A 54,718-nucleotide genomic window follows, 5' to 3' on the forward strand; every position below is an offset into this window, starting at 1 on the left:
GCGGCTGTGTCGGCGTGCCGAGATCGATGGGGTCACCGGTCTTGTCGTCGGTGTGCCAGGCCTGCGTCTGGAATTTGAGGAAGACCGCCGTCCATAGCTTCTGATCCGGGAATTCGAACACCAGCCCGCCGTCTTGCCACGGCCCGTTGTCGCCCGAGAACCTTCCGATCGGATTTCCCTGATTCATATGGATGTCGTGGATGCCGCGACCCGGCCGGAAGCCGAAATAATTGTCCGCCTTGGTTTCCGGCCCCCATGTCTCACCGAATGCGTACACCATCGCGCTTTCGTTCGAGAGCGCGCGCTGGACGAACTGGTCGAGCTTCTCGTTGAGGTCATTGTCCGGTCCGGGCACGGACAGCGGCAGAGGGATCATCTCCTGCGGCTGCATCAGATTGCCGCGAATGAAGTCCAGCGCGATGCTGGCCGGCTTCGGCGGCTGCGGGTGCAGGCCCTCCGGCAGCACCGCGAGATGGTCGGTGATCGGATGGACGAAGTGCGATCGCACCAGGAACTCGACTTCGCTTCCGTCGCCTGACTGCACATTCACGGCGATGCGGAAATCCGCGTTGTCGGCCACGACATGGACTTGATAGTGTGGCGACTGGCCGGTGCCGAAACGCATCGCGATCGGGCGTCCCTTGAGGACCGAATAGTGCTTTAGCGGCATCGCACTCACCTGACGTGGGGTTTCGGCTGCGCGGGCTCCGTTGCTCAACTTTAGACTGCTTGTCGTGACGGTTTCATGGCTTGACTGCGATCCGCCATGACCGCCTCGCTGCATTCGGGAAAAGATGCTGACCTATATCTCCTTCGCGACCGCGTCGATCCTTGCGGGTACGCCTATGGAGAATGCCGCAACGCTAGCGACGGGCCTGCGAGCGAGTCTCTGATAGCGGTTTCGCCTCACTCTTCGCCGCGTTCCACAGCGCGTCCATCTCCGCCAGCGACGCCTGCTCCAGCGTCCGCCCCTGCGCCTCGAGCGCGCGCTCGATGAAGGCGAAGCGCCGCTCGAACTTTGCATTCGTCGCGCGTAGCGCGGCCTCCGGATCGGCATCGACGTGGCGGGCGAGGTTGACGAGCGCGAACATCAAGTCGCCAGTCTCTTCCGCCAGCCCCTCGCTGTCGTTGCGGTCGAGCGCCGCCTCGATCTCGTCGGCTTCTTCGCGGATTTTCGCCAGCACCGCGCGCGGGTCGTTCCAGTCGAAGCCGACGGTGGAGGCCTTGCGCTGGAGCTCCATCGCGCGCGTCAGCGCGGGCTGGCCGGCCTTGACGCCCGAGAGCAACGACTTGTGCGTCGGCGTTTCCTCCGGCGGTCTGCGCGCCGCACGTTCGGCTTTCTCCTCGGCCTTGATGCGGTCCCAGACCTCCTTGACGTGGGAGGCGGCGAGGTTGCCGTCCTTGTCGGCGAAGACGTGGGGGTGACGCCGGATCATCTTGCGGGTGATGGCCTCGACGACGTCGCCAAAGCCAAAGGCATTCTGTTCTGAAGCCATCTGGGCGTGGAACACGACCTGGAGCAGGAGGTCGCCGAGCTCCTCTCTGAGATCGTCGAGATCGCCGCGGCTGATCGCCTCGACCACCTCATAGGCTTCCTCGATCGTGTAGGGCGCGATCGTCGCAAAATCCTGCTCGAGGTCCCAGGGGCAGCCGGTCACCGGCGTGCGCAGCGCCGCCATGATCTCGATCAGGCGGGAAATGTCACGGGAAGGGGTCATTGCGCGGCAGTCTCCTGGCTCCAAAGCCTTATGCCAAAACCAGCCCGCCGTTCCCAGCGCGGCGCGGCGGAACAGGCCGATTTCCACCGATTGGCGGCAGATTGGCGAGGTGCTAAAGCGCGGGCCATGAGTGACGCATTTTCATCACAAACCGCGCTGGTGCTGTTTTCCGGCGGGCAGGACTCCACCACCTGCCTCGCCTGGGCGCTGAGCCGCTTTGCGCGCGTGGAGACGCTGGGTTTCGAGTATGGCCAGCGCCATGCCATCGAGCTTGCCTGCCGCGACCGGCTGTTCGACGGCATCAAGGGCCTGCGCGCAGACTGGGCCGCAAGGCTCGGCGAGAGCCACACGCTGTCGATCCCGACGTTGGCGGCCGTGTCCGAGACAGCGCTGACGCGCGACGTCGCCATCGCGATGGGCGCCGACGGCCTGCCGAACACGTTCGTGCCCGGCCGCAATCTGGTGTTCCTGACCTTCGCCGCGGCGCTGGCCTACCGGCGCGGCATCACCCACATCGTCGGCGGCATGTGCGAGACCGATTATTCCGGCTATCCCGATTGCCGCGACGACACCATCCGCGCCATGCAGGCCGCGCTCTCGCTCGGCATGGCCAGGCAATTCGAGCTGCATACGCCGCTGATGTGGATCGACAAGGCGGCGACGTGGCAGCTCGCCCACGACCTCGGCGGCGCAGGACTGGTCGATCTCATCCGCGAGCATTCGCACACCTGCTATCTCGGCGAACGCGGCGCGCAGCATGAGTGGGGATACGGATGCGGCGAGTGCCCGGCGTGCAGTTTGCGGGCGAAGGGATGGCGGGAGTTTGCGGCGGGACGCTGAGGCCAGATATTCGGTGTCATCACCCGCGAAAGCGGGTGATCCAGTATCCCAGAGACCGTGCTTGAGTCGAGAGGCCGCGGCGTACTGGATTCCCCGCTTTCGCGGGGAATGACAGCGGAGGGCTTGGCACGAGCGTGCCTCCTACCGAACTACCGAAAATCTTCTTCCCGCAGCTCGATCGGCTTGCCGTGCGGCGTGCGGTCGGCGGCGTGATCCCAGGCGTCGCGGTAGCGGTGCAGCGTCTCCATCGATGCGACGCCTTTGCGCGCGACGAGTCCCTCCAGCGTGGCGAGCCAATGCATGTAGTAAGTCTCGCCCGTGTCGGGGTCACCGGCGGCCTGCGCGCGCTTGATCTCGGAGGCCAAGGCTGCGGCCCATTCCGGCCAGGTGAACACGCCGCGCTCGTGCAGCGTCAGCGCCATCGCAAACGCATGCGCTTCCCAGGGCGCGCGGAACACCGGGCCGTCGTCATCGCGCGGAATGCTCGGAATGGCCGCCGTCGCGGCGGCCGCAGCCGGGCTGCTCATCACGCCGGGTCCAGATAGGGTTCGAAGGCGTCGATCGACACCTTCAAGGTCGGATCACCGTCCGCGCCCCAGAGGTCGCGGCCCTCGAAGACGACCGTGTAAAGCCATTGCGGATTTTCGCCGAGCTCCATCGCCGCCGAATCCGGAAACACGTGGCAGCCATGGTTCAGCTCGACGACGCCGACATGGCCGCGCACATAACGCGGCAGCCGTGTGTGCGTGGCCGGATGAATGTTCCTGGCGCGGACGCGATCGCCGATGTTGAATTTTGCCGGGGTTGGAGCAGGGCGGCCGAACTTGCCGCGCACCATGACGCGCTCGACATTGGCGAGGTCGAACTTGCCGTGCTTGAGCGCCTTTGCAGGCTGCATCGCGTGCCCGGCGGCGACCTCATCGCGGGTGAGATAGCCCTTCTCGACCAGCATCTCCTCGAGCCCGAGAAACCATTTCTTGTAGTAGGAGCTCGAAAGATAGACGTGCGGCGGCAGCGTCTCGCGATAGAAGCGCGAGGTGTCGATGTTGAAGGCGCCCGCCGCGCCCATCGCGCGCACCATGGCGAGAACACGCGATTCCCACTCCTCGTGAAACATCGGCTCGTTCGGCTCGGCCTCGACCTTGCCAAAACCGTCCATGCCGCCCATGTCGTGGACGCCATTCATGACGGCGCTCCAGGCGTTTTGGGAAAGCCGGTGCCGATCATGGAATCGCGCGTGACGAGCTCGGCGAGCTGTTCCTCGCTCCAGCCTTCGGTGCCCGCGGGGCGCATCGGCAGCACCAGGAAGCGGGTCTCGGCGGTGGAATCCCAAACTCGGATTTCCATGTCCTTCGGCAGCGCGACGTCGAAATCGGCGAGCACGCCGCGCGGGTCCTTCACCGCGCGCGAACGATAGGGCGCTGCCTTGTACCAGACCGGCGGCAGCCCCAGCATTTCCCAGGGGTAGCAGGAGCACAGCGTGCACACGACCATGTTGTGCCGCTGCGACGTGTTCTCGACCACGACGAGATGGTCGCCGACGCGGCTGACATGGCCGAGCGTGCCGATGGCCTTCGAGCCGTCCTCCAGCAGCGCCTTTTTGAACGCCGGATCGGTCCAGGCCTTGGCGACGACGCGCGCGCCGTTGTGGGGTCCGATCCTGGTCTCATAGGCCTGGATGATGGCGTCGAGCGCGGCCGGCTCGACATAGCCTTTTTCGGTCAGGATCGTCTCGAGTGCGCGCACGCGCAGCTCGGTCTCCGACAACTCGGAATGGTCGTGATGATGGTCGTGATCGTGGCTCATGGCGCAAAGATAGGCGCAATGGTCCCTGCCTGTCGAGTATGCGCTGGGGCGCAACCGGGTCCCATATTCGTGAGGCCAGATGTAGGCTAGCCTCGCAGCGAAGCGGATAGGGAGACATTGGTGACGGACTTCGTGAAGATCGAGAAGGGGCTCGGACCGGAGGGGCGGATTGCGGTGGTGCGGTTCGACCGCGGCGACGGCATCAACGCGCTCTCGCCGGAGGCGCTGCGCCAGCTCACCGCGGCCGCGCGCAGCTTCGAGGATGATGCCGCAACGTCCGTTGTGGTTCTGACGGGCAGCACCAGCGCCTTCAGCGCCGGCTTCGACTTGAAAGACGCCGAAGGGCGCTCGCGCAAGGACATGGATCTCGGCACGCTGCGGCGGCATCTCAAGCTCGGGCCGCGTCTGACCCATGCCTGGCAGGAGATGGAGCAGATCACGATCGCGGCCATTGAGGGTTTTTGCGTCGGCGGCGGCGTCGCGCTGGCCGTGGCGCTCGACTTCCGCGTGATGGGGCGCAATGCGCATCTGCGCGTGCCCGAGATCGGGCTCGGCATGAACATGAGCTGGCAGAGCATCCCGCGCATGCTGCATCTGATCGGGCCGGCCCGCACCAAGCAGGCGGTGATCCTGGCCGACCAGCGCATCAGCGCTGATGAGGCCTATGAATGGGGCCTGGTGGAACAGGTGACCGATCCCGGCCATGCGTTCGATGCCGCCATGGAGCTTGCCCGGAAGGTCGCCGTGCAGCCGCCGCTCTCGGTCGCCATGACCAAGCTGACCGTCAACCGGCTCGCGCATGCGCTGGACGATCTCGCTAGCCATATGGACGTCGACCAGTTCGCGCTGGCGAGTCTCACCGAAGACCACAAGGAGGGCGTCGAGGCGTTCCTGACCCGTCGCAAGCCGCGCTTCAAGGGGCGGTAGAACGTGAAGCCAGGCCATTGATCGCGCCGCGGACAGTCCGTATACGCCGCGCTAGGACAAAAACGGCTCGGCCAACGGGCGGTACAATGCGACGACAATCGAGGGGGGAGGGCCGATGGCCGCTAGCTCGCAGACGCCTCAGGCAAAAGGGTTTAGCTGGAAGCTGATCGCGCCGCTCGTGGTGTGGCTGGCCATCTATCTGTGGCCGGTGCCGACCGGCCTCAATGCCAATCAGTGGCACTATTTTGCCGTGTTCGCGGCCGTCATCACCGGACTCATCCTGGAATCGATGCCGGTCGGCGCGGTCGGGTTCATCGGACTGACGGTCGCGGGCGTCGCCGGCTATATCGATCCCGATCCCGGCAAATCGCTGCGCTGGATGCTGGCAGGATTTGCCGAGAGCACGGTGTGGCTGATCGTCGGCGCCTTCGTATTCTCGATCGGTTATCGCAAGAGCCAGCTCGGCCGCCGCATCGCACTGGTGCTGGTGCAGAAGCTCGGCCGCAACACACTCGGGCTCGGCTACGCCGTGGCGATGTCGGACTTCCTGCTCGCGCCGGCGACGCCATCCAACACCGCGCGCAGTGGCGGCATCGTCTATCCCATCATCAGCAACATCCCGCGCATCTACGGCTCCGAGCCCGGACCGACCGCCGGCAAGATCGGCACTTATGTGATGTGGACGGCGTTTGCGGCAACCGCGATTACCAGCTCGCTGTTCTTCACCGCGCTCGCGCCCAATGCGGCCGCGCTTGCGATCGCCAAGAAGACCGCCGGCGTCGAGGTGAGCTGGGCGCAGTGGTTCATCGGCTTTGCGCCGCTGGGCATCCTCCTGATGATCCTCGTGCCGCTGCTCAGCTATGTGGTCTGCCGTCCCGAGGTGAAGCGCAGCCCGGAAATCGCCGAATGGGCGGCCAACGAGCTCAGCACGATGGGCCCGATGTCGCGCAACGAGTGGATCATGCTGGCTCTGATCATCCTCGCGATGTTCCTTTGGATCGCGGGCTCGAGCCCGGACATCCACGTTCCCGGGATCGGCTCGAACTTCGTCAACGCCACCACCGTCGTGTTCATCGTGATCTCGCTGATGCTGGTGACCGGCGTGATCGAGTTCGCCGACATCGTCAGCGAGAAGAGCGCCTGGGAGGTCTTCTTCTATTTCACCTCGCTCTTGACGCTCGCCTCAGGGCTCAACGAAATCGGCTTCATCAAATGGTTCGCGACCGAATACGCAAAACCGCTCGCGGGGCTGTCGCCGTCGACCGCGATGATCCTTCTGGTCGCGCTGTTCTTCTGGATCCACTATTTCTTTTCGAGCATCACCTCGCATGCCGCCGCCGTGCTCCCGGTCGTGCTCGCGGTTGGCTCCGGCATCCCCGGCCTGCCGGTCACGACGCTCGCCATGCTCTGCATGTATTCGCTCGGCCTGATGGGCGTGATCTCGCCTTACGCGACGGGACCCGCGCCGATGTATTTCGGCAGCGGCTATATCGGGAAGGGCCAGTTCTGGGGCTTTGGGCTGCTGTTCGGGCTGCTCTATTTCGCCGGACTGCTGCTGATCGTGCTGCCCTGGTTGCAGATCAGCTGAGCGGGGCCGGAAGCTCATACCCCCGGCAGACGAATTTTCTTCGCCGGGGTGGGATTAGGGAAACTTCGTCCAACTCCCCGCAAATATCTGACATTGCAAGAAAGACCTGAAAAGGTGATGGTGCGTGCTGCAGTGCAGCGCGTTCCACCCGAGCCCTCACCGCGATTTCACTCTCCGTCGCTCGACGCGACCCGGTTCCCGAATGCCCCAGGGGCAACAGGAACCGTTGTGCATGAAGGCCGCCTCCATGAACGCCCACCAATCGCTCGCGATCGGACAGAAGATCGACAGGCTTGAAGCGATTTCACCGGCCGCCCGGAACGCTGACGCGATGGTCCGTTTCGAGGGCGTCTCGAAGATCTATCCGGCCTATCGCGGCAAGCCCGGCGTCAACGCGCTGCAAGACATCGACTTCGCGATTGCGCGCGGCTCGATCACCGGCGTCATCGGCCGCTCCGGCGCCGGCAAGTCGAGCCTGGTCCGGCTGATCAACGGGCTTGAGAAGCCGACCACGGGCCGCGTGATCGTCGATGACAGCGATATCTCGGTGCTGGCAGGGCGCGAATTGCGGCTGGCGCAACGCTCGATCGGGATGATCTTCCAGCATTTCAACCTGCTGTCGTCGCGCACGGCGGCCGACAACATCGCGCTGCCGCTCGAGATCGCCGGCTGGGCCAAGGCCGACATCAAGGCCCGCGTCGCCGACTTGCTGGCGCTGGTCGGCATCGCCGACAAGCACGACCGCTATCCTTCCGAACTCTCGGGTGGCCAGAAGCAGCGCGTCGGCATTGCCCGTGCGCTGGCGACGCGGCCGAGCGTGCTGCTGTCGGACGAGGCGACCTCGGCGCTCGACCCGCAGACCACGCGCGCGATCCTCGATCTGCTCGCCAACATCAACCGCGAGCTCGGGGTGACCATCGTACTGATCACCCACGAAATGTCCGTGGTGCGGCAGCTCGCCAAGGAAGTCGTGGTGCTCGACGCCGGCCATGTCGTCGAGAGCGGCCATGTCGCCGACATCTTCACTCATCCCAAGCATCCGATCACGCAGTCCTTCCTCGCGGAAGTCATCGGCGACAGCCTGCCGGTCTCGCTGGCAAGCCGGATCGTCTCGGAGCCGACTGCCGGCGGACAGGCCGTGATCCGCGTCCAGGTGCGCGGGGCAGGGGCCGGCGACACGGTGGTAGCGCGGCTCGCCCGCGAGCTCGGCCTCGACATGGCGCTGCTGTCGGCCCGCATCGACGAGATCGGCGGCCAGCATGTGGGCTCACTGACACTCGGTATTCCGGGTGGCGAGGACGCGGTGACGCGCACGCTCGCCTGGCTCTCTCAATATCAACTCTCGGCGGAGCGTCTCGGCTATGTCGCCTGAACTCATCAACTTGATCATCCAGGCGACCGGCGAAAGCCTGTATATGGTCGGAATCGCGGCGCTGCTCGGCACCGCCTTCGGCCTGCCGCTCGGCGTCTTCCTTGCGACCAGCCGAAAAAGGGAGCTGTTCGCGGCTCCCGCAATCAATCGCGTGCTCGGCATCGTCGTCAATGCGACGCGCTCCACGCCCTTCATCATCCTGGTTGTCGCGATCATCCCGTTCACCCGGCTGATTGCCGGCACCTCGATCGGCTCGACCGCCGCAATCGTGCCGCTGGTCATCGCGTCGACGCCGTTCATCGCGCGCCTCGTTGAAGCTGCAATTCGTGAGGTCGATGGCGGCCTGATCGAGACTGCGTCGTCGTTCGGGGCCTCGCCGATCCAGATCGTGCTCAAGGTGCTGATCCCCGAAGCGCTGCCGGGACTGCTGCTGGCACTGACGCTCGCCGTGGTCAGCCTGCTCGGCTACTCCGCCATGGTCGGCGCCGTCGGCGGCGGCGGGCTCGGCGATCTCGGCATCCGCTACGGCTATCAGCGTTTCATGCCGGAGATGATGCTCGCCGTCGTCGTCGTGCTGATCGCGCTGGTGCAGCTGGTCCAGAGCGCGGGCGATTATCTCGCACGCCGGGTCAACCGCCGGCTACGGCAGCGCTGATACAGGTCAGGCCGCTAGCCTCGCGCGCCGCAGCGTCTCCGAGGGCAGTTCGGAGAAGTGGCGCTTGTAGTCGAGTGAGAACTGGCTGAAGTGCCAGAAGCCGTATTGCACGGCGACGTCGTAAACCGAGGTTTCGGCGCCGCCGGCGCGCTTCAGATCCCGGCGCACCCGGTTTAGCCGCATCGCGCGCCAATAGTGCATCGGGCTCGTACCCACGACTTCCTGGAAGCAATAGCCGAGCTTGCGCGGGCTCGCACCGACCGCCTTGCAGACCTCCAGCAGCGACAGCGAGCGATCGCCGCTGCCATGCATCAGCTCGCGGGCGCGATCCACGGTGCGCTTGCGCGCCGCTGCGCTGCGGCCGGGATCGCTGGGCTGGCCCGTCGGCAGCATGTCCATGATCTCGACGAGGAGGGCGTCCTCCAGCGCCTGCCGCGCGGCCGGATCGTCGAACCGTTCGGGTGCGGCCGTGATGGTCTCGTGAATGGCGGCGAGATGGGCGCGCAGCCGCGCGACCGGCGCCTCCGCCATCTCAATCACCCGCAACTGGTGCCAGACCGCGCGCGGCAATTCGATATCGAGCCGGGCCGCAAGCTCCGCGATCAGCGCCACGCTGGCGACGACACCGCGCAGCTCGAAGGCCTTCGGCGTACACATGTCAATCTCGGCGTCGATGCTGGCGATGACCTGGGAGCCCGCAACACTGGCGCCATTGCAATTGACCTCGCCGCCGCCGTGCCAGGGCAGGCCGATGCCAAAGCTGTCGGCACCGAGCTGGCCGTATTGGCGCACCTGCTGGCTGGTGATCTCACGGAAGACTTCGAGCCGGGGCAAAGAGAGTTGCGTGAAGCTGCCGCGGAAGGCGCCGGCGCTGATCTGGTCGTAGCTCAGCCGCCAGCGACCGAGCGCGGAGCAATGCTCGTCGACGTCGGTACTGCTCGCCTGAAACAGGTTTGCAGCCGAGTCTTGAATCGGAAGAGTTGCGCTTAAGCCCATGACAGCATGTCGAAATTTTGTAGCCCAGAGCTAGCAAAAACCACGCCAGACTGACACGGCCATGGCCGCTGTCCAGCAAAATATTGCCGGATCTCGATAACGCCCGATGCGGCCCGTGTGCAGTCTCTCCCTTGCCGATCCGACATCGCAGTCGGGATGGCCTTGCGGAGGATCGAGATGCGACCGACGGACATCATGCGCGGCAGCCCGCCTGCACCCGAGGCCCAGGTGACGCGCGGCAACTGGCGCAGCTTTCCCGCCATCCGCTGGGGCTTCACCCACACCCGCGAAGTGCTGCCGACCGCGGAAGTCCGCCGCTCGGCCCGTCCGTCGCCGATGCCGAGCTCGCCGCGCGAACTCACAAAACTCGCGTTCACGGCGCCGGACGGCAAGCCGACCACGATCGAGGCAACGCTGCGCGAGACCTTTTCCGATGTGCTGCTCGTGATGCACCGGGGCACGCTGATTCACGAATGGTACGGCGACGGCATGAGCGCGACCACGCCGCATCTGATCTGCTCCATCAGCAAGTCGATCGCCGGCACGCTCGGCGGCGTGCTGGCCGAGCGCGGCCTGCTCGATCCCGAGGCGAGGGTGGTGCGCTACGTGCCGGAGCTGGAGAATTCGGTCTATGGCAGCTGTACCGTCCGCAACGTCCTCGACATGGCGGTCGCGATCAAGTTCGAGGAGGACTACGAGGATCCGGCCGGCGACGTCGCACGCTATCGTTTCTCCTCGGGCTGGGACGTGCCGCCGCCGGGCGTCGAGGCCGGGCATCAGCGCGCCTATCTCACCACGCTGCGCGGAACGGGAAAGCCGCATGGCAAGGTGTTCCACTACGTCTCGACCAACACGGAAGTGCTCGGCTGGGTCTATGAGCGCGCCTGCGGCATGCCTTACCATCGCATCCTCTCCGATTATCTCTGGCAGCCGATGGGCGCCGAGGAGGATGGCTCCCTCACTCTCGACAGCCACGGCATGGGCCGCATCGCCGGCGGGCTTTCCGTCACCGCGCGCGATCTGCTGCGCTTCGGCGAAATGATCCGCTGCCGCGGCGTGGTCGAGGGACGGCAGGTGGTGCCGGGCTGGTGGATCGACGACATCCACGAGAACGGCGATCCGCAGGCGTGGACCGACGGCGATCTCGCCGACATCTTCCCGGGCGCCCGCTACCGCAGCAAATGGTACACGATCGATCCCTCGCGGAACGATCTCGCGGGGATCGGCATCCACGGCCAGTGGCTATATATCGACGCAGCCACCGACACCGTCATCGTCAAGCTCGCGACGCAGCCGAAGGCGATGGACGTTCCGCTCGACCACCGCTGGCTCGCCGCCTTCCGCGCCATCACCGCGCATCTCGCCCCGCGCTGATTTCTGGTCATCATCATGCTCGATACCGTCAAAGCCAAATCACCGATTCAAGCGGCAGCACCTCATCCGCTCGATCCTCTGACAGCCGAAGAGATCACGGCCACCTGCACGCTGGTTCGTGCCGCCGCGACCTCGCCGGAGAACTGCCGCTTCCCGACCGTGCGGCTGGAGGAGCCGACCAAGCAGGAATTGGCCGCGGGCGGAGCAGGGCGCCGCGCCTTCGCATTGACGCTCGACGTGACGACGGGCGAGGCGATCGAGCACATCGTCGATCTCGCGCGCAATGAGATCCTCGCGCGCAAGGTCATTCCGAACCGCGAGGCGCCCTATGGGCAGCCGCCGGTGATGCTGGAAGAATTCTTCAAGTGCGAGGCCGTGGTGAAGGCCGATCCAGGCTGGCGCGCTGCGATGCACCGGCGCGGGTTGACCGACAAGGATATAGAGCTGGTCCAGGTTGATCCGTTCTCCTCGGGCTTCTTCGATTTCGAGTACGAGCGCGGCGCCCGCATCGTCCGTGCCGTCAGTTTTTTCCGCGAGCACATTCAGGATAACGGCTACGCCCATCCGATCGAGGGCGTGGTGGCCGTGGTCGACCTGATCGGTGGCAAGGTCATCGACCTCACAGACGCTGATCCGATCGTGCCGATCCCGCGCAAGAAGCGGAACTACGGCGCGCATGAAGTCAAAAACCCGCGCACCGACATCAAGCCGCTGCATATCGAGCAGCCGGAGGGCGCGAGTTTCAAGGTCGATGGCTGGAAGGTCGATTGGCAGAAATGGAGTTTTCGCGTCGGCTTCACGCCGCGCGAGGGCTTGGTGCTGCACCAGCTCGCCTACCAGGACGGCGTACGCAAGCGCTCGCTGATCCATCGCGCCAGCGTCACCGAGATGGTGGTGCCCTATGCCGATCCGACCGCCAACCATTTCTGGAAGTCGGCGTTCGATGCCGGCGAATACGGGCTCGGCATGCTCGCCAACGCGCTCGAGCTCGGCTGCGACTGCCTCGGCAACATCCATTATTTCGACGTGCCGGCCGCCGACAACAAGGGCGCGCCTTTCGTGATGCAGAACGCTATCTGCATGCATGAAGAGGACTACGGAATTGCCTGGAAACACTACGAATTCCGCAACGGGCTGTTCGAAGTCCGCCGCTCGCGGCGCCTCGTCATCTCGTTCTTCGCCACCGTCGGCAATTACGATTATGGCTTCTACTGGTACCTGTACCAGGACGGCACGATCCAGCTCGAGACCAAGCTCACCGGCATCATCCAGACCGCCGCCGTGCCATCCGGCGAGACGTACAAATGGGGCGGCATGGTCGACGACAATCTCGGCGGGCCGACGCACCAGCATTTCTTCAACGTGCGCCTGCACATGGACCTCGATGGCGGCGGCAATACCGTCACGCAGCACGATTTCGTGCCGAGGCCCTGGGGCGCGGATAATCCGCACGGCAACGCATTTGATACGACCACGCGCGTGCTATCGCGCGAGCGCGACGCGGCGGCGATCGCCAACGGTGAGACCGGACGGTTCTGGAAGATCAGCAATCCGAACGAGACCAACTCCGTCGGCAACGCGCCGGCCTACAAGCTGGTCGTCAATCCGAGCCCGCTGATGCTGGCGCAGGAGGGCAGCTACGTACGCAAGCGCGGCGGCTTTGCGACGAAGCACGTCTGGGTCACCGCTTTCGACAAGGACGAGAAATACGCCAGCGGCGATTATCCCAATGTCCATGCCGGCGGCGACGGCCTGCCGCGCTACGCCGCGCAGAACCGCAACATCGAGAATACTGATCTCGTGGTGTGGCACTCCTTCGGCCACACTCATGTCTGCAAGCCCGAGGATTTTCCGATCATGCCGGTCGAACATGCCGGCTTCATGCTGAAGCCGACCGGATTCTTTCCGGCCAATGCCGCCGGCGACATTCCGCCGGAGCGCAACAGCCGCAGCGTGCTGGCGGGCGACCCGACGGATGCTGCCGCCGGCGCGTGCTGCCACGCGGGTAAAGCTTAGACTCGTCGCGCGGCACAACGTTCGCAGCAGGCCGACCAGCGCTGGTTCGCTGGTCGCATGCGCTCGCGGTCGAATTGTCAGGGGAGTATTGCTGCCCCTTTCGAAGGGCCCGCGGCGCGACGGCTGGCCGCAGGTCGAAAGATCGCTTCCAATTCCTTTCGGGAGTGATACCATCCTAAAGTTGTATTTCTTTAGGAGATTTCCCATGACCCATGCACTCAATCTCACGCTGCCGATCAAGCAGGATGCCGAGACCCTGGCAAAGCTGCGGAACCTCGAGGCGATCTTCACTGATAAGGTTCAGCCCGCCATCGCGGCGGCGTTGAAGCAGTCCAGGATCGTTCATTTCGCACGGGTCGTCGTCATCGACGACAAGTACATCCAAGTCATCACCGAGTATGAGGGAACGCACCAGGAATACACGGAGTTTTTCCGACGAGCGCTCACTCCGATATTTGCCGAGATATTTTCCCTGGCAGATACGACTGGCCTGGACATCAACGATCCCAATGCGTTCTTCGAATTCTCGAAGAAACACAACGCACGCTCGCTGGGCACGGCCACCGACGGCTCAACCGACATCAGTGGTAACACATCCGGCTGGCTGTTCTCGGCTTACGACGGCATGACGGTCGCAAACATTCTGGCAAAGCTCGGGAAATAGCTTCCAGAGCGGATTTGCGCTTTCGGGATAGGCCGGCTTTGAGGTGCCTATCGGCTGACTGTTATTGCAGGACAGGCGCCATGGTGGATCTCGGCAATTTGCAGGCGATCGTCGCTCGAAGCTCGGCCAAGCCGCTACTTGCGGTTCTGTTGTTTAGGTTTGGCGACGCCGGCGGTGCCAGGTCCTTCTTGCAGCAATGGATACCGCGGGCGGCGGTGGGGGCGGGCCCGGACGCCGATGGTCCCGCGTTCCACTTCATGTTCAGTTGGAACGGCATCGCGACGTTGATGTCGGGTCGCCCCGACCTCGACGTCGCGCAGGGGCGGCAGCAGTTCGAGGTATCGTTCGTGGACCCGGCGCAGGCGCCGGATGGCGGCATTGCGACACAGCTTGGTTTCCTCGACGCCAGCGCTCCGGCCGGATGGTGGGACGGCAAGTTCAAGTCGAGCGATATCGATCTCGCCATCCACATCGGGTTCGATACGCCCGAGCAGAAAGCCGATTGCCTCGCGCAAGTGCGGCAGTCGGCGACCGGCCTCGGTGTCCGGGAATTGTCGCTCGACAGTTGGGACGACGGCGCGCTGTCCGGCTGTCGGCCGGCCGACGGCCGCCTGCATTTTGGCTATCGCGATGGAATCACCGCGCCGAATGTTGACTGGCAGGATGCGCCGGCTGCCAGGGCTTCCGACGCCGTCGATTGTCGCGAGATCGTCGTCGGCTATCCGAACAGCGATTTTCCCACTGCACCGTTCAAGCCCGGTCCATGGCAGGACTTCGCGCGCGATGGATCGTTCGTCGGCCTGTCGTGGCTTTATCAGGACGTCGCGGCCTTCAACAAATTCCTGAAGGCTAATGCACCGCAGGCGGCGCCGCATGTCGGCCCGGAACTGGCCGAAGAATGGATCGCGGCCAAGATGATGGGGCGCTGGCGACACGGGTCGCCGCTGTCACGTTTTCCGGATGCACCACCGTCGACCCCGCAATTGAACGATGCGTTCGGCTATGGCGACGATCCAGACGGCGTCAAATGCCCGCTCGGGGCTCACATTCGCATTGTCAATTGCCGCGATCATCCGCTGAAATTCGCCAACCAGATTCGTTTCCCCAAGGGGCCGCCGCGCGTCATACGCCGCGGATTTTCCTATGGTCCTCATCTGGAGGGCGCGGAGGACGACGGCAAGGACCGCGGCATCGTGGGGCTTTTCTACTTCGCCAGGATCAACGAGCAATTCTATACCATCCTGCGGTGGATGCATCAGACGGACTTTGCCGACGCCTACATGAGCCTTCCGAACGGAGCCAATGCGCAGGATGCCTTGACCGGAAACCGGGCAGATCCAAAGGCCGAGACCCGGTTCCAGGTTCCGCTCGCGGGGGACGCCTCCGTGACATTCCAGATGAAGCAATTTATCCGCTACAAGGGCGTCGCAGTGCTGTTTGCGCCGAGCGTTAAAGCGCTCAACACGATGATCGCCGCGCAAGGTTGAACAGACAAGCGGCGAATGTTCTCACTCTAGAAGCATTCCATATCCGACCGCTCGCAGAAATCAGCGACGCACATCGACGCGCATATGGGCGCATTGGTCGCACGATCTATTCCCCGGTCTCGATAGATTCTAACTCTGCGTCTCTCGCACTGAAGATGCCCCCGCGTTAGGGCGAGAGTCCAAAAATCATTCCGGCAAAGCCGGCAGTGCGTGGGGCCTCGATAGACGTGTCAGACTTCAAACTTCGTTCGCGCTCCAATGCGCGTGTTCGACAGCTTCAGGTGCTTTTCTTCGGCGCCGTCAGCATATTCGCTCTCTGCGTTCCCTTCGCGTCCTTGCAGGCGCAGACTCAAATTCCCACGGTCTCGGTGGAAGCGCCGGCGCAACGCGCCCGACCCGCGGCGGCGGCCTCGTCGCGGCGGTCCGCGACGACACGCGCTGCGCGCGCCAACCGGCGTTCTCCAGCGCAGCAAGCCATACCGACGCAATCGGCATCAGCGAATCGCGACACGGGTGAACGCGCCAATGGCCCGGTGCGCGGCTTCGTCGCGACGCGGAGCGGCACCGCCACCAAGACCGACACGCCGCTGATCGAAACGCCGCAGTCGGTGTCCGTCGTCACCACCGACCAGGTCAGGAACCAGGGCGCGGTCTCGATCGGCGAGGCCTTGCGCTACACCGCAGGCGTCAGCGGCGACGTCAATGGCGGCTCGGACACCCGCTTCGGCGCCCTCCAGATCCGCGGCTTCGACACGACGATGTCGGGCCTCTACGTCGACGGCCTCAGGATTCCATCCAGCAATTACGTGCATTTCAACGGCCTCGATCCCTACGGTGCCGAACGCCTGGAGGTTCTCAAGGGACCATCCTCGGCGATGTATGGCGGCAGCGGCACCGGCGGCATCCTCAACTACGTCACCAAGCTGCCGACCGCGCAGCAATTCGGCGAAGTCTCGATCTCCGGCGGCAGCTTCAACCGCTATCAGGGCCAGTTCGACATGGGCGGCCCCGCCAACAAGGAAGGCACCGTGCTGTGGCGCCTGACCGGCGTCGTCCGCGACGGCGAGACCCAGGTCGACTTCACCAAGGACAACCGCGTCTTCATCGCGCCCGCCGTCACGTTCAAGCCGAACGAGGACACCACCATCACGATCCTCGCCAACTACCAGAAGGACCGGGCAGGGTGGGGCCTCCAGTTCCTGCCGGCCTCGGGCACGGTATGGCCGAACAACGGCCGCACCATCCCGGTCTCGTTCTTCGCGGGCGTGCCGAGCTTCAACGCGTTCAACACCGAGATCGCGACCGCCGGCTACCAGCTCTCGCACAATTTCACCGACAACATCACGTTCCGGCAGAACCTGCGCTACGCCTATCAGCACAACGAGGAAAAGGTGTTTTACGGCGGAGGCTACACCAACGAGGCCGCGGGGCAGCTCGCGCGTTTCGGCAGCTACAGCAACTCCTACATCAATTCCTTCGCGGTGGATAATCAGCTCCAGGGCAAGTTCACCACCGGCATCCTCGGCCACACCACGCTGGTCGGGATCGACTATCGCAACACGTCGTTCCGCGACACCGCCTTTGGCGTCACGACGTCGGCCCCCGAGATCAACGTCTTCAACCCGGTCTACAGCAACGACTGGACCATCGGTGCCATGAGCGACAACACCGGTGTCAGGCAGTCGCAGGTCGGCCTCTATGCGCAGGATCAGATCAAGCTCGGCCGGCTGTCGTTCCAGCTCGGCGGCCGCCAGGATTTCGTGACGACGCAGGTCGACAGCAATCTCCCCACCTCCAATAAGTCGGTCGCGAAAGACGCCTCGGCCTTCACCGGCCGCGCCGCCGTGATGTACAATTTCGACAACGGGGTTGCACCCTATTTCAGCTATTCCGAGTCGTTCCTGCCGGTGCTCGCGACCGGTCGGTCCGGACAGATGCTCAATCCCGAAACCGGCGTCCAGTACGAGGTCGGCGTCAAGTACCAACCGATCGGCTGGAATGCACTGTTCACCTTCGCCGCCTTCGACCTGACGCGCGACAACGTCGTCACGTTCGCACCTCCGCTCAACTTTGCCGAACAGACAGGTCAGGTGAAATCCCGCGGCATCGAGCTCGAAGGCACGATGTCGCTCGCCGACGGCTGGAACCTGCGCGCCGCCTATGCCTATGTCGATGCCATGCTCACGCAGGATCCGGTGAACGTCGGCAAGGCGCCGGTCACCGTGCCGCTCAACCGCGCCTCGCTGTGGAGCGACTACACGCTCCAGAACGGGCCGCTGGCGGGCCTGCAGCTCGGCGGCGGCATCCGTTATGTCGGCGCGACCTGGGGCGACGACGCCAACACGTTCAAGGTGGGATCGTCCACCGTGCTGGACGCGCTGCTCGCCTATAGCAGGGACAATTGGCGCCTGTCGCTGAACGTCACCAACCTCGCCGACACACGCTATGTCGCCGCCTGCTACAGCCTGTCCGGCTGCTTCTATGCGGAGGGACGGAAGGCTATCGGCAAGCTGACCTACCGTTGGTGAGTTCGATGTGAGGACGGTCCGGCGATGGCAGCCGGACCCGCTTGATGAGAGTCGAGACGATGAGAGCGATATTCGGCAGGCTGCATCGCTGGGCGGGACTGCTCACGGCCGGATTCCTGTTCTTCTCCGGCATCACCGGCGCGATCATCTCCTGGGATCATGAGATCGACGAGGTGCTGAATCACCACCTGTTCGATGTCACCAGCAAAGGCCCGGCGATTCCCTCGATCGAGCTCGCGAAGATGATCGAGCAGCGCGATCCGCGCGCCCGCGTCGTCTACCTCTTCATGACGCCGGAGGAGGGGCACTCGCTGTGGTTCTTCGTGATGCCGCGGATCGATCCGGCGACGGGAAAACGCTTCGCGATCGACTACAACCAGATCTTCCTCGATCCCAACACCGGCGTCGAGCTCGGCCGGCGCTATTGGGGTGCGGTGTGGCCGGTGACGCGCGAGAACCTCGTCTCGTTCCTCTACAAGCTCCACTACACCATGCACATTCCGGAATTCTGGGGCAGCGATCGCTGGGGCATGCGCCTGCTCGGCGTGATCGCCATCATCTGGACCATCGATTGCTTCGTCGGCTTCTATCTGACGCTGCCCTCGCGACGGCGCGCCAAGGCCGCGCGGGCGCCCCAGGTCGCGCGCCAGCTCGAACGCGGCTTCTGGGCGCGCTGGGCGCCGGCCTGGACCATCAAGGCATCGGGCAGCGCCTACCGGATCAATTTCGACATCCATCGCGCCTTCAGCCTGTGGACCTGGGGCGTGCTGTTCATCATCGCCTTCACGGCGTTCTCGCTGAACCTCTATTTCGAGGTGTTCTCGCCGATGATGAAGATGGTGTCGAACTACACGCCGACGCCCTATGAGCAGCGGCCCTATCGCAATCTCGACGATCCCATCGAGCCAAAGGTCACCTTCGCCGACATCGCTGCGCGCGCGGCGGCTGACGGCAAGGGGCGAGGGTGGACCGTCCCGGTCGGCTCGATCAATTACGGCCCGGCCCATGGGGTCTACGCGGCCGCCTACTTCCATCCCGGCGACGATCACGGCGCCGGCGGCGTCGGGCCGGCGCAGCTCTATTACGACAGCGAAGACGGCCGCCCGATCGGCGAGCGGCTGCCCTGGGTCGGCACCGCCGCCGACATCTTCGTGCAGGCGCAATTCCCGCTGCATTCGGGCCGCATCGTTGGCCTCTTTGGGCGAATCCTGATTTCGATCATGGGCCTCGTGGTGGCAGCACTGTCGGTCACCGGCGTCGTGATCTGGTGGCGCAAGCGCCGCGCCCGCGTCCGGGTGCGCGAGACCGCGGCAATGCGCCTGAGCCGGCAGCAGCTCACGCCGGCAGAGTAGAGGCACGCAGCGGCGCCGCTTCGAGCCTATTGCCAATTCAAATAAAAGTTGTAGCGCACCAGGGCTTTCCGTAAGGTTGCGGGGGTGAGCGCTGCCGGGCAGCGCAGGTGATCATTCGCCGGGAGCGCATAATGACCACACCTTGCCCCTTTGACTCCACTCAATTGACGTTCGAGGGATCGCCGATCGATCAGGCGCGCTGCCTGCTTCGCACCGTCAAGCGCGCCGGCAATGTCGACGAAGCCAAAGCCAATCTGCCGCCGGTCCTGTCCGGCCTGCTCGCCAATCCTGCCACTCTGGGGGTGACCAAGGCGCAGGTGAGATCGTTCCTCCAGACACGCGGGATTGCCGAGAGCACCGTCGGCGGCTCGGTGATGGATCGCGTCTGCCACGCGAACGACGACAATCCGGCCGCACCGCTCGCGCGCTATTTCGTCATTCATGACACCAGCTTCAAACTGGACCCCGGAGAGGATTTCGATCCGGCCTTCATCAACACGGCCGCCTGGTCCGGCAACAAGCTTTCAGGTCTTGCTGACGGCAAGACGCACATCTACATCACGCGTCTTGGCGAGACACTGACGGACCGGGACTACGGTACGCCATGGCGCGCGACCCGGTTCGAAAAGCCCAGTGTCCGTTTCAAAGGCTTGTTCCTGCATCACGAGCTGGTGCAGCCGCGCATGGGCCCCGGCCCGAGCGACGTGGACTCGCCCCAACCCGGCTTTACGCCCGTCCAATATGCAAGGCTCGCGCTGCAATATGTCATCGCCGGTGTCCGGCGCGGCGCATGGATGGTCCCGGTCTTCCATTGCGTGCTGGACCTGGGTGTTGGCGACCACGACGACCCCCAACATTTCGACCTCGCGGCCTGGGACGCGGCGCTGCAGACGGCCCTCGCCAACGTCCGCACCGAACAGCCCGAGCCCGCGGTTTCCGCCGTAGCAACGAGCATGGCGCCGCCGCCGCCGGCCGCGAGTGCCACGCGGGCGCGACGGGCCAAGCCGCGCAAAGCCGGGCGAGCCAAGATGGCGAAGAAGGCGAAGAAGGCGACGCCTCGCAAGACGGCTGCAGGCTCGGCCAAGCGGGCGTCAGCCAGGAAGACTTCAGCGAAAAAGAAGTCCGCGAAAAAGGCGCCTTCAAAACGGCGGAGCAAGGCATCGGCGCGGAAGGGAGCCAAGAAGAGCAAAAGCAAGAAAAGCAAAAAGCGCGCGTGATCGCCCAAGACAATCAAGCAAAGCTCGGGGGTAGCATATGGCCAGATGTCCTTTCGCGCGATGGATGCCGTTGCCGTGGAGCGCGGGTCAATACACCGCCGGACCGTTCAGGATTATCCATCACACCACCGAAGGATCGACTGCGGCGGGCGCGTTCGCGACCTATCAGGACAACGGGCACGACATCCCGCACTTCACTGTCGATGACCAGTTCATCTACCAGCATCTCGACACCGAGGTCGCGGCAAGAGCATTGGCTCACCCGCCTGGGACGGTCGAGACCAACCGGTTCTCCGCGATCCAGTTCGAGCTGGTCGGCTTCGCCGGCAGACCCAAGAGCCAGGCCAGCCTGACGAATGTCGGCCGGCTGTGCCGATGGATCGAAAGCACACACAATGTGCCGGGTGACTGGCCGAACGGTTATCCCAATCCGCCCGATCGCGGCCACGATCCCGGCCATCACAACCGCAACGAACAGAACTGGCGGACGCGCGGCGGCCATTACGGGCACTGCCACGTTCCCGCGAACTCACATTGGGATCCCGCATATACCGCGGCCGAGCTCCAGATCGTGATGTCGGTGCCTGCGGCCGACGCCGCGCACCAGATCGTCGCGGAGACAGCGGAGCTGCCCGAGATGGCCGCGCGCGCCGATCTTGCAAAGCCGAAACGGGGAGGGCGCGCCAAAAAGGCAAAGGCAGCCAGGAAGGCCAAAGCCGTCAAGAAGCGCAAGGCAGCTCCGAAGCGAGCCAGGAAGCGCAGTCAAAGGGCTCGGTGACCCCGAGCCAAAGTCAAACCGCTCGGGTCGTGTCTCGATTTATGCCGCGCCCGCGGCGGCAGGCGGCGCCGTGCGGCCCATGAACCTTCCCGCCCGGCACCGGCACAAAGACTGGAGATTGCTCTTAAGTCCGTGGATACTGAATGAGATCGCTTGCGTTGCTCTGCCTGCTCGTCTTCGCAACGCCCGCACACGCGGCCGCCCCCGAGCAGCACTATCTCGATTTGCGCGATCGCTACATCGCAAAATTCTCCAAAGCCAAGGAGAATGACGAGACCTATAAGCAGCATGACGCGGCGCTCAAGGAGCTGACAGGCGCGCTGCGCGGTCTGGTGGGCGCGGTCTCGATCAAGGGATTGCCGGCGGAAGGCAAGTCGAACGCCGACACGCTGTTCAAGGGCGACTCGGGCTTCGGCCATCTCGACGGTCTGGGCTTTGCCTCCGAAGGCGACAAGATGCAGGCCGTGGTGACCACCACAGGTCTGCTCAAGCACTGGCTGCACGAGCATCGCGAGGACGGCATGCCGCAGGAGATCGCCGCGGCCTTCAAGTCGGACCGCTTCTACTATCAAGCGATCCAGGACTCAGCCTTCGCCAAATATGCCGAGCTGCCGATCACCAAGCCCGCATCCGCGAGTGCCGCGGTCGCTGTGCTCGGCGTCCGCGGCAACGGCGACCTGAAGGGCGCGCCGCACGAAATCGACCTCGTCGCGATTCAGGGCGACAAGGTCTACTTCCTCGCCGCAACCGACGCCGTGAAGACGGCTGAGATCCCGGCCTGCGAAAAAGTCTGGAAGCAGATGATGGCCAGGAAGATTCCAGAGGACGCCATGGCCAAGGAAGACCATGCCATGGACGCCTACACCAAATGTTTCGCCAAGGAAGCGCCCAGCCAGAGCTGGTACGCGACGGCGGTGAAGAGGGCGCAGAGCCAGTTGGAGATGCTACTGGCGCATTAATTGCGCAGCTTGCTCCAGACTCCGCACCTCATCCTGAGGAGCCCGCAAAGCGCGTCTCGAAGGATAGCCACACAGCGAGAGGCGGGCCTTCATGGTTCGCCCGGCGATGCAAAGGATCGTCCGGAGAGCGCGTGCCGCGCTCCTCACCATGAGGGTCCTGCAACGCCATCAGGCTAGCTCTTGCTGCCCCCCAAATTCCACCCGCGGCCGCCCTCGCCAAAAATCTCATATCCCGTCGCCGTCACCGCGACCGTGTCCTCGAGCTTGATGAAGCCGCGCTTCGGATGCTTCATCGTGGTCTCGATCGAGACCACCATGCCGGGTTGAAGCGGCAGGCGGGCGTCGGTGTCGTCGTAGGGGACCGGGCCCTTGGCGGTCAGGCGAGGGGCCTCGTGGCTGACGAGACCCATGCCGTGGGCCAGAAAATCCGTGCAGTCGCGCTGCGTGATCCGGGCAAGCTGCCGCTCGGCCGCGACGTAGATGTCGCCGCCCATGGCGCCCGGCCGGACCGCGGCGAAGGCGGCACGCTGCACGGCCTCGATCTCGGCCAGACAGTCTTTCAGTTCCGCATCGGGCTCGCCCAGCACGGCCATGCGGGCGAGGTCGCCGATATAGCCGTGATAATTGCCACCGGAATCGAGCGACAGCACGTCTCCTTGCTCCCAGCGCTGCGATGACGGCGCCCTGTTGTGGCTGCTGCCGCAGGCGAGCAGGCAGTATTCGAAGGTCAGGCCGCGATTGGCCTCGGCGACGCGCAGTGCATCGCTCAATTGCTGCTTGGTCGTGCCCGGGCCGTGCGCGGCGATCACCTCCAGCATCGACGCAATCACCAGTTCGGATGCAGTCTTGAGCTTGGCCAGTTCATCTGGCGATTTGACCGCGCGAAGCCGCTCCAGCACCAGCAGCGCGTCCTTGAGCTCGGCGCCGGGCAGGGCGTCACTGAGCGCCCGGCCCGCATCCATCGGCAGGAACGCCATCTCGACCCCGACCCGCTTCAAGGGCACGCCGGCATCCCGGATCAGGCCCACGGCCCGCGTCACCGCATCCACCGAGCCGTTGGACTCGGTCCGGACCTGCGGTACCCACGGCGGAGCCACGGCGCGTTGATGGGTCTCCAGACGATGACCGATATAGACCGCCTTATCAGGTACGCCCTTGGGATAGACCAGCACCGGCAAATAGCGGCTGACGCCCATCGCGTCCATGTAGTCGAAGAAGATCGCGCGCTCCGCGCCCAGCAGGTACTGCACATTGTGCTTGGAGGTCACGACCAGCACATCGAGGCCGGCGGCCTCCATAAGACGGTCGAGCTTGGCGGCGTCGAACGGAATGGCGCGCGAGGTGGTCGCGCGGGCGACGTTCTCCTGCATGACGGGCTCCCTTGACGGGCGGTTGGGACCGCCTTGTATCGTTGACCTCTTCAGGACTGCGACGCCTAGTCTAGCACAACCTCCATTCGCGCGCCCCAACCGAACCACTCAATGAAAAATGGAACCAGGACTGCGAGCGTCTCCAGCTAGGGTCCACGCCTGAGGTCCTCGGTCGCGCGCCGAAGAATATCGTGAAGCCAGTCATGCGCCGGCTCGCCCTCGATACGTTCGTGCCACAACAGCCGGACCTCTACCGAGGTTGTGGCGTAAGGCAGTTCATACGTCGTGACGGCATGCGCGCGTTCGAACGCCCGCGCCAATGGACGCGGAACGATGGCCGCCAATTCGGAGTCCGCGAGCAGGGCGGGCAGGGCAAGGAAATGCGGGAGCGAAACAGCTATGCGCGGCGGCCGGTCGCTTTCGGACAGCGCCCGTTCGAGCGCCGCGCGGTCATACATTTCCGATCGCCTGGCGAGGCCGCGCTCGGAGATGAAGCCTCCGATCGCTCCCTCCTGCTCGCCGCCGAAGGAGACAACGACCAGCGGCATGCGCGCCAGAGCCGCGTTATCGATCCGCCCGAGCTTGCGCTTTCCGCCCACGATCAGCACATCGTCATATTCGAACAGCAGCGAGGTCCGGAAGCGGCTCGGCGGATCCGAGAAGACACCGATCGCAACGTCGATGCGACCAAGGTCGATCTGCTCGGCAAGGTCGATCCGTGTCACCGGCTTGATGATCAGGTCGATCGCCGGCGCCTCAAGCCCAAGTATCTTCAGGAGCGGTGACGCCAGCACCATCGTGGTGAAGTCGTTGGCGGCCAAGGTGAACTGTCTGGTCGAGGCCGCCGGAACGAAGCGCGGCTGCTCGACCGCCGCCTCGAGAGATCGCAGGGCTTCGCGAACCTGCGGCGCCATCGTCAACGCACGCGCGGTCGGCTGCATTCCGGTCGCCGTGCGCACGAACAAATCGTCTTCCAGCATCTCGCGGAGCCGGGCGAGCGAATGGCTCACGGCGGATTGACTGAGGGCAACCCTCTGGCTGGCCCGCAGCACGCTGCGCTCCTCCATGACGGCGTCGAAGACCTTGAGCAGGTTCAGGTCCAGGGTCTTGAAGGAAACAGCCACGTGCAGGACACCGTCACAGGCGGATCGCGCGCCCGTTGCGTACCTGCGATCTTTCCCAGTTAAGGCCATGCGCGCAGCCGACGCAACCGAGCAGGGCGCCCGGACCGCGACGCCCGGCCGTTCGCGCCACCAATCTGAAGGCGGTTCAGGATCACTCTGCAAGAGTTTCACTTCCGCATTCGCGCGATCCCGTCATGATCCCGGCGCCGAATTTGGAGGAGACAGGCAATGAAACCCTGCGGGATGTCGATCGGAGCTTTCGGACTAGCACTGGCGCTGTTCACGGCGCCGGCCATTGCGCAGCATGGTCCGGTCAAGCTCGGCGTTCTCACCGACATGTCCTCGCTCTACGCCGACAATGGCGGCCAGGGCTCGGTGGTTGCGGCGCAAATGGCGGTCGACGATTTTGGTGGTCAGGTGCTGGGGCGCGGTATCCAGATCGTCGCGGGAGACCACCAGAACAAGGCCGATGTGGGAGCGACCATCGCCCGGCGATGGCTCGAAAATGAAAACGTCGAGGTGATCCTCGACGTGCCCAATTCTGCGGTCGCGCTGGCGGTGCAGGGCATCACACGGGACAAGAAGAAACTGTTCCTCGCCACCGGCGCCGCCACGTCGCGCCTCACTGGCGACGAATGCTCGCCGACCGGCATTCACTGGACCTACGATACCTATGCGCTGTCGCAGGGAACGACGCGGGCGATATCGCGTCTCGGCGCAAGCTCCTGGTACTTTATCTCGGTCGATTATTCCCTCGGTGCGCAGCTCGAGGCCGATAGCCGCAAGGTCATCGACGCCTCGGGCGGCAAGGTGATCGGCGCGGTGAAGCATCCACTCAATACGCCCGATTTTTCGTCCTTCCTGCTCCAGGCACAGTCCTCGAAGGCGGACGTGATCGCGCTCGCCGACACCGGCGGCGACTTCATCAACGCCGTCAAGCAGGCCGGTGAATTCGGCATCACGCAGCGGCAGAAGCTTGTCGGGCTGCTCGTCTTCATTGCCGACATTCACAGCCTCGGGCTCCAGAGCGCCCAGGGCTTGATGCTGAGCTCGGCATTCTATTGGGACCAGAACGAGGACACGCGGGCGTGGTCGAAGCGCTTCATCGCCAAGACCCAGAAGGTCCCGACCATGATCCACGCCGGCACCTATGGCGCGGTGATGCACTATCTTAGGGCGGTTCAGGCGGCCGGCACACTGGATGGGCCGACCATAGCCGCCAAGATGCGCGACATGCCCGTGAACGATTTCATGACGAAAAATGGCCGGATCCGCGAGGACGGCCGGCTGGTCCGCGACATGTATCTTTTTCGCGTCAAGTCGCCCGAGCAGTCCAAATACAAATTCGACTATTACGAGCTGCTGGCGACGATTCCGGGAGAGGAAGCTTTCCGGCCGATGGAGCAAGGCGGATGTCCGCTCCTGAAGCAGCCATGATCGGCGAGGGCACGGCCGTGCAGAACGGGATCGACGAGATCATCGCAGGCCGCTTTGCATGCCGCGACTTCTCGGGCGCGCCGCTCGGGCGAGGGACCATCGAGCAGATTCTGCGCGTGGCACGGTTTGCGCCAAGCGGTGCCAATATCCAGCCCTGGCACGTCTACGTGCTGGCCGGCGATGCCAAAGACAGGGTGTCGGCGGCGCTGCGCGAGGCGCACGAAACGGCCCGCGACGCGCATAGGTCGGAATACAGCTACTACGCCAACGACCTGCCCGAACCCTATTTGCAGAGACGACAGGAGTTCGGCCGATTGTTCTACGGCTCGCTCGGCATCGCCCAAACCGATATCGAAGCCAGGAGCGGACAAACCGCCAAGAACTATGCGTTCTTCGGCGCACCCGTCGGGCTGATCGTCACGATCGACCGGCGCCTTGAAGTCGGCAGCTGGCTCGACCTCGGCATGTTCGTCCAGAACGTGCTGCTGGCTGCGGCGGGCCATGGGCTTCAGTCCTGTCCGCAGGAAACGTTCTCCAGATATCACCGGATCCTGCGCCCGCTGCTGTCGATCCCGGCGGAGCAAATGGTGGTGTGCGGCATCTCGATCGGCCGCGCCAGGGACCTCGCCAAGGGCAGGCTGATGCCGCGCGCCGACGTCGCGGAATTCGCGTCTTTCGCAGGCTTCGAAGAACAAAGTGCAACCCAAATGGAAAGGACAAGGCCATGGGAAGCCGAGACGAACTGATTCAGTGCAGCATTCCGTTTCTGCGCGAGGTCAAGGACATGACGCCCGGCGCGGAGATGGAGCGGTGGCTCAATCAAAAATACGGCGAGGGCAGCCAGCTCTACCAGGACCTGGCACGCCTGATTAAGCTCGGGGTCGCGGAAGGCTGGGCGGCGAACCAGGAGGTCGAAGGTCCGAACTACCGGCGCAGCCGCATCCTTGAGCCGATGCCCGAAACGTTCCAGTTCAGCATCACGGCCGTCTACATGAACAGCACCGATCCACGCCGCTTCAAGGACGAGGACGACGATGACGTGCTCCGCGGCCAATATCACGGTCACCCATATGGGGAACTGAACCTGGTCGTGCCGCTGGACAAGGGCGCCGAGCTCAAGGGGCTGCAGGGCTGGCAAGGGCCCGGCTGGACCGCGCCCGATCCCGGCAGCCGGCACTATCCCGAGGTCCGCGGCGGCGCCGTCATCGCTCTGTTCTATCTGCCCGCCGGACGCATCTCCTACGACTTCGCCGCGCCGTCCTGACTGCCGGCCGGACCATCCCGGGTGACGTCGTGCGCGAGCGTCACCCGTTCAGCAGAATGCACAGCTGAAGTCCGCACGACGGCGATGCGTCGCGACGCCACGGCCTGCAAGGCGGCTCACCATGAACGGTGGGGAGGGATTTCGGCGACCGTGCGCCAAGCGGGCCCCAGCCCGGACCGCCATATCCATAATTCGCATAAGGTATATTATGGAATATATTTATGTACAATTAGATCAGATATTTAGATCGAATTCCTGACACCGCGCCTTCGCTTGCCGTCCGTTTTCGATCTGGGCCGCGACCGACCTCTCGGCTCTTGACGGCTACTGTGCATGGGGTTGTTTTTCAGATTTTGAATCCGGCCCATCTGCCGAACGCCGATATTGCCGCGACGGTGTCCGGCTGCAATAAGCGAGACCTCGCGAGATCGCAGATGACCTTCAGGCCTTCCGTCCGTATAGGTTTGCATCTCAGAACAACAACAAACTTCCGAGGAAGCAGACCCATGAGTTTTTCCCGACGCACGCTTCTCAAGGCCTCCGCCGCGACCGCGGTCCTGGGCGGCCTCGGTGCGCCCCATGTGGCCCGCGCCCAGAGCGCCGAGTTCACCTACAAATACGCCAACAACCTGCCTGACACCCATCCGCTGAACGTGCGCGCCAAGGAGATGGCGGCGGCGATCAAGGCCGAGACCAACGGCAAGTTCGACCTCCAGATCTTCCCGAACAACCAGCTCGGCTCCGACACCGACATGCTGAGCCAGATCCGGTCCGGCGGCGTCGAGTTCTTCACGCTGTCAGGCCTGATCCTGTCGACCCTGGTGCCGGCCGCGTCCATCAACGGCATCGGCTTCGCGTTCCCGGACTACGGCACGGTCTGGAAGGCCATGGACGGCGACCTCGGCGCCCATGTCCGCGGCGAGATCAAGAAGGCCGGCCTCGAGGTCATGGACAAGATCTGGGACAACGGCTTCCGCCAGACCACGTCGTCGAGCAAGCCGATCAACGGGCCCGACGACCTCAAGGGCTTCAAGATCCGCGTGCCGGTGTCGCCGCTGTGGACCTCGATGTTCAAGGCGTTCGATGCGGCGCCCGCCTCGATCAATTTCGCCGAGGTCTATTCCGCGCTCCAGACCAAGATCGTCGAGGGCCAGGAGAACCCGCTGGCGATCATTTCGACCGCCAAGCTGTACGAGGTGCAGAAGTACTGTTCGCTGACCAACCACATGTGGGACGGCTTCTGGTTCCTGGCCAACCGCCGCGCCTGGAGCGCGCTGCCTGAGGATGTGCGCACCATCGTCGCCAAGAACATCAATGCCGCCGCCATGAAGGAACGTGAGGATACCGCCAAGCTCAATGCGAACCTCCAGCAGGAGCTCGCGGGCAAGGGCCTGACCTTCAACCAGCCTGCGGTGGCGCCATTCCGTGACAAGCTGCGCTCCGCCGGCTTCTATGCCGAGTGGAAGGGCAAGTATGGCGACCAGGCTTGGGATCTCCTGGAAAAGGCCGTCGGCAAGCTGTCGTAACGCGTCGGGGCCGCCGAGGTTCTTATCGAGATGGCTCATGTCGAGGTTGAGGCGACCGGAGTGGTGGGCGAGGTGGCTGTTCAGCCCCCTCGCCGATCCCCTGTGCTGGCCTCGCTGGAGCGCCTCCTCGGCCTCGCCGTCGAGATCCCCGCGGCGATCCTGGTCGTCGCCGAGATCGTGATCCTGTTTGCCGGCGTGGTCGCACGCTACGGCGTGCACCGGCCGTTGATCTGGTCGGATGAACTCGCCTCGATCCTGTTCCTGTGGCTCGCCATGCTGGGCGCTGCGGTCGCATTCCGCCGCTCCGAGCACATGCGCATGACGGCGCTCGTCGCGAGCGCGAGGCCGGCCATGCGCGCCTATCTGGACGTGGTCGCGACCTGCGCGGCGCTGGCGTTCCTGGCGCTGATCATCTGGCCGTCCGCCGAATACGCCTACGAGGAAAGCTTCATCACCACGCCGGCGCTCCAGATCTCGAACATGTGGCGCGCCGCGGCGCTGCCGGCGGGCATCTGCCTGATGGCGGTGTTCGCGCTGCTGCGGCTGCTGCGCGCCGCCGATTACCGCATGGTGCTGACGGCGGTGATATCGGTTGCCGTCATCGTCGGTCTGTTCTGGCTGGCGCAGCCTTATCTGCGGCCGCTCGGCAATCTCAACCTCGTCATCTTCTTCGTCGGCGTCGCCGGCTTCTGCGTCTTTGCCGGCGTTCCCATTGCGTTCGGGTTTGGCCTCGCCATCTTCGGCTATCTGGCGCTGACCACGCGGACGCCGGTCATGGTGCTGGTCGGCCGGATGGACGAGGGCATGAGCCACCTCATCCTGCTCTCGGTGCCGCTGTTCGTGTTCCTGGGGCTCCTGATCGAGATGACCGGCATGGCGCGGGCCATGGTCGCGTTCCTGGCGAGCCTGCTCGGCCATGTCCGCGGCGGCCTGCATTACGTGCTGGTCGGCGCGATGTATCTGGTCTCAGGCATCTCCGGCGCCAAGGCCGCCGACATGGCGGCGGTGGCGCCCGTGCTGTTCCCGGAAATGAAGCAGCGCGGCGCCAAGCCCGGCGACCTCGTGGCGCTTCTTGCGGCTACAGGCGCCCAAACCGAGACCATTCCGCCGAGCCTCGTGCTGATCACGATCGGCTCGGTCACGGGCGTCTCGATCGCCGCCCTCTTCACCGGCGGCCTGCTGCCCGGCGTCGTGCTCGCCATCACGCTCTGCATGCTGGTGTGGTGGCGCTACCGCCACGAGGACATGAGCCATGTCCGCCGCGCCACGGGTGGCGAGATCGGCAAGACCTTCATCATCGCCCTGCCCGCGCTCGCGCTGCCCTTCGTGATCCGCTACGCCGTGGTCGAGGGCATTGCGACCGCGACCGAGGTCTCCACCATCGGCATCGTCTACGGCGCCCTGGTCGGCCTCCTCGTCTACCGCCGCTTCGACTGGCGGCGGCTGTTTCCCATGCTGGTCGAGACCGCGGCGCTGTCAGGCGCGATCCTGCTGATCATCGGCACCGCGACCGGCATGGCCTGGGGGCTCACCCAATCCGGCTTCTCGCGCTCGCTGGCCTCAGCCATGACCGGATTGCCCGGGGGGCCTGCGACCTTCATCGCCGTGTCCATCCTGGCCTTCACCATCCTCGGCAGCGTGCTCGAGGGCATTCCGGCAATCGTGCTGTTCGGGCCGCTGCTGTTTCCGATCGCCCGTGCCGTCGGCGTGCACGAGGTGCACTATGCCATGGTGATCATTCTCGCCATGGGTATCGGACTATTCGCCCCGCCCTTCGGCGTCGGCTATTATGCCGCCTGCGCCATCGGACGCGTCGATCCGGCGGAAGGCATCAGGCCGATCTGGGGCTATCTGCTGGCGCTGCTGGTGGGATTGATCATCGTCGCGATCTTCCCCTGGATCTCGATCGGATTCCTGTAAAGCGCGGCGTCAAGGAGGGTTCGATGAGCGAGCGGCAGAACCAGTACAATATCGGCCTAGACAAGACCCCCGCCAACTACGTCCCCCTGAGCCCACTGAGCTTCCTCGCGCGCAGCGCCGCCGTCTATCCCAACCACGTCAGCACGGTCTATGAGGGCCGCAGCTTCACGTGGCGCGAGACGCATGAGCGCTGCAAGCGCTTTGCGTCCTGGCTCGGCGGCAAGGGCATCGGCGTCGGCGACACCGTCGCGGCGATGCTGCCGAACATTCCGGCGATGAACGAGGTGCACTTCGCCGTCCCCATGACCGGCGCCGTCCTCAATGCGCTCAACATCCGTCTCGATGCGCCCTCGATCGCATTTCAGCTCGATCACGGCGGCGCCAAGATCATCCTGGTCGATCCGGAGTTTTCGACTGTCATCACCGACGCGCTGGCGCAGATGCAGGGGCCGAAGCCGTTCGTCGTCGACGTCGACGACGCCTCTTTCAAGGGCGGCAAGCGCATCGGCGAGATCGAGTATGAGGCGGCGCTCGCGCAAGGCGATCCTGATTTCACCGCGATCCCGCCTAGCGACGAATGGGACGCCATCGCGCTGAGCTATACCTCGGGCACCACGGGCAATCCCAAGGGCGTCGTCACCCATCATCGCGGTGCCTATCTCAACGCCGTCAGCAACATCCTCGCCGGCCAACTCGGCCAGCATCCGGTCTATCTCTGGACGCTGCCGATGTTCCACTGCAACGGCTGGTGCTTCCCCTGGACCATCGCGGCGGCCGCCGGCATCAACGTCTGCCTGCGCAAGGTCGAGCCGACCAAAATCTTCGAGCTGGTCAAGCAGCACGGCGTCACCCACATGTGCGGTGCGCCGATCGTCTACAACACGCTGATCAACGCACCCGATGCGCCGAAGGGCAGTGCCGCGCGCCGCGTCGTCGGCCTGATCGCCGGCGCCGCGCCGCCGGTCGCGGTGCTCGAAGGCGCAGAAAGCATCGGCATCAGGCTCACGCACGTCTACGGCCTGACCGAGGTCTACGGCCCCGCCTCCGTCTGCGCCGAGCAACCCGGCTGGGACGATCTGCCCGCCGCCGAGCGCGCCAGCATGAAGCGGCGGCAGGGCGTGCCCTATCCGCTCGAGGAAGGTGTCACCGTCATCAATCCGCAGACGATGCAGGAGGTGCCCCGCGACGGCGAGACCATCGGCGAGGTCATGTTCCGCGGCAACATCGTGATGAAGGGCTACCTCAAGAACGAGAAGGCGACGAAGGAAGCCTTCGAGGGCGGCTGGTTTCACACCGGCGACCTCGGCGTGCTAGACGAATACGGTTACGTCATCATCAAGGATCGCTCCAAGGACATCATCATTTCCGGCGGCGAGAACATTTCCTCCGTCGAGGTCGAGGACATCCTCTACAAGCATCCGGCCGTGCTGTTCGCAGCCGTCGTCGCAAAGCCCGATCCGAAATGGGGCGAGGTGCCCTGCGCCTTCGTCGAACTGAAGGACGGCGCCAGCGCGACCGAAGCCGAGATCATCGCCTTCTGCCGCACGCATATGAGCGGCTTCAAGACGCCGAAGGCCGTCGTGTTCGGACCGATCCCGAAGACATCCACGGGCAAGATCCAGAAATTCCTGCTGCGTAACGAGGTCGGCTCGTCGAAGGCGATCTCGGCCTGAACCGAGCCGGCGCGATCAGTGCGTCTCGAGCCGCATGCCGTCATAGGCCGGAACCACGCCCGCGGGCAGCTTCTGCCTGATCACCTCGTAATCGACGTCGGCCGTCATGTTGGTGATGACGGCCCGCTTCGGCTTGAAGCGCTCGATCCAGGACAGCGCATCGTTGATGCTGAAATGGCTGGAATGCTGGGTGTAGCGCAAGCCGTCGACAATCCAGAGATCGAGATTTTCCAGCGCGCCCCAGCTCTCGCGCGGGATGTCGTTGAGGTCGGGCGTGTAGGCGGCATTGCCGATGCGATAGCCGAGCGCGGGGATCTGGCCGTGCTGGACCAGGAAGGCGGTCATCTTCACCGCGCCGCCCTTCCCCAAAATGGTCTGACTTTCGCCCGCCTCGATTGAATGCCGCGTCAGGATCGGTGGATAATCGCTGCCCTCCGGCGAGATGAAGCAATAGGAGAATCGCGCCATGATGTCCTTGGCAGTCGACTGATTGAAATAGGTCGGAATGCGCTTGCGCATATGCAGCACGACCGAGCGCAGATCGTCCATGCCGTGGGTCTGGTCGGCATGCTCGTGGGTCAAGAAGACCGCGTCGATGTGATCGACATTGGCGTCGATGAGCTGTTCACGCAGGTCAGGCGAGGTGTCGATGACGATCCGCGTAGTGCCATGCTCGCCGGCATGCTCGACCAGCATCGAGCAGCGGCGGCGGCGATTTTTTGGATTGTTAGGATCGCAGGCGCCCCAGCCGAGCGCCGGGCGCGGCACGCCGGCGGAGGAGCCGCAGCCCAGGATCGTCAGCGTCAGCGTCATGCGGCTCCCAACCTTAAGATTTCACCTTGGAGAACAGGCGGAAGAAGTTTTCGGTGGTCTGGCGTGAGATCTCATCGAGCGACACGCCGCGCGTTTCGGCGAGCACCTTGGCGACCTCGACCACATAGGCCGGCTCGTTGCGTTTGCCCCGGAACTTGCCGGGCGCAAGATAGGGCGAGTCTGTTTCAACCAGAATACGGTCAGACGGCAGTTCAGCCGCAAGCGCGCGCAGGGTCTCCGATTTCTTGAAGGTCAGGATGCCCGTAAAGCCGATATAGAGCCCGAGCGACACCGCCTTCAGCGCCAGCTCGCGCCCGCCCGTGTAGCAATGCAGCACGGCGCGAAACGATCCCTTGGCCGCTTCCTCCTCCAGGATGCGGCCGCAATCATCGTCCGCCTCGCGGGTGTGGATCACCAGCGGCAGGCCGGTCGCACGGGCCGCGGCGATGTGCGCGCGAAAGCCCCTCGCCTGCGCCTCCGGCGCGCCGTTGTCGTAGAAATAGTCGAGCCCGGCCTCGCCGAGCGCGACCACCTTGGGATGCCCGGTCAACCCGATCAGCTCGTCCGGCGAGATGCCGTCTTCCTCGTCCGCGTTGTGCGGATGGGTGCCGACCGAGCAGTAGACGTCGTCGTAGCGCTCGGTGATGGCCAGAAGCTGATTGAGCTTTCGTACCCGCGTGGAGATCGTAACCATACGGCCGATGCCGGCCGCACGTGCACGCGAGACGATCCCGTCGAGATCTTCCGCAAAGTCCGGAAAATCCAGATGGCAGTGGCTATCGACCAACATCGCCCGAACGCCCTAGGCCGCCGGCTCGATGTAGCGCGGGAACGCCGGTGTCGGCGCCGGCAGCGTCGAGCCTGGCGCGATCCGTTTGGCGCCACCGAGCATCGCGAAGTTCCGCTCGCCCGCGGGAATGCCGAGGCTGTCGAGCAGCAAGCCCGAGGCCGTCGGCATCGCCGGCTGGGCCAGGATCGCTATCTGGCGCACGACTTCGGCGGTGACATAGAGCACCGTCTTCTGCCTGACAGGATCGGTCTTCGCGAGCGCCCACGGCGCCTCGCCCGCGAAATAGCGGTTGGCCTCCGCGACCACGGCCCACACGGCATTGAGCCAGTGATGGATCTGCTGCGTCGCCATCGCTTCGCGAGATGCGGCGATCATGCCGTCGGCCATCGCAAGAATCGCCTTATCGTTGTCGCTGAACTCGCCCGGCTCCGGCAGCACGCCGCCGAGCTGCTTGGCGATCATCGACAGCGAGCGCTGCGCGAGGTTGCCGAGATCGTTGGCGAGATCGGCATTGATGCGCGCAACGATGGCTTCGTGGTTGTAGTTGCCGTCCTGGCCGAACGGCACCTCGCGCAGGAAGAAATAGCGCACCTGGTCGACGCCATACTGGTCGGCGAGATTGAAGGGGTCGACGACGTTGCCGACCGACTTCGACATCTTCTCGCCCCTGCTGAACAGGAAGCCGTGGGCATAGACCCGCTTCTGCACGGGAATGCCGGCCGACATCAGGAATGCGGGCCAGTACACGGCGTGGAAGCGAATGATGTCCTTGCCGATGATGTGCACGTCCGCCGGCCAATAGCGCCAGCTCTTGTCGCTTTCATCGGGGAAGCCGACGCCGGTGATGTAGTTGGTGAGCGCGTCGACCCAGACATACATCACGTGCTCTTCGTCGCCGGGCACCTTGACGCCCCAGTCGAAGGTGGTGCGCGAGATCGAGAGATCACGCAGGCCGCCTTTGACGAAGCTCACCACCTCGTTCTTGCGCGAATCGGGCCCGATGAAATCAGGGCGATCCGCGTAGAGCTTCAGAAGCTTGTCCTGATAGGCGGACAGACGGAAGAAATAGCTCTTCTCCTCGACCCACTCGACCGGCGTACCTTGCGGCCCGAGCCTCACGCCGTCGTCGTTCAGACGCGTCTCATCCTCGGCGTAGTAGGCTTCGTCGCGCACGGAGTACCAGCCGGCATAGGTGTCGACATAGATGTCCCCGTTCGCGTCCATGCGGCGCCAGATCTCCTGGCTGGAGCGATGATGCTGCTCTTCGGTGGTGCGGATGAAACGGTCGAACGACACGTTGAGGCGTTCATCCATCTCCTTGAAGCGGCCGGCATTGCGGGCCGCCAGCGACGACACCGTCAGGCCTTCGTTCTGCGCGGTCTGGATCATCTTCAGGCCGTGCTCGTCGGTGCCGGTCAGGAAGAACACGTCCTTGCCGTCGAGCCGCGCGAAGCGCGCCAGCACGTCGGTCGCAATCGCCTCGTAGGCGTGGCCAATATGCGGGCTGCCATTGGGATAAGCGATCGCAGTCGTGATGTAGAAGACGTTGTCGCGCGCAGGAGCGGCAACGGGAGCTGCGGCTTGCGGAGCCGCGACGGGCTTCGGCGCGGGCGGCGCCTCAGGCTTCGACACTTTGGGCTTCGACACCTTGGGCTTCACAACCTTCGGCGGCGTGGCGACAGGAGCCGGTACGGCGGTCACGGCAAGCGCAGTCGCTTTCGCTTTCTTGGCGACCTTCTTCGCCGGAGCCTGGTTCCTCGCGGGAGCCTTGCTCTTCGCCGGAGACTTGGCTGCCTTCTTGGCCGCTTTCTTCACCGCCTTCTTGGCAACGACCTGCTTCTTCGCAGCCTTCTTGCCGGCCTTGTTTGCCGTCTTCGCAGCGCTTTTCTTCGCGCCCTTCTTGGCGGCAGCCTTCTTGGTCTTCTTGACCTTCTTGGCGGCCTTGGACGCGCGCGTCTTCACAGCCTTTTTCGCGGCGTTCCTCACGGCCTTCTTCTTGCTGCTTTTGGCTTTGACGGTTTTCTTAGCTCGCGTTGCCACGACGAATTCCTTTACCGGCTTCTCAAAAATTTGGAAACGAACCTGCGTTCGATTATTGTTTTGAGCATGATCCTCTCGGAAAACCGCTGCACACTTTTCCGGATCATGCTCTAGCGCGTTGCGTCCGCCAGCCAGCCGAACACCGAGAAAACCAAGGGCTTTCGCTCCAGATTGTAGGTTTCGGTGTCGCGCGCGGCGCGGACGATCTTTTCCCATACCTCAGCTAGGCGCGCAAGGCGCGGCAGGTTCTGGTTGGCATTGGCCTCGTCGGAGTGCAGGCGTTGCGCGATCCAGCGATCGATGCCGTCGATGAAGGCCGCCAGCGCGACTCGATCGCTGGTGCCGAGCGAATCGCCGAGCGTGTGCAATTCGCGTGGATCGACCTGCGGCAGGCGCGCGAGCAGCGCCGCCGTGCGCTGCTGCAGCTTCAAGGCATCGCCGCCGAGCAGCGTCAGCGCCCGCGCGACGCTGCCCTCGGAGGCCTCCGCGGCCTCGCGCAGCGCCGGATCGTTCGGATCGAGGTCAGCCGCCGAAGCTGCGGCGCCGATCACATCTTCCGTGCCGAGCGGGCGCAGGCGCAGCTTGCGGCAGCGCGACTGGATCGTGGCGAGCACGCGCGCCGGCGCGTGGCTGACCAGGAGGAACAGCGACTGCTGCGGCGGCTCCTCGAGGATCTTCAGCAGCGCGTTGGCGGCATTCGGATTGAGCTCGTCGACGGTGTCGACGATGCAGACGCGCCACCCCTCTGCCGCGGCAGTCGAGCCGAAAAAACCGATCGTCTCCCGCGTCTCGTCCACGGTGATCACGGTGCGCATCACGCCGCGGTCGTTGGCGGTGCGTTCCAGCGTCAACAGCCCGCCATGCGAGCTGGCCGCAACCTGCCGCGCCACGGCGTTATCAGGATCGATCGCGAGGGTCTCGGCGCGCTGCACGGACGGCGCCAGCGGCTGGCCGTTGGAAAGCACGAAGCGCGCCATGCGATAGGCCAGCGTCGCCTTGCCGATCCCCTGCGGCCCGCCGATCAGCCAGGCATGCGGGATGCGCCCGCTGCGATAGGCCGCGAGCAGCGCCGTCTCGGCCTCGCGATGGCCGAACAGAAGGCTCGTCTCGCGCGGATGCGGAATGGCGGTTTCGCGTTCGGCCTGGCGCGGGCTCATAGGGAAACCACCGATGCAGGGGTTGGGAGAAGACGATCGCGCAGCGCCGTCCAGACTCGTCCAGCAACCGTGTCAGGATCGGAATTGGCATCGATCAGGACGCAACGGCCGGGATCGTCCTCGGCGATCTTGCGATAGGCCTCGCGTAGGCCCTGATGGAAGCTGAGCTTCTCGCCCTCGAACCTATCAGGTGTGCCGCTACCACGACGCACGGCAGCGCGCTGCAATCCAATCTCGACCGGCAAATCGAGGATGAGGGTGAGGTCCGGCTTGAGATCGCCGATCGTGACCCGCTGCATCGCGTTGATCAGGCCCATCGGCACGCGGCCGAGGCTGCCCTGATAGGCCCGCGTCGAGTCGGCGAAGCGATCGCACAGCACCCAGGCGCCCCGATTGAGCGCAGGCTGGATCACGGTGCGGACATGATCGTCGCGAGCAGCCGCGAACAGCAGCGTCTCGGCGTCGGGCCCAAGCAGCTTGCCCATCCCCGACAGCACCAGGTGGCGCATGATCTCGGCCCCCGGTGAGCCGCCGGGCTCGCGCGTGACGAGGGTCCGCATCCTGGCCGCATTGAGGCGGTCGGCGAGCTTCTTGATCTGGGTCGACTTGCCCGTCCCCTCGCCGCCTTCAAAGGTGATGAAGCGCCCGCGTCCGGACGGCCGCTGTGCTGCGCTCTCACTCATGATCAGAGCTTCTCGGCGCCCGCGCGGAACATGCCGATCACGAGCTCGCTGGCACCATCGATCGCGCGGCGCATGGTCGAGCCGGTGCCGATCGCTTCGGCGGCATAGACGGGCGTCTCCACCGCGATATTACCGCTGCGCCAGACCTTGACCACACCGACCTTCTGCCCGGCTTCGATCGGCGCGCGCACCGGACCGCTATAGACGACGCGCGCAATCAGCTTGTCGTTGCCGTTCTTGTGCACCATCACCTTGACGGGCGTCTTGGCGACCAGCTTGACCGAGCGGCTCTCGCCGCCAAACACTTTTGCGTAGCCAACCAGCTGGTCGGCCGCGATCAAGGTGCGGGTCTCGAAATTGCGAAAGCCCCATTCCAGCATCTTCTTCGCCTCGGTGGCGCGATCCTCAGGATCTTCCAGGCCATTGACGACCACGATCAGCCGCGTGCCGTTCTGCACAGCCGAGCCGACCATGCCGTAGCCGCCTTCCTTGGTATAGCCGGTCTTCAGACCGTCAGCTCCTTCCATCGAATTGAGCAGAGGATTGCGGTTGGGCTGGCGGATCTTGTTCCAGGTGTACTCCTTCTCGCCGAACAGTTTGTAGAATTCGGCGAAGTCGAGAATGATGTGGCGGGCGAGGATGCCGAGCTCGCGCACCGTCATCTTGTTGCCGGGATCGGGCAGGCCGTTGGAATTGCCGAAGGTCGACTTCGTCATGCCGAGCTCGCGGGCACGCTTGGTCATGAAGTCGGCGGCAAAGATTTTCTCGTTGCCGGCAATGCCCTCGGCCAGCGCGATACAGGCGTCATTGCCGCTCTGGATGATCGCGCCATGCAGGAGGTCGTCGACCGAAACCTTGCTGTTGATGGCGGCGAACATGGTCGAGCCGCCCGAGGGCGCACCACCTTTGCGCCAGGCATTCTCGCTGATGCGGTATTCGTCGGTCGGCTTGATGTCGCCCTTCTTGATGGCATTGAAGACGACTTCCGCCGTCATCAGTTTCATCATGCTGGAGGGCGCGCGCAGCTCGTCGGCGCTCTTCTCGAACAGCACGCTGCCGCTGGAGGCCTCGATCAGGATCGCGGTGGGGGCGTCGCCATCGAAGCCGGAATCCTCGGTTTTCTTGGCGCCCTGGATGCTCTGGTTGGCGGCGTAGAGTGCCCCGCCCCAGCCAATGCCCGCCACCAGAACCGCCGCGATCAGCCCGCGCGCCAGCGCACCGGCGGAGAACCGGGTGCGATGGAGCGGAAAAAGACGAAATGCCATGGCGAAGCCCTGAGAGCGGCGTTCTAACAGCAGGAACCGGTGCGAACAACACGGGGCCGGCCGCCGAACCCGAGATTGCACGATTCTCGGCGCGCCCCTATCGTGGCACCTCATATTTCCCGACCAAACCCCTGAAACAAGGCGGAAAAGCGATGTTGTCAACCCGCGTGATCAAGGCCAACGGGATCGACCTGTTCATCCGCGAAGCCGGCCAGGGCCCGCTGGTGGTGCTGTGCCACGGCTGGCCCGAGCTATCCTACTCCTGGCGTCACCAGATCGCGGCGCTGGCGGACGCCGGTTTCCACGTCGTCGCCCCCGACATGCGCGGCTACGGCCAGAGCGCGGCACCGGCGGATGTCGCCGCCTACTCGATCTTCGACACGGTCGGCGACATCGTTGGCCTCGTGCAGGCGCTCGGCGAGAGCAAGGCGATGGTGGTCGGCCACGACTGGGGCGCGCCGGTGGCCTGGCATGCGGCGTTGTTCCGGCCCGACATCTTCACGGCGGTGGCGGGCCTGAGCGTGCCGCCACCCTTCCGCGGCCGCGGCAAGCCGCTCGATCTGCTGCGCCAGGGCGGCGTCACCAATTTCTACTGGCAGTACTTCCAGACGCCCGGCGTCGCCGAGGCCGAGCTCGAGCGTGACGTCGCCCGCACCATGCGGATCGTGCTCGGCGGCCGCGGCCTTGCCGATCCCAGCGCTGCGATGTTCGTCCAGGAGGGCAAGGGCTTTCTCGGCCACGCGCTCGCCGATGAGCCGCTGCCCAACTGGCTCAGCGAGGCTGACCTCGCCTATTTCACCGAAAGCTTCCGCAAGTCCGGCTTCCGCGGCGGGCTGAACTGGTACCGCAACCTCGACCGCAATTGGGAGCTGACGGCGCCCTGGCAGGACGCGCAGATCCATCAGCCATCGCTCTTCATTGCCGGCTCCAAAGACGCCGTCATCACCGGCCTGATCGGCGCCAAGCGCGTCAACGAGCTCGAGCGCGTGTTGCCCAATCTGACGCGGAAGCTGATCATCGAGGGCGCCGGCCATTGGGTCCAGCAGGAGCGGCCCGACGAGGTCAACGCTGCGCTGCTGAAGTTCCTGCGCGAGTCGTCCGCGCGCTAAGCGATATCCTTTCGCCTCGCGATGTGCGCGGCACCCGCCGTTCCCGTCTTCGCAAATCCCTACCGCGCGTAAAACCGGCGCGCGGCCACGTTGCTTGCGAACACGCGTGCGCATCCCGTTCTGATGCTCAAGGCAATGGCGGTGCGCCGCCAGCCGGATTTGCCTGCTTGGAGGACCTGCTCAGTAGAGGCCGCGGCCACTCAGGATGCTGCGGGCCTCGGCGGCGCCGTCGGCCGATGACGGTGCGTTCTCGGTCGCGTAGCGGCCATCCTCGTCGTAGGACACGGCTCGGGCGTTCTGGAGCGCCCGCCCCCTGCTGCGACTGCGACTCGAGGCCGACATCTCCGAGGTCGCATTGAGCGACGCCATGTCGGCGGAGGTGCTGCCGAGATTGTAGGGCCGTCCCTCCGGCGTCGGAACCTCGCCGCGAATGGCGCCGCGGTTCGACGATGGCAGCTCCGGCACGAACGGCCTTGCCGAGGCAACCCGCACCATCGAGGGCGACGGCGCCGGGATCCCGGTCCGCAGGGTCGCCATCAGCTGGCGGTCGTCGGAGCCTTCCAGCGGCGCCCGGCCGACATACTCGACACGGACCTTGGCGACGCCATTGCCTTTGAATTCAAGGAGTTCAGCGGCTTTGTTCGAGACGTCGATGAGCCGGTTGCCGTGATAGGGCCCGCGGTCGTTGACGCGCACGATCAGCGATTTGCCGTTCGAGACATTGGTCACCCGCGCGTAGGACGGCATCGGCAGGGTCGGATGCGCCGCTGTCAGCGAGGTCATGTCGAACACTTCGCCATTGGCGGTCAGGCGGCCGTGGAAATCGTCGCCGTACCAGGACGCCATACCCTCGGCGCGGTAGTTGACGTCCTCCTCCGGCACGTAGGTCCGGCCGCCCACGATATAGGGCTTGCCGACGCGGTAGGTGCCGCCGCCTTTGGGGACCGGATCCCCAAACGCCACGACCCGCGGGCTCGAGGACACGCCGTATTTCGGATCGACCCGGCTGGCGAACTTGTTCGAGGAGGCGCAATTGGCAAGCGCGAGGCAGGTCGCGACCGCGGCAACACCGCGTGCGGCCCGCAAAACCGAATCTGACCGTCGGATCCCCATGCGCCCCAAATACCACTTCGCCGGAGGCGTACCCAACCCGCTTTGGCTACGGAGGAGCGCTGTCCGGTCCCTTAATCCGAGGCGGCCCACCACCGCGTCGGAAGCAGTAAGGATAACGCAACCCGAACACGGCGGAAATGGGGAGCCCACGGCGTTCACGCTGGGATGGTAAACGGGACGTTCGCCTCTCCCCCGTTCATCTACGGAGCGCAGGCACCCTGCTCTGTGCCACACCTGGACATTCTGTTGCGCCAAATCCTCACTCCACCCCCATTGTCTTGTGGCTCACTGGAATTCTTTTGACTGTGCAAGGCCGCACGCGTTTTCTCGGTTGCAGGGGCGAACTGGAATTTGACGATGATCGAGACGGTTTCGGCACTGATGGGTCTGGTAAGCGCGGGGATCTTCCTGGCCCATGCGTTTGAAGGTTACCGCACGAGGGCCTGAGGGCACTCGCGCGGACGGCAAGGATCACCTCTTTCAAGACGGCACGTTCGGACAATCTTAAGCGATCCGACCGAGCATCGAACACGAGAGCGGCAGGTGTCCCATGCGCAACCACGACTTCGTATCAGATGGCTTCCTGGCGCTGACCGCGGGCGGCTTGGTTCTTCTCTGCTCGAGCCTCGTGGCATTGGCCTTCGGCTGAACACCACCACCACGCTCCTGCTTTCTAACCACAACTACACCGCGATGCAGCATACAGCTCTGTCCGGTATTGTTCTGCTCCCGTATTGTTGATTGAATTTCTGCGTTCGGCGCCTCGACTCATTTCAAGAGGCCATCACCAACGAGGGTGACGCAAATGCTTGCTGAGAAATTTTTTCTGGTTCTGGAATCGCTGATCCGCGGCGACCGCACCTATCCCGACGGAAGTCCCCGGGTGATCAGCACCTCCCCGCACGTGCCGGTGAAGCTGCCGGGCCGGAAATAGCCGTCCCCAAACCTCCGAATCACGCGCTGCTCAGCGCAGGCCCAATAGCGAGCGGCGATAAAGGCTGTCGCGAGCCTCGCTCAGGCAGACGAAGCTGCCGTCGAAACCCTGGCCGTACCGCTTCTGGCTCTTGCCGTAATAGACGCCCTTCCTGAAATCGAGCCAGACCACCTGGTCGTGCGGGCAATGACGTTGCGCCTGCGCCTCGTAGCGAAACGGCGTCAGCGGTGTCGCCGAGACCTCCGCGCTACCGGTGCCAACCACGATTGCAACGATGACCGCGATCCCGCCGAGCCCTTTGCCGAAGCCGCTCCAAGACACCCCCGCCTCCCCATTCAAGCCCTGGCTCTTTGGCCGTTCGGCACGGTAGCACGAGAATGCACGATCTGCCGGCCGCAGCCGGCGGCTTGGCCGTCTTCCACCGGCCATCTTGTCGGGTTACATGAAAGCGAGATCATCTCAGCTCGCGAGGATGCTGCCTGAATGTCGGTTGAGCCTGCACCCGAGTCCGAACTGCGCACCGAACCCCGTCCGCCGGCGCCGCGTTTGGGCCTGCTGCCGATGATCATCTTCGGCTCCCGCTGGCTGCAACTGCCGCTCTATCTCGGACTGATCGTGGCGCAATGCGTCTACATCGTGCTGTTCCTCAAGGAGCTCTGGCATCTTTCCTGGCACGCGATCGACCTCACCGAACAGCAGATCATGATGAGCGTGCTGGCGCTGATCGACGTCGTGATGATCTCCAACCTGCTCGTGATGGTCATCGTCGGCGGCTACGAAACCTTCGTTTCGCGGCTCGACCTCCAGGGTCATCCCGACGAGCCGGAATGGCTCGGCCACGTCAATGCGAGCGTCCTGAAGATCAAGCTCGCCATGGCCATCATCGGCATCTCCTCGATCGCGCTGCTGCGCACCTTCATCGAGGCCGGCAATCTCGGCTCGAACCGCGCCGGCTTCACCGAGACCGGCGTGATGTGGCAGGTCCTGATCCACATCACCTTCATTGCCTCGGCGATCGGCATTGCCTACGTCGACAGGCTCAGCGATTCAGGCATGCGCAGGCACGCCGAGTGAGCTGCGAGGCGGCCTCGTCTATCTGTCTGCTTCGAGCTGCGCGAGCGCCTGGTGCAGGCACTCCTGAAGCTTCTGCGCGACCTGCTCGCGCGCGACGCCCTTGGTGGCGAGATCGCCGGACACCTTCGCCACGACATCGTCGGTCTGGCTCTCCAGATTGTCCGTCACCAGCGCCGTTGCGTAGCTTGCCGCTGCATCGCCACTGAGCCCGAGCTGGCCCGCGGCCCAGAGCCCGAGCAACTTGTTGGACCGGGCCGTGGCCTTGAACATGAATTCCTCGTCGTGGGCGAATTTGGCCTCAAAGCCCTGCTCGCGCTTGTCGAACGTGGTCATGGTCAGCTCCAATGCGTTTTCGCTGAGGAGAATCGGACTGGCTGGGAGCGAACGTCTCCGTGGTTCTCGTCAGTTTAGGATCATTTGAATCTTCCTCCCGGAAGGCAGAGGCCGTCAAGCCTGCGCGGTGGTGCGCTGCAGCCCGGGCGTTGGCGCGGCACGCACCAGCGCCGCGCCAGCCAAATCGGCTAGGCAGAGATGTTTACCGTCCGTTAAGCGGACTCGGCGCCGGATGGGCCGGGGGACATCGAGAGCTGGCGCATGAACAAAGAGCTGCGGGAGTTTCGACGGCTTGAACGGGTCTGCCTGGAGCAGGCCGCTCTCTCCACCATGGACCTGGCGCGAAGCGGGTTGCTCAAGGTCGCCGACGATTGTCGCATCGCGGCCGAAGCGATCGAGGCGCAAGCGCCCCGCGGCGCGTTCGCCGGCGCCGTCCAGGCGCTCAAGCTGGCTTTGAGCGCAACGGGGATGTCCAACCGGCATTAGCTGCCGGTCGGTCGGGAGATCGCTTCAGAAGATTGCGGGCGGCGACCGCGTACGGTCAGCCCTTCGCCTCGGCCGCTTCGCGCGCGAGCCGCTCGGCCCTCAGCCGTTCCTTGTTGGCGTAAAACGCCTTCTGCGCCTCTTCGTGATCGCGCATGGCCTTTTCGGCCTCGATCCGGCGAGCGGCATCGCGAGCCTGGCGCTGCTCAGGGGTCAAGGGTTTGCGTCGGAAGGAAAGGTCTTCGGTCATGCGGAGACAACGCGCAAGCAGCGAAACGGTTCCACGAGTTGAACCGGGCAGGCTTGCGCGGTCGATTGAAGGCTCAACATATCAGATAGTTAGATGATGCACTCGTCGGTCCGCCGGACCTGTTGCGTCGCCCCCGGCGGCTTGACGCCTGGGAGAGAGCACTGCGGCGCCGCGGAAATCGCGCTGCGGACGGGCGGGTCCGGCTAGTATTGGGTGTTTTGCTGAACTTGGCGCGCCAGCTCCGTGCCTCCGAGCAGCGTGATCAACATCAGCGCCTCGTCGAGACCCGCGGATATTCCGCCTCCGGTCAGGCGATTGCGATCCAGCACGAAACGCGGATGTCCGTCGGCAACCTTCACCTTCGGGAACAGCGTCGGGAAGCATTCCAGGAAATCCCAGTGCGTCGCCGCCCAGTGGCCGTCGAGAAGACCCGATGCCGCGAACAGCATCGCCCCCTCGCAGACCGAGCACATGTACTTCGCACCGGCGGCCTGCCTGGTCAGAAACTCGAAGTAGGTGCTGGGCGGATCGTTGATGATCTCGGTGAGCGCGTCTGGATCGCCGCCTTCACGCGCGCCTAAGCAACGGTCAATGCTTCGGTGTCCATTCCAGCCCCCGGACAGCAAGACGAAGAAGGCGGTCGGAGACTAAGCACAACTTTGGGGTGATTTCACGTAAACACGCATCTTCAGCGTCAAAGCAAGCCTGAATATTTTGTCAGGTTGCGTGATCTATTTCATACAACCTTTATCAAAACGACAGATCTGGTTCAGCACTGGCCATCGGACGTGTCCGGTCATCAGGCGCTACGCGATCGAACGCAGCGTGCATTCAATCGTCGTGGGACGAAGCCGAGCCGCACCGTGAGCGAATCCGCGCCGAACGACTGCTTGACGAAGCCGGGCTTCGCCCTTCCCGGCCTGTTCCTCCATCGGACTTGGTTTTCCCCCGCAAGCGCCAACTTCGCGTTGCCTTGCGCGGTCGACTGCGTTAAGCGACAACCATTCTCTGTCCGGAAGGGTGGCCGAGTGGTTTAAGGCACCGGTCTTGAAAACCGGCGTGCCCGCAAGGGTACCGTGGGTTCGAATCCCACCCCTTCCGCCAGTATATTGTTCACCACTGTTCGTGGTCGTTCGAACTCCACAGCAAATTCAGTGATTTATGCCGAACGACTGTACTTCACAGTTCGTCGGTGTTCTTCCTAATCGGGTCACTGACCGTAGCTGAAGACCGTGGGTTCGGAGGACGATTCTTTCGGAGGAACAATGGCTGGACGGCTCAAACCACTCGACGTAGAGCGCCTCACAAAGCCCGGCAAATACGCCGACGGCGGCGGCCTCTACTTGATCGTCACAGGACCAACGTCGAAAAGCTGGTCATACAGATATTGGAAAGACGGGAAAGAGCGGTGGCACGGTCTTGGCTCGTTGAAGGAGGTATCGCTAAAGGACGCGCGGCTTGCCCGGGATGCGGCCCGGCTGCGCGTCAAAGGCGATCGCAGTACGGCCGGCGTCGACATCGTCCAGGAACGTCGAAAGGCGCGCGAAGAGGCGAAAGCCGTTGTGGCCAAGATGGCGTTGCCGACCTTCGAAGAATGCGCGGAAGCCTACATTCGGGCGAACTGGTCGACCTGGAGTGAGAAGCATCGCGATCAGTGGCCGTCCTCCCTCAAGCGCTACGCCTACGCCACCATCGGCACATTGACGATCCCGGAGATCAAGCCAAGCCACATCTACGATCTGCTGGAGCCAATTTTGGTGGAGAAGCGGGAGACTGCGAACCGCGTCCGCGGCCGAATTGAAACGATTATCGCAAAGAACGTCGATATCGATGATCCGGAGTTCCGCAATCCAGCCGAACTTACGCGGCAGATGCGCGAGAAACTACCAAAGCGCACCAAGCGAGTCGTTCGGCATCATCCCGCTTTGCCCTATGCGGAGGCTCCGCCATTTTTGACGCTTCTGGCTAGCGCTCCGGGCAGAGCTGCCGCCATGTTGCGCTTCCTAATCTTGACGGCCTGCCGCACCAATGAGGCAGTCGAGGCGCGCTGGTCCGAGATCGATCGGCCAAACTCGACTTGGAAAATTCCGGGTGAACGAATGAAGATGGACCAGGATCATTACGTTCCCTTGTCCGGACCCGCATTGACGGTGCTTGACGAGTTGCGCGATGGACGCCAAGGCGAACTGATCTTCACCGGTCCTGATGGCGGAGCATTCTCCGAAAACGCAATGCTCGCAGTGCTTGATCGTCTCGGCTACGGACACGTGACGGTGCATGGCTTCCGGTCAACCTTTGCAACTTGGGCGGAGGAATGCACCGATTATCCGGACGGCGTACGCGAAGCCGCGCTGGCCCACAAATACAAGAGCGAGACCACCGCAGCCTATCAGCGGGGCCAAAAGTTGGAAAAGCGACGGGCTCTAATGAAGGATTGGGCTGCATTCCTCACGGGCGCCAATGTAATCCAATTGAGCGACCGCACGGCGAGTCGAGCGTTAGAGACACTGGCGTGAAAGATGTCGCTAGCGAAGGATCGGTCTGTCCGCCGGGTCTTTGCCGCGGACTTCTTCAGCAGCTTATCGCCCTGCTCCCTACTCGTACAGCACCACCGAGCGCCGCGCGTCCTGGTCGGAGATTTTCGGGAATTTAATTAGGCGCAGTTTCTGGGTAGAAGTTGCATCTTTTTCCCAGAGATTTGTCAGATCCTCGGCAGGGTAAGCCACCTCGCCGTCCTCCCGGCACCAGGGGCTGGTACCTTTTTTTTATCGCAACTTCTCACTGGCGCCTGGTGGTGCAAACGCTGCGGCCACCGATCTAACGGGACTTTGATCAGCGCAATGAACGATTGAGGACGCCCGAAAGGCGGCCTCTACTCTTTACATAGGGTACAGTGCGAGATTGAATTTTTTGCTAGCTTTTCCCGCACGAGGGCTTCAGACTTTCTTCCATTGAGAACTTAATTTTTCAGGGACATTACGATGGGAAAACCTGCCGTTTCCCGTGATGCCTTTCGCGGGTTGTTCGCTTTCTATGCGGCGAAGGCTCATCATGACCATAAACCCGAGGGCGAACATTGCCTTTTGAAGCTATTCGGATCTGCGGAAGACATTCCCGATAGTTTGCTGCTGCAGTGGTCGGACAGAGTTGAGCTGCTCGGCTCCGAAACCGTTGGCCGCTTAATGGAGCCACTCGCCCGTCAAATCACGGATGGCAACGCGCGATACGACCATGCCAGTGATTTTCTCCACGCGCTCCTGAGAGACCTTGGACAAAAGGTGCAGTGATCAACCGCAGCGCTATGGTCGCGGCAGCCGTCAGACGCGAAGATTTTCAGCGCTGCTCTTGCCGCGCTTGCGATCAACTTGGATTTCGTAAGAGACCTTCTGCCCCTCCGCCAAGCCCGATAAGCCGGCACGCTCTACTGCGCTAATGTGCACAAAAACATCCTGGCCGCCGTCATCGGGCTGGATGAAACCGAATCCCTTGGTTGCGTTAAACCACTTCACAGTACCTGTCGCCACGTCCGCCTCCGGTTGAACAATGAACATAGCCTAGGTCGACCGTCTTGGGGCTGACAAGCAAAAAAACCGAAGCGCGCGAACGTCGAGCAGTGTTTTCGAAGCAATCAGTGGTTTGATAACGGGCAAGCGAGTTGCAGCCCAACAACCCGGCGCTGGGATTGTGAACTAGTTCACAGATCGGGGAAGAAAAGCTCACTACCATATCGGGGAGCGGGCGAAGGTACTTCGCGATGTCTTGCAGTGCTGCTCGGGGTCGCGTGCGTCAAGCAAGCGATGGAATGGGTTAGTGTATCCGTCACAGGAAGAGACGATGATCGACGACCATTTGGCGCGTGCACATCGCAAAAATATTCAACGCTATCGCCTTTTATTGCAAACCAATCTGACGGAGTCCGAGCGCCAGTTTGTCGAGCGGCGCCTGAGCGAGGAGCAATCCAAGCTGGAGATGCTGGTCAGCTCATGCTCAAGCGAAGCACAGTGCGATCAATCAAGTGCCCCAGGTAACCACGCGGGCTAGGTCGGCCCCTTCCGCGCCCAAGGAGGAGTCACGCCACCTCTGGTAAGCGGCGCGCGGGCTTCAGTTCGTGACTGCTAAGTAATTCTCCATTTCCATGTCCGCGTCACAGCGCGCCGAAGGCGGCGCCTGAGCCATCGCCCGCGGCTGCGTTCCGCGTCAACGATAAAAACCCGCCAGCCGGAGCTGGCGGGCCATTCAACTGCGGTGTGAGCGCGGGACCGAAGCCTCGCGCCTCAGCCGCCCTCGCGCAGTCCCTGCTCGATCACTTTCAAACGTTTTCGGAGAGCGCGATCTAGGGCGCTGGCTTCTCTTGGCGCAATTCTACCGGTGGTAATATCGGACAGCATCCTGCCCTGAAACGTCGCGATCTGGTCTAACGTCATCTGCTCGATTTGAGCAATCCGCGCCTCAACGTCGGCATTTGCTTCCGCCCTGTTGCGCATGCGCTTGCTCCCCTGATGAGTCGCGATTTTGATTTTGGATCACGGCGGCGCCGAAGCAAATGCTCGCAGCGCCGGAATTGTGGATAAGCTACCGCTTCAACCGGTGGGGGTGGCCGCCGGCCGCGGCCGTGTCTTTTCCTGTGCGGTTCGCCTTTCCACACCCACGACCGGCAGTAGCTCGCGAGCATTCCGCGCCGCTAGGAATCGATAATTTGACTCTCGCCTGCGCCGCGGTTCGATGGCGTCATGACCAAGGCAGAGAACAGAGCGGCGGCGAGAGCTTGGCACCAAGAGCGCATGCGTCAGCGCGCGGAAGAAGTGCGGGCCGAGGCGGTAGCAGCCGACCTGGCCGAACTCGGCCGGCTTCGCCACTACCTCATCTTCGGCAGGAAGGATCGCCGCGCCGACCGCGAGAAGCTGATGAGCGCCATTGACGACTACGTCGGTGAGATGACCGGCGATCGAACCGCGCTGCACGCCGAAAACCACAAGTGCGGGTGAAGCAGTTCGGCCTGGGGGACGAAGAATCGGGTAGTCGATCTGCATGAAACTCGCCGCCGAACGTGCCTTTGCCGCTCCTGAAGCCGCCGCCCGCAAACTGGTCGAGCTCGCGAAGACCATTGAAGCTGTCCAGGACGGTCGCATTCACATCGAAAAGCTCAATGCTCCGTTTCTCTACACGCTCAAGGCCACCGGGTTGGAGTTCGGCGCCGGCATCAAGCATGCAGTTGAGAAGGGCTGGCTCGAGCTGCACGAGAGCGGGACCTATGTCCGGCTGATCGACACCAACGCAAAAGCGGCCCCAGCAAAAGACTAAGTTGCCGGGGCCGTTTGGAGGCTACCTTGGCGGTAATGGGGTCGCCAGGTCGTCATGAGCATAGGAAAAACCGGCAATCAGTTCTGTCCACTTGTGCCCAAAGCGGTATAGTTCCAGATCGGGAACGGAACCGATCGCAATGAAGTTTAGAAGGGACGGCCCGCCAGCGTGACCAGCGGGCTGGTAGCGATCGTCAGGCGCAGTCGCGACCTCCGCGGGGTACGATCGAAGTACTGGCTGGCTCGTGGAGCTTCGCGCGCGTTCTCAATGTCCGAAAGGAGGTTCCAATGCGTACTCCGGCCTTGGCGATTTTGGCAATCGGGATGGCATCAACAGAGCCGGCGGCAGCTCAGACGTATAATCCGGCCTATCCGGTTTGCCTGCACGTTTACCGCGCGGGGGCCAACTATTACGATTGCAGCTACACATCGCTGCCTCAGTGCAACGCTTCGGCATCGGGCCGCGCCGCAGAGTGCGCCACAAATCCATACTTCGCGGGCGTGGAAAACCCCGCAGCTTATCGGCGGCACGGCCGCCGCGCCTACTAGGGCAGTTGCGAGAGACGCCCAGCCCGCCAGCGTGAACCGGCGGGCCATTCAACTGCGGTGTGAGCGCGGGGCCTTGCGCGGACACTGACGGAGGACCTCACATTTGTAAGGCGTCAGTCAGCTCGCGGGTCCATAATCCGAGATATGGACGTCGCGCTTACTCACACCCCATGGTGCTGGATGGCAAACAGTTGCGTAAAGAGGCCGCAGAAGCGCGGCAGATGGCCGATGCGGCCAGCAACCAGCAAGACAAGGATTTCTGGCTCGGAATAGCCAAAGGTTGGTTAAAGCTCGCTCTCGAGACCGACGAGCTAATGGGCAAGCGGCCATGAACGCGCGCCCTCATTTTTGGCAAATTAGGCCACCCCCGAAATCGAACTAGGCCACTGAGGCCCGCCAGTGCGAACCGGGGGGCTGCTGCTTGGGCCGCCTGCGTTTCGGTACCGCAATCCCTAGCGGCTTGTGCCGACGCTAACACCGCGCTTCTATCGGACGATCCGATCAAGACGGCAGCCCGTTATACAACCAAATATCTGATCTTTCATTTGGGTGCCTACCCGGCAACCCCTAATGCAAGCGCGCACATCGTCGCCCCACACACGGCCCTTGGTTTGAGAACTCGAGATACATCGATTGTTGCATGCCTTGTCGTTATCGGGGCATTTGGACAAACACGCCGCAAGGCCAAGTCGCTCGCCTTCTGAAAATGTCGCTTCTTGGGCGGTTGCGAGCGTCGTTGTTGTCGCCGCAATATAAAGGGCTAGTGCGAGCGCGCTCTTTAGGATTTCTGTAGCCGACATTATCTCCTGCCTCTGTTTTGAGACCTCGGAAAGCAGCGTACGCCGGATACACCACCAAGGCGCAAGGCGGCCAGGAAATATCGGATCGCGAAGTAGCCCGCCAGCGCGAACAGGCGGGCTCATTATGCTCATGCGGACCGGGTTAATCGCGTCTCCGCCGATCAATCTTACTGTGGCCAAGGAAGAACAAACCGACCAGCACGCCAATAGCGGCGGGTATGACAAGGCTGAGACAGTCTATGACGCACCGCCTCTCAGCAAAGGAATCGCCCGACCGATAACTGACGTGGTCCGCCAGCTGAGGCTGCCTTACCTCTCCTCGCTCCTCGCGAGCGTCGCCAGTCTATCCAGCTGGCCGGCCAACCCCACAAAAGTTCTGGCGATGTTTTTCAGGACGGCGGCGCGATCCTTGGAAATGCCGCTTGCGCCAGAAAGTCTCTTGTAGTGGTCAGCATATTCTCGGCACTCAGCAATATTGATCAGTTGCTCAGTCCTGCCCGCGCGGAACGTAGGATCGTCTTTCCCCGCTAGCTTGCCCTCTAGCATGTTAGGCCCCTTAAGCATGTTAGGCCCCTTAAATCAGGTTCGGACACCGGGTTAGATACGGACAGCGCCGGCCTGAGTTTTGAAAAGGAACTACAACGGCGGACGAATATTTGAGTCGTCGCCGGCTCGCTGCCACAGCTGGCCGAGCGGCCCCGGCCTAGCCCCTTGATCCCCCCGCAGCCGGGGCCGTTCTCTTCGCCTTGTAGTATCGGAGTAGCGTATGCGTTCCTCGCCCTCGATCGTGCCGGCCGACCGCCTCGACCGCGACGTCTATCTGGTGCCCGAAGACTTCGGCGCGCGCGCGGGTTGCGCCTGGCGCGAAACGGACGAGGCCGACACCGACCTCGAGACCGTCCTCCAAAATCTCCTGTCCGGTCAGTACGCCTATCCGGTCCGAATTGCATCCTTCAATCCCGTCGAGGGGTGGTCGCGGGATGCGACTTCCGACATCGCCGACGCACTGGCCCAGCGCGCAGCCGACACCGACGCGGAGGTCTCGTCTGCACTGCAAGACTTCATCGCCGCCAACGCCACAAGGCGCTTCGACTGGCAGCTAGCGCTGCCATTGCGCGGGGTCGTCTGATGCCCAGCGCGGAAAAGCCCGTGGCTGCAGGCGCAATAACCACGACGTGCGTCAACTGCGACGATCTCGGCTGGGTTTGCGAGAACCACCCCGACCGCCCTTGGGACGGCCCGCGCGCCTGCAGCTGTGGCGGCGCTGGCGCCCCCTGCCCGGCCTGCAACGTTCCTGCCGAAGGTGAAGTGCCGCGGTTGCCGAAAGGATTTCAGGTGGAGGTCGACAAGGACGGCTGGCGACATTGAATGAACGTCTGCACTCGAGCCCGATCTACATCTGCCAGACGGTCGCTTCCTCGTGAGTCCACGCTGCATAGAGTGCGCGGATCGCCTTCAGGCGGTCATGGTAGCCGGGCGGTTGACCAGCCTTGACGTACCGGGTCTGAACACGAAGAGACCAGCGGGCCATGGAGGCGCCGAGCCGCTGCGCCACCACCCACGCAACCCCGGCCACAGCGCGGAAAAGCCCGTGGCTGCAGGCGCAATAACCACGACGTGCGTCAACTGCGACGATCTCGGCTGGGTTTGCGAGAACCACCCCGACCGCCCTTGGGACGGCCCGCGCGCCTGCAGCTGTGGCGGCGCTGGCGCCCCCTGCCCGGCCTGCAACGTTCCTGCCGAAGGTGAAGTGCCGCGGTTGCCGAAAGGATTTCAGGTGGAGGTCGACAAGGACGGCTGGCGACATTGAATGAACGTCTGCACTCGAGCCCGATCTACATCTGCCAGACGGTCGCTTCCTCGTGAGTCCACGCTGCATAGAGTGCGCGGATCGCCTTCAGGCGGTCATGGTAGCCGGGCGGTTGACCAGCCTTGACGTACCGGGTCTGAACACGAAGAGACCAGCGGGCCATGGAGGCGCCGAGCCGCTGCGCCACCACCCACGCAACCCCGGCCACGACAGCAATGAGAGTGTGTATCGCTGTCTATCGGTATTTGTACGGACCGTTGACCGGCGTCGATAGACTTCGGACGGGGCTTGCCCCCACAAAAGCTTGCCCTTTCTTCTGCTCTTCTGCTGGCTTCACACCCTACTCGTCGCCTTCGACCTGCTCTACCTCAACGGCCGCGACCTGCGGAAAGTCCCCCTGCTCGAGCGCAAGGCTGCGCTGAAAAAGATCATCACCAGCAGTAACCTCCAGTTCATCGAAAGTTTTGCGATTCGACGGCCACGGGATGTTTACACACGCCTGCAACGGGCGTCGAAGACGCGGTGTCGAAGGGCGCGATGGAATCTGTCCGCGTCGGCCAGGCCGGAGCGTCTACGCTCAGTACAGCGGAGATCGCTGAAGTCGGACAAGGTCAATGAGCGACTAGGTGCGTCTGGAACTCTGTCACATCCCTAACCTCTTGCGCCGTCGGCCTATCGCGACCATGGTAACGAAGAGGAGCGCTCTCAAACAAACAGAAAGTCATTCGCCGTCATCAAGTCGGTGAAGTTTGCAAGGGTAACCTGATCAGCTCCCGCCAGAATAATGATGCTAGTTCCGCTCTGGGTGATGACAAGGTCACCAAACGACTGCACGCCCGCAACGTCAACGAAAGCGATCCTATCACAGAGAACTCCGACGTAAGCTGGTTGGTACGACGAGGCAGGTCGGGTACCGCTGGTATCGGGGCCGTCGTGCTCGTTCTAAGTTCGGAAGCAGCATCAGCTACCTTGAATTCAGGCACAGGGGGCTGAGACCGCTCGGCCGGTCTGGGCCGCAGCAACTCTGCGCGCGCGTCAACGACCGGGCTCCGCTTACCACGCGCAATCTCGTCCTCGTCCAAATTAGCCACGGGATCTTTTGCTACGCGAGAACGAGCGGGTTTCTTCACCGTCGCAATGCCCTCGGCCAGGAACCAGCATTCGCGGCGACCATCGACTCGATAGACCCAATGCTGGCCGTCGGGGGTCGAGTTGCCGGGGCGTGCCAAGCATTCCGGTTGCGCCGGATAGGTCGGAGCGCGTGCGCGCGGAGCGATACTGAACAAGTCGTCAAGAGGATTGGAAGACGCGGGCGTCGTTGAAAGAATTCCAGCGAGAGCAAAGCCAGCGAAGCAAATCCTCAACCGCCCCTTCGCGCCGACATGGGCGGCCATGCGGCTCAAAATTGGCGGCGCGATAGATTCATCATGTGTGACCAGTCTGGGTTCGAGTAGCAGCGGCTGCCAAGTGCAGCAGGCGGCACTCGGACCGTGGCTTACGACCGTGGATGAGCTGAGGATTTGGCCGATCAGTTGCCATATCCCTTTGCAAGTGCGGAAGAATCCTGCCGGGGTGTGAAGGAGTGGATATCCGCAAACGTTAATGGATCGGCCTGCAGGCGCTG

Annotated in this window: 56 protein-coding genes and 1 tRNA gene (1 of these 57 cut by a window edge); 34 read left to right on the forward strand and 23 right to left on the reverse strand. The window is 63.6% G+C overall.

Going from position 1 to position 54,718, the window contains the following annotated elements; genetic code table 11:
* Nucleotides 1–670 carry the 5' portion of a DUF2278 family protein gene (locus AC5ZFO_RS32725; protein WP_282519226.1) on the reverse strand. The gene continues 353 nt to the left of window position 1, outside the view, so the window shows 670 of its 1,023 coding nt (coding positions 1–670); its start codon is at nucleotides 668–670; the stop codon falls past the left edge of the window.
* A gap of 193 nt (nucleotides 671–863) precedes the next feature.
* Entirely contained in the window at nucleotides 864–1,718 is an 855-nt protein-coding gene (gene mazG, locus AC5ZFO_RS32730) for a nucleoside triphosphate pyrophosphohydrolase (protein WP_282519225.1), read from the reverse strand.
* 126 nt (nucleotides 1,719–1,844) lie between these two features.
* Between mazG and queC the strand changes: the two genes are divergently transcribed.
* Nucleotides 1,845–2,558 (forward strand): 7-cyano-7-deazaguanine synthase QueC, encoded by a 714-nt coding sequence (gene queC, locus AC5ZFO_RS32735; RefSeq protein ID WP_282519224.1) that lies wholly within the window; start codon nucleotides 1,845–1,847, stop codon nucleotides 2,556–2,558.
* Between the two features lie 149 nt (nucleotides 2,559–2,707).
* Here the strand turns inward: queC and AC5ZFO_RS32740 are convergent, their stop codons facing one another.
* From AC5ZFO_RS32740 to nthA, 3 genes are read right to left on the reverse strand one after another with little or no spacing between them, the layout of a single operon-like run.
* A complete protein-coding gene (locus AC5ZFO_RS32740; RefSeq protein WP_282519223.1) occupies nucleotides 2,708–3,085 on the reverse strand; it encodes a nitrile hydratase accessory protein in 378 nt (125 codons plus the stop codon).
* On the reverse strand, nucleotides 3,085–3,744 hold the full coding sequence (gene nthB, locus AC5ZFO_RS32745; RefSeq protein WP_282519222.1) for a nitrile hydratase subunit beta: 660 nt from the start codon (nucleotides 3,742–3,744) through the stop codon (nucleotides 3,085–3,087). Before nthB ends, AC5ZFO_RS32740 begins: the two co-directional genes overlap by 1 nt.
* Nucleotides 3,741–4,364 (reverse strand): nitrile hydratase subunit alpha, encoded by a 624-nt coding sequence (gene nthA, locus AC5ZFO_RS32750; RefSeq protein WP_282519221.1) that lies wholly within the window; start codon nucleotides 4,362–4,364, stop codon nucleotides 3,741–3,743. The genes nthB and nthA overlap by 4 nt, the downstream gene beginning before the upstream one ends.
* 120 nt (nucleotides 4,365–4,484) lie before the next feature.
* Between nthA and AC5ZFO_RS32755 the strand changes: the two genes are divergently transcribed.
* From AC5ZFO_RS32755 to AC5ZFO_RS32770, 4 genes are all read left to right on the forward strand, one after another.
* The gene (locus tag AC5ZFO_RS32755) at nucleotides 4,485–5,291 is read left to right on the forward strand and encodes an enoyl-CoA hydratase/isomerase family protein (RefSeq protein WP_282519220.1); all 807 of its coding nucleotides are present in this window, start codon (nucleotides 4,485–4,487) and stop codon (nucleotides 5,289–5,291) included.
* Between the two features lie 115 nt (nucleotides 5,292–5,406).
* On the forward strand, nucleotides 5,407–6,879 hold the full coding sequence (locus AC5ZFO_RS32760; protein WP_282519219.1) for a DASS family sodium-coupled anion symporter: 1,473 nt from the start codon (nucleotides 5,407–5,409) through the stop codon (nucleotides 6,877–6,879).
* A 232-nt stretch (nucleotides 6,880–7,111) separates the two neighbouring features.
* The gene (locus AC5ZFO_RS32765; RefSeq protein ID WP_282519218.1) at nucleotides 7,112–8,251 is read left to right on the forward strand and encodes a methionine ABC transporter ATP-binding protein; all 1,140 of its coding nucleotides are present in this window, start codon (nucleotides 7,112–7,114) and stop codon (nucleotides 8,249–8,251) included.
* Nucleotides 8,241–8,906, forward strand: coding sequence for a methionine ABC transporter permease (locus AC5ZFO_RS32770; protein WP_282519217.1), 666 nt, complete (start codon nucleotides 8,241–8,243; stop codon nucleotides 8,904–8,906). Before AC5ZFO_RS32765 ends, AC5ZFO_RS32770 begins: the two co-directional genes overlap by 11 nt.
* Before the next feature lie 6 nt (nucleotides 8,907–8,912).
* Here AC5ZFO_RS32770 and AC5ZFO_RS32775 read toward each other — a convergent pair whose 3' ends face one another.
* Complete coding sequence (locus tag AC5ZFO_RS32775) at nucleotides 8,913–9,902, reverse strand: helix-turn-helix domain-containing protein (RefSeq protein WP_282519216.1); 990 nt, start codon at nucleotides 9,900–9,902, stop codon at nucleotides 8,913–8,915.
* 177 nt (nucleotides 9,903–10,079) lie between these two features.
* Between AC5ZFO_RS32775 and AC5ZFO_RS32780 the strand changes: the two genes are divergently transcribed.
* The 9 genes from AC5ZFO_RS32780 (at nucleotide 10,080) to AC5ZFO_RS32820 (ending at nucleotide 22,277) form a co-directional block, all read left to right on the forward strand.
* Nucleotides 10,080–11,276 (forward strand): serine hydrolase domain-containing protein, encoded by a 1,197-nt coding sequence (locus tag AC5ZFO_RS32780; RefSeq protein ID WP_496123018.1) that lies wholly within the window; start codon nucleotides 10,080–10,082, stop codon nucleotides 11,274–11,276.
* 15 nt (nucleotides 11,277–11,291) lie between these two features.
* Entirely contained in the window at nucleotides 11,292–13,292 is a 2,001-nt protein-coding gene (locus AC5ZFO_RS32785; RefSeq protein ID WP_496123019.1) for a primary-amine oxidase, read from the forward strand.
* Nucleotides 13,293–13,497: 205 nt separating this feature from the next.
* Entirely contained in the window at nucleotides 13,498–13,956 is a 459-nt protein-coding gene (locus AC5ZFO_RS32790) for a hypothetical protein (protein ID WP_282519213.1), read from the forward strand.
* A gap of 80 nt (nucleotides 13,957–14,036) precedes the next feature.
* Nucleotides 14,037–15,443 (forward strand): hypothetical protein, encoded by a 1,407-nt coding sequence (locus AC5ZFO_RS32795; RefSeq protein WP_282519212.1) that lies wholly within the window; start codon nucleotides 14,037–14,039, stop codon nucleotides 15,441–15,443.
* 533 nt (nucleotides 15,444–15,976) lie between these two features.
* Entirely contained in the window at nucleotides 15,977–17,971 is a 1,995-nt protein-coding gene (locus AC5ZFO_RS32800) for a TonB-dependent siderophore receptor (RefSeq protein ID WP_496123026.1), read from the forward strand.
* A gap of 59 nt (nucleotides 17,972–18,030) precedes the next feature.
* The gene (gene fsrB / locus AC5ZFO_RS32805) at nucleotides 18,031–19,323 is read left to right on the forward strand and encodes a siderophore utilization protein FsrB (RefSeq protein ID WP_282519211.1); all 1,293 of its coding nucleotides are present in this window, start codon (nucleotides 18,031–18,033) and stop codon (nucleotides 19,321–19,323) included.
* Between the two features lie 131 nt (nucleotides 19,324–19,454).
* On the forward strand, nucleotides 19,455–20,540 hold the full coding sequence (locus tag AC5ZFO_RS32810; RefSeq protein ID WP_282519210.1) for a hypothetical protein: 1,086 nt from the start codon (nucleotides 19,455–19,457) through the stop codon (nucleotides 20,538–20,540).
* Between the two features lie 37 nt (nucleotides 20,541–20,577).
* Complete coding sequence (locus AC5ZFO_RS32815; protein ID WP_282519209.1) at nucleotides 20,578–21,318, forward strand: peptidoglycan recognition protein family protein; 741 nt, start codon at nucleotides 20,578–20,580, stop codon at nucleotides 21,316–21,318.
* A 143-nt stretch (nucleotides 21,319–21,461) separates the two neighbouring features.
* On the forward strand, nucleotides 21,462–22,277 hold the full coding sequence (locus AC5ZFO_RS32820; RefSeq protein ID WP_282519208.1) for a hypothetical protein: 816 nt from the start codon (nucleotides 21,462–21,464) through the stop codon (nucleotides 22,275–22,277).
* Nucleotides 22,278–22,450: 173 nt separating this feature from the next.
* On the opposite strand, the gene AC5ZFO_RS32825 is transcribed toward AC5ZFO_RS32820, so the two are convergent.
* Together AC5ZFO_RS32825 and AC5ZFO_RS32830 are read right to left on the reverse strand one after the other, a co-directional pair.
* Nucleotides 22,451–23,647: a M24 family metallopeptidase gene (locus AC5ZFO_RS32825; protein ID WP_282519207.1), complete on the reverse strand. Its 1,197-nt coding sequence runs from the start codon at nucleotides 23,645–23,647 to the stop codon at nucleotides 22,451–22,453.
* A 146-nt stretch (nucleotides 23,648–23,793) separates the two neighbouring features.
* On the reverse strand, nucleotides 23,794–24,771 hold the full coding sequence (locus AC5ZFO_RS32830; RefSeq protein ID WP_282519206.1) for a LysR family transcriptional regulator: 978 nt from the start codon (nucleotides 24,769–24,771) through the stop codon (nucleotides 23,794–23,796).
* A 228-nt stretch (nucleotides 24,772–24,999) separates the two neighbouring features.
* Between AC5ZFO_RS32830 and AC5ZFO_RS32835 the strand changes: the two genes are divergently transcribed.
* The 6 genes from AC5ZFO_RS32835 (at nucleotide 25,000) to AC5ZFO_RS32860 (ending at nucleotide 32,591) form a co-directional block, all read left to right on the forward strand.
* The gene (locus AC5ZFO_RS32835; RefSeq protein WP_282519205.1) at nucleotides 25,000–26,208 is read left to right on the forward strand and encodes an ABC transporter substrate-binding protein; all 1,209 of its coding nucleotides are present in this window, start codon (nucleotides 25,000–25,002) and stop codon (nucleotides 26,206–26,208) included.
* Nucleotides 26,184–26,954 carry a nitroreductase gene (locus tag AC5ZFO_RS32840; RefSeq protein WP_282519204.1) on the forward strand — a complete coding sequence of 257 codons (771 nt, stop codon included), beginning with the start codon at nucleotides 26,184–26,186 and terminating at the stop codon, nucleotides 26,952–26,954. The genes AC5ZFO_RS32835 and AC5ZFO_RS32840 overlap by 25 nt, the downstream gene beginning before the upstream one ends.
* Entirely contained in the window at nucleotides 26,933–27,472 is a 540-nt protein-coding gene (locus AC5ZFO_RS32845) for a 4-hydroxylaminobenzoate lyase (RefSeq protein WP_282519203.1), read from the forward strand. Before AC5ZFO_RS32840 ends, AC5ZFO_RS32845 begins: the two co-directional genes overlap by 22 nt.
* 506 nt (nucleotides 27,473–27,978) lie before the next feature.
* The gene (locus tag AC5ZFO_RS32850; RefSeq protein WP_282519202.1) at nucleotides 27,979–28,998 is read left to right on the forward strand and encodes a TRAP transporter substrate-binding protein; all 1,020 of its coding nucleotides are present in this window, start codon (nucleotides 27,979–27,981) and stop codon (nucleotides 28,996–28,998) included.
* Between the two features lie 30 nt (nucleotides 28,999–29,028).
* The gene (locus AC5ZFO_RS32855; RefSeq protein ID WP_282519201.1) at nucleotides 29,029–30,918 is read left to right on the forward strand and encodes a TRAP transporter large permease; all 1,890 of its coding nucleotides are present in this window, start codon (nucleotides 29,029–29,031) and stop codon (nucleotides 30,916–30,918) included.
* A 23-nt stretch (nucleotides 30,919–30,941) separates the two neighbouring features.
* Nucleotides 30,942–32,591, forward strand: a complete 1,650-nt coding sequence (locus AC5ZFO_RS32860) for an acyl-CoA synthetase (RefSeq protein WP_282519200.1) — start codon at nucleotides 30,942–30,944, stop codon at nucleotides 32,589–32,591.
* Between the two features lie 15 nt (nucleotides 32,592–32,606).
* Here the strand turns inward: AC5ZFO_RS32860 and AC5ZFO_RS32865 are convergent, their stop codons facing one another.
* From AC5ZFO_RS32865 to AC5ZFO_RS32890, 6 genes are all read right to left on the reverse strand, one after another.
* On the reverse strand, nucleotides 32,607–33,404 hold the full coding sequence (locus AC5ZFO_RS32865) for an MBL fold metallo-hydrolase (RefSeq protein WP_282519199.1): 798 nt from the start codon (nucleotides 33,402–33,404) through the stop codon (nucleotides 32,607–32,609).
* A gap of 13 nt (nucleotides 33,405–33,417) precedes the next feature.
* Nucleotides 33,418–34,194, reverse strand: a complete 777-nt coding sequence (locus AC5ZFO_RS32870; protein ID WP_496123020.1) for a TatD family hydrolase — start codon at nucleotides 34,192–34,194, stop codon at nucleotides 33,418–33,420.
* Between the two features lie 12 nt (nucleotides 34,195–34,206).
* Complete coding sequence (metG, locus tag AC5ZFO_RS32875) at nucleotides 34,207–36,234, reverse strand: methionine--tRNA ligase (protein ID WP_282519197.1); 2,028 nt, start codon at nucleotides 36,232–36,234, stop codon at nucleotides 34,207–34,209.
* Between the two features lie 110 nt (nucleotides 36,235–36,344).
* Nucleotides 36,345–37,391: a DNA polymerase III subunit delta' gene (locus AC5ZFO_RS32880; protein WP_282519196.1), complete on the reverse strand. Its 1,047-nt coding sequence runs from the start codon at nucleotides 37,389–37,391 to the stop codon at nucleotides 36,345–36,347.
* Nucleotides 37,388–38,074 (reverse strand): dTMP kinase, encoded by a 687-nt coding sequence (tmk, locus tag AC5ZFO_RS32885; RefSeq protein WP_282519195.1) that lies wholly within the window; start codon nucleotides 38,072–38,074, stop codon nucleotides 37,388–37,390. Before tmk ends, AC5ZFO_RS32880 begins: the two co-directional genes overlap by 4 nt.
* Before the next feature lie 2 nt (nucleotides 38,075–38,076).
* Nucleotides 38,077–39,339: a D-alanyl-D-alanine carboxypeptidase family protein gene (locus tag AC5ZFO_RS32890; RefSeq protein ID WP_282519194.1), complete on the reverse strand. Its 1,263-nt coding sequence runs from the start codon at nucleotides 39,337–39,339 to the stop codon at nucleotides 38,077–38,079.
* A 152-nt stretch (nucleotides 39,340–39,491) separates the two neighbouring features.
* Between AC5ZFO_RS32890 and AC5ZFO_RS32895 the strand changes: the two genes are divergently transcribed.
* A complete protein-coding gene (locus AC5ZFO_RS32895) occupies nucleotides 39,492–40,448 on the forward strand; it encodes an alpha/beta fold hydrolase (protein WP_282519193.1) in 957 nt (318 codons plus the stop codon).
* Nucleotides 40,449–40,628: 180 nt separating this feature from the next.
* Here AC5ZFO_RS32895 and AC5ZFO_RS32900 read toward each other — a convergent pair whose 3' ends face one another.
* Nucleotides 40,629–41,561, reverse strand: a complete 933-nt coding sequence (locus tag AC5ZFO_RS32900) for a septal ring lytic transglycosylase RlpA family protein (protein WP_282519192.1) — start codon at nucleotides 41,559–41,561, stop codon at nucleotides 40,629–40,631.
* A gap of 805 nt (nucleotides 41,562–42,366) precedes the next feature.
* On the opposite strand from AC5ZFO_RS32900, the gene AC5ZFO_RS32905 reads away from it, so the two are divergent.
* Nucleotides 42,367–42,495 carry a hypothetical protein gene (locus tag AC5ZFO_RS32905; protein WP_282519191.1) on the forward strand — a complete coding sequence of 43 codons (129 nt, stop codon included), beginning with the start codon at nucleotides 42,367–42,369 and terminating at the stop codon, nucleotides 42,493–42,495.
* A 30-nt stretch (nucleotides 42,496–42,525) separates the two neighbouring features.
* On the opposite strand, the gene AC5ZFO_RS32910 is transcribed toward AC5ZFO_RS32905, so the two are convergent.
* A complete protein-coding gene (locus AC5ZFO_RS32910; RefSeq protein ID WP_282519190.1) occupies nucleotides 42,526–42,816 on the reverse strand; it encodes a hypothetical protein in 291 nt (96 codons plus the stop codon).
* Between the two features lie 162 nt (nucleotides 42,817–42,978).
* Between AC5ZFO_RS32910 and AC5ZFO_RS32915 the strand changes: the two genes are divergently transcribed.
* A complete protein-coding gene (locus AC5ZFO_RS32915; RefSeq protein WP_282519189.1) occupies nucleotides 42,979–43,569 on the forward strand; it encodes a TIGR00645 family protein in 591 nt (196 codons plus the stop codon).
* 18 nt (nucleotides 43,570–43,587) lie between these two features.
* On the opposite strand, the gene AC5ZFO_RS32920 is transcribed toward AC5ZFO_RS32915, so the two are convergent.
* Nucleotides 43,588–43,902, reverse strand: coding sequence for a DUF1476 domain-containing protein (locus AC5ZFO_RS32920; RefSeq protein ID WP_282519188.1), 315 nt, complete (start codon nucleotides 43,900–43,902; stop codon nucleotides 43,588–43,590).
* A gap of 261 nt (nucleotides 43,903–44,163) precedes the next feature.
* Between AC5ZFO_RS32920 and AC5ZFO_RS32925 the strand changes: the two genes are divergently transcribed.
* A complete protein-coding gene (locus tag AC5ZFO_RS32925; RefSeq protein WP_028153369.1) occupies nucleotides 44,164–44,388 on the forward strand; it encodes a hypothetical protein in 225 nt (74 codons plus the stop codon).
* A 55-nt stretch (nucleotides 44,389–44,443) separates the two neighbouring features.
* Here AC5ZFO_RS32925 and AC5ZFO_RS32930 read toward each other — a convergent pair whose 3' ends face one another.
* Together AC5ZFO_RS32930 and AC5ZFO_RS32935 are read right to left on the reverse strand one after the other, a co-directional pair.
* A complete protein-coding gene (locus tag AC5ZFO_RS32930; RefSeq protein ID WP_028153368.1) occupies nucleotides 44,444–44,635 on the reverse strand; it encodes a hypothetical protein in 192 nt (63 codons plus the stop codon).
* Between the two features lie 203 nt (nucleotides 44,636–44,838).
* Nucleotides 44,839–45,261 carry a type 1 glutamine amidotransferase family protein gene (locus tag AC5ZFO_RS32935; protein ID WP_282519187.1) on the reverse strand — a complete coding sequence of 141 codons (423 nt, stop codon included), beginning with the start codon at nucleotides 45,259–45,261 and terminating at the stop codon, nucleotides 44,839–44,841.
* A gap of 388 nt (nucleotides 45,262–45,649) precedes the next feature.
* Between AC5ZFO_RS32935 and AC5ZFO_RS32940 the strand changes: the two genes are divergently transcribed.
* Together AC5ZFO_RS32940 and AC5ZFO_RS32945 are read left to right on the forward strand one after the other, a co-directional pair.
* Nucleotides 45,650–45,739, forward strand: a tRNA-Ser gene (locus tag AC5ZFO_RS32940).
* Between the two features lie 161 nt (nucleotides 45,740–45,900).
* Complete coding sequence (locus AC5ZFO_RS32945; RefSeq protein WP_496123021.1) at nucleotides 45,901–47,151, forward strand: tyrosine-type recombinase/integrase; 1,251 nt, start codon at nucleotides 45,901–45,903, stop codon at nucleotides 47,149–47,151.
* A gap of 78 nt (nucleotides 47,152–47,229) precedes the next feature.
* On the opposite strand, the gene AC5ZFO_RS32950 is transcribed toward AC5ZFO_RS32945, so the two are convergent.
* Nucleotides 47,230–47,361, reverse strand: a complete 132-nt coding sequence (locus AC5ZFO_RS32950) for a hypothetical protein (protein ID WP_282519185.1) — start codon at nucleotides 47,359–47,361, stop codon at nucleotides 47,230–47,232.
* A 255-nt stretch (nucleotides 47,362–47,616) separates the two neighbouring features.
* Between AC5ZFO_RS32950 and AC5ZFO_RS32955 the strand changes: the two genes are divergently transcribed.
* Nucleotides 47,617–47,922 (forward strand): hypothetical protein, encoded by a 306-nt coding sequence (locus tag AC5ZFO_RS32955; RefSeq protein WP_282519184.1) that lies wholly within the window; start codon nucleotides 47,617–47,619, stop codon nucleotides 47,920–47,922.
* A 30-nt stretch (nucleotides 47,923–47,952) separates the two neighbouring features.
* Here the strand turns inward: AC5ZFO_RS32955 and AC5ZFO_RS32960 are convergent, their stop codons facing one another.
* Nucleotides 47,953–48,159, reverse strand: coding sequence for a cold-shock protein (locus AC5ZFO_RS32960; RefSeq protein ID WP_282519183.1), 207 nt, complete (start codon nucleotides 48,157–48,159; stop codon nucleotides 47,953–47,955).
* Between the two features lie 310 nt (nucleotides 48,160–48,469).
* On the opposite strand from AC5ZFO_RS32960, the gene AC5ZFO_RS32965 reads away from it, so the two are divergent.
* Nucleotides 48,470–48,676: a hypothetical protein gene (locus tag AC5ZFO_RS32965; RefSeq protein ID WP_282519182.1), complete on the forward strand. Its 207-nt coding sequence runs from the start codon at nucleotides 48,470–48,472 to the stop codon at nucleotides 48,674–48,676.
* Between the two features lie 233 nt (nucleotides 48,677–48,909).
* Here the strand turns inward: AC5ZFO_RS32965 and AC5ZFO_RS32970 are convergent, their stop codons facing one another.
* The gene (locus AC5ZFO_RS32970; protein WP_282519181.1) at nucleotides 48,910–49,119 is read right to left on the reverse strand and encodes a hypothetical protein; all 210 of its coding nucleotides are present in this window, start codon (nucleotides 49,117–49,119) and stop codon (nucleotides 48,910–48,912) included.
* A 246-nt stretch (nucleotides 49,120–49,365) separates the two neighbouring features.
* Here AC5ZFO_RS32970 and AC5ZFO_RS32975 point away from each other — a divergent pair, with 246 nt between their 5' ends.
* From AC5ZFO_RS32975 to AC5ZFO_RS32990, 4 genes are all read left to right on the forward strand, one after another.
* Nucleotides 49,366–49,620, forward strand: a complete 255-nt coding sequence (locus AC5ZFO_RS32975) for a hypothetical protein (RefSeq protein ID WP_282519180.1) — start codon at nucleotides 49,366–49,368, stop codon at nucleotides 49,618–49,620.
* 43 nt (nucleotides 49,621–49,663) lie between these two features.
* Nucleotides 49,664–49,936, forward strand: coding sequence for a hypothetical protein (locus tag AC5ZFO_RS32980; protein ID WP_496123022.1), 273 nt, complete (start codon nucleotides 49,664–49,666; stop codon nucleotides 49,934–49,936).
* Nucleotides 49,937–50,223: 287 nt separating this feature from the next.
* Complete coding sequence (locus tag AC5ZFO_RS32985; protein ID WP_282519179.1) at nucleotides 50,224–50,484, forward strand: DUF3551 domain-containing protein; 261 nt, start codon at nucleotides 50,224–50,226, stop codon at nucleotides 50,482–50,484.
* A 170-nt stretch (nucleotides 50,485–50,654) separates the two neighbouring features.
* Nucleotides 50,655–50,816 (forward strand): hypothetical protein, encoded by a 162-nt coding sequence (locus tag AC5ZFO_RS32990; protein ID WP_282519178.1) that lies wholly within the window; start codon nucleotides 50,655–50,657, stop codon nucleotides 50,814–50,816.
* Between the two features lie 777 nt (nucleotides 50,817–51,593).
* Here the strand turns inward: AC5ZFO_RS32990 and AC5ZFO_RS32995 are convergent.
* Nucleotides 51,594–51,830, reverse strand: a complete 237-nt coding sequence (locus AC5ZFO_RS32995; protein ID WP_496123023.1) for a hypothetical protein — start codon at nucleotides 51,828–51,830, stop codon at nucleotides 51,594–51,596.
* Nucleotides 51,831–52,050: 220 nt separating this feature from the next.
* Between AC5ZFO_RS32995 and AC5ZFO_RS33000 the strand changes: the two genes are divergently transcribed.
* Entirely contained in the window at nucleotides 52,051–52,413 is a 363-nt protein-coding gene (locus AC5ZFO_RS33000; protein ID WP_282519176.1) for a hypothetical protein, read from the forward strand.
* Between the two features lie 985 nt (nucleotides 52,414–53,398).
* Nucleotides 53,399–53,749 (forward strand): ATP-dependent DNA ligase, encoded by a 351-nt coding sequence (locus AC5ZFO_RS33005; protein ID WP_496123024.1) that lies wholly within the window; start codon nucleotides 53,399–53,401, stop codon nucleotides 53,747–53,749.
* Nucleotides 53,750–54,718: the final 969 nt, after the last annotated feature.

This window comes from Bradyrhizobium sp. Unk1, assembly GCF_059512345.1.

Coding starts and splice junctions, on each gene's coding strand:
- queC (WP_282519224.1), top strand. CDS start 1,845: ATGAGTGACGCATTTTCATCACAAACCGCGCTGGTGCTGTTTTCCGGC.
- AC5ZFO_RS32965 (WP_282519182.1), top strand. CDS start 48,470: ATGATCGACGACCATTTGGCGCGTGCACATCGCAAAAATATTCAACGC.
- AC5ZFO_RS32740 (WP_282519223.1), bottom strand. CDS start 3,085: ATGAGCAGCCCGGCTGCGGCCGCCGCGACGGCGGCCATTCCGAGCATT.
- AC5ZFO_RS32850 (WP_282519202.1), top strand. CDS start 27,979: ATGAGTTTTTCCCGACGCACGCTTCTCAAGGCCTCCGCCGCGACCGCG.
- AC5ZFO_RS32810 (WP_282519210.1), top strand. CDS start 19,455: ATGACCACACCTTGCCCCTTTGACTCCACTCAATTGACGTTCGAGGGA.
- AC5ZFO_RS32790 (WP_282519213.1), top strand. CDS start 13,498: ATGACCCATGCACTCAATCTCACGCTGCCGATCAAGCAGGATGCCGAG.
- AC5ZFO_RS32815 (WP_282519209.1), top strand. CDS start 20,578: ATGGCCAGATGTCCTTTCGCGCGATGGATGCCGTTGCCGTGGAGCGCG.
- AC5ZFO_RS32895 (WP_282519193.1), top strand. CDS start 39,492: ATGTTGTCAACCCGCGTGATCAAGGCCAACGGGATCGACCTGTTCATC.
- AC5ZFO_RS32825 (WP_282519207.1), bottom strand. CDS start 23,647: ATGCAGGAGAACGTCGCCCGCGCGACCACCTCGCGCGCCATTCCGTTC.
- AC5ZFO_RS32770 (WP_282519217.1), top strand. CDS start 8,241: ATGTCGCCTGAACTCATCAACTTGATCATCCAGGCGACCGGCGAAAGC.
- mazG (WP_282519225.1), bottom strand. CDS start 1,718: ATGACCCCTTCCCGTGACATTTCCCGCCTGATCGAGATCATGGCGGCG.
- AC5ZFO_RS32985 (WP_282519179.1), top strand. CDS start 50,224: ATGCGTACTCCGGCCTTGGCGATTTTGGCAATCGGGATGGCATCAACA.
- AC5ZFO_RS32925 (WP_028153369.1), top strand. CDS start 44,164: ATGAACAAAGAGCTGCGGGAGTTTCGACGGCTTGAACGGGTCTGCCTG.
- AC5ZFO_RS32795 (WP_282519212.1), top strand. CDS start 14,037: ATGGTGGATCTCGGCAATTTGCAGGCGATCGTCGCTCGAAGCTCGGCC.
- AC5ZFO_RS32970 (WP_282519181.1), bottom strand. CDS start 49,119: ATGCGCAACAGGGCGGAAGCAAATGCCGACGTTGAGGCGCGGATTGCT.
- nthB (WP_282519222.1), bottom strand. CDS start 3,744: ATGAATGGCGTCCACGACATGGGCGGCATGGACGGTTTTGGCAAGGTC.
- AC5ZFO_RS32905 (WP_282519191.1), top strand. CDS start 42,367: ATGCTTGCTGAGAAATTTTTTCTGGTTCTGGAATCGCTGATCCGCGGC.
- AC5ZFO_RS32775 (WP_282519216.1), bottom strand. CDS start 9,902: ATGGGCTTAAGCGCAACTCTTCCGATTCAAGACTCGGCTGCAAACCTG.
- AC5ZFO_RS32975 (WP_282519180.1), top strand. CDS start 49,366: ATGACCAAGGCAGAGAACAGAGCGGCGGCGAGAGCTTGGCACCAAGAG.
- AC5ZFO_RS32860 (WP_282519200.1), top strand. CDS start 30,942: ATGAGCGAGCGGCAGAACCAGTACAATATCGGCCTAGACAAGACCCCC.
- AC5ZFO_RS32785 (WP_496123019.1), top strand. CDS start 11,292: ATGCTCGATACCGTCAAAGCCAAATCACCGATTCAAGCGGCAGCACCT.
- AC5ZFO_RS32765 (WP_282519218.1), top strand. CDS start 7,112: ATGAAGGCCGCCTCCATGAACGCCCACCAATCGCTCGCGATCGGACAG.
- AC5ZFO_RS32900 (WP_282519192.1), bottom strand. CDS start 41,561: ATGGGGATCCGACGGTCAGATTCGGTTTTGCGGGCCGCACGCGGTGTT.
- fsrB (WP_282519211.1), top strand. CDS start 18,031: ATGAGAGCGATATTCGGCAGGCTGCATCGCTGGGCGGGACTGCTCACG.
- AC5ZFO_RS32880 (WP_282519196.1), bottom strand. CDS start 37,391: ATGAGCCCGCGCCAGGCCGAACGCGAAACCGCCATTCCGCATCCGCGC.
- AC5ZFO_RS32990 (WP_282519178.1), top strand. CDS start 50,655: ATGGTGCTGGATGGCAAACAGTTGCGTAAAGAGGCCGCAGAAGCGCGG.
- AC5ZFO_RS32945 (WP_496123021.1), top strand. CDS start 45,901: ATGGCTGGACGGCTCAAACCACTCGACGTAGAGCGCCTCACAAAGCCC.
- AC5ZFO_RS32760 (WP_282519219.1), top strand. CDS start 5,407: ATGGCCGCTAGCTCGCAGACGCCTCAGGCAAAAGGGTTTAGCTGGAAG.
- AC5ZFO_RS32955 (WP_282519184.1), top strand. CDS start 47,617: ATGGGAAAACCTGCCGTTTCCCGTGATGCCTTTCGCGGGTTGTTCGCT.
- AC5ZFO_RS32865 (WP_282519199.1), bottom strand. CDS start 33,404: ATGACGCTGACGCTGACGATCCTGGGCTGCGGCTCCTCCGCCGGCGTG.
- AC5ZFO_RS32920 (WP_282519188.1), bottom strand. CDS start 43,902: ATGACCACGTTCGACAAGCGCGAGCAGGGCTTTGAGGCCAAATTCGCC.
- AC5ZFO_RS32845 (WP_282519203.1), top strand. CDS start 26,933: ATGGGAAGCCGAGACGAACTGATTCAGTGCAGCATTCCGTTTCTGCGC.
- AC5ZFO_RS32995 (WP_496123023.1), bottom strand. CDS start 51,830: ATGCTAGAGGGCAAGCTAGCGGGGAAAGACGATCCTACGTTCCGCGCG.
- AC5ZFO_RS32855 (WP_282519201.1), top strand. CDS start 29,029: ATGGCTCATGTCGAGGTTGAGGCGACCGGAGTGGTGGGCGAGGTGGCT.
- tmk (WP_282519195.1), bottom strand. CDS start 38,074: ATGAGTGAGAGCGCAGCACAGCGGCCGTCCGGACGCGGGCGCTTCATC.
- AC5ZFO_RS32835 (WP_282519205.1), top strand. CDS start 25,000: ATGAAACCCTGCGGGATGTCGATCGGAGCTTTCGGACTAGCACTGGCG.
- AC5ZFO_RS32915 (WP_282519189.1), top strand. CDS start 42,979: ATGTCGGTTGAGCCTGCACCCGAGTCCGAACTGCGCACCGAACCCCGT.
- AC5ZFO_RS32870 (WP_496123020.1), bottom strand. CDS start 34,194: ATGTTGGTCGATAGCCACTGCCATCTGGATTTTCCGGACTTTGCGGAA.
- AC5ZFO_RS32840 (WP_282519204.1), top strand. CDS start 26,184: ATGTCCGCTCCTGAAGCAGCCATGATCGGCGAGGGCACGGCCGTGCAG.
- nthA (WP_282519221.1), bottom strand. CDS start 4,364: ATGAGCCACGATCACGACCATCATCACGACCATTCCGAGTTGTCGGAG.
- AC5ZFO_RS32980 (WP_496123022.1), top strand. CDS start 49,664: ATGAAACTCGCCGCCGAACGTGCCTTTGCCGCTCCTGAAGCCGCCGCC.
- AC5ZFO_RS32930 (WP_028153368.1), bottom strand. CDS start 44,635: ATGACCGAAGACCTTTCCTTCCGACGCAAACCCTTGACCCCTGAGCAG.
- AC5ZFO_RS32780 (WP_496123018.1), top strand. CDS start 10,080: ATGCGACCGACGGACATCATGCGCGGCAGCCCGCCTGCACCCGAGGCC.
- AC5ZFO_RS32820 (WP_282519208.1), top strand. CDS start 21,462: ATGAGATCGCTTGCGTTGCTCTGCCTGCTCGTCTTCGCAACGCCCGCA.
- AC5ZFO_RS32890 (WP_282519194.1), bottom strand. CDS start 39,339: ATGGCATTTCGTCTTTTTCCGCTCCATCGCACCCGGTTCTCCGCCGGT.
- AC5ZFO_RS33000 (WP_282519176.1), top strand. CDS start 52,051: ATGCGTTCCTCGCCCTCGATCGTGCCGGCCGACCGCCTCGACCGCGAC.